Below are 56,385 nucleotides of genomic sequence, written 5' to 3'. Positions count from 1 at the left end.
CGCGCGCTTCAAGGGATTCGTCACCGGCATCGCCGCGGGCATCAAGCTCACCCCCGCGCTCTTCGCCGTCTATCTCCTGATCACCGGCCGGGTGAAGGCCGCCTTCGGCGCCCTCGCCGGATTCGCCGTCTCGGTGCTCATCGGCCTGCTGTTCCTGCCCGACGCCAGCGTGGAGTTCTGGACGCGGCGGATGTTCGAGACGGGCCGGGTCGGCAAGGTCTGGATCGTCGACAACCAGTCCCTTCAGGGACTGATCTCCCGCGTCCTGCACGACCCCGAGCCCGGCCTCCTGTGGACGGCGGCGGCGCTGCTCACCGGCATCGCCGGGCTCTGTGTCGCCCGCCGCGTCTATCTGCGGCGCGGCCTGGACACCTGGGGCGTGCTGGTCACCGCCGTCACGGCGCTCCTGGTCTCCCCGATCAGCTGGTCGCACCACTGGGTCTGGTGCGTACCGCTGCTGGCCACCCTCGCCGCGCACACCCGCGGCATCCCCTGGCGCCGCGCGCTGCTGGCCGCGGTCACCCTCGCCTTCACCGCCCGCACCCTGTGGATCGTGCCGCACACCGGCGACCTCGATCTGCGGCTCTCCTGGTGGCAGCAGCCGCTCACCGCGCCGTATCCGCTACTCGGGCTGGCGCTGCTGGCCGCGCTGGTGTGGTGGACACGCAATGCCGCGGACCGCCCCGCCGGGCCGGGCCGGATCCCGCTGCCCCGCGCGGCGCCCGAGCGGCCGGGCGCCCGCTCCCGTACGAGCTGAGGCTCCGGGGCGTCAGCCGGGGGCTGCCCGGCTCATGTCACCGCATCCCCGGCCGCCCGCACCTCACCACTCCTCGTCCGCCGCCAGCAGCTCGTCCGAGTCCACGATCCGGTACGCGTACCCCTGCTCGGCCAGGAAGCGCTGGCGGTGCGCCGCGAAGTCCTGGTCGATGGTGTCGCGGGCGACGACCGAGTAGAACCGCGCCTCGTGGCCGTCCGCCTTGGGCCGCAGCACCCGCCCCAGCCGCTGCGCCTCCTCCTGCCGCGACCCGAAGGTGCCGGACACCTGAATCGCGACCGTGGCCTCGGGCAGATCGATCGAGAAGTTCGCCACCTTCGAAACGACCAGCACCGAGATCTTCCCCTCCCGGAACGCGTCGAAGAGCTTCTCCCGCTGCGCGTTGGTGGTCTCCCCCTTGATCACCGGCGCGTCCAGATGCTCGCCCAGCTCGTCCAGCTGGTCGATGTACTGCCCGATGACCAGCGTCTGCTCGCCCTGATGACGCCGGACCAGCGCCTCCGTCACACTCTGCTTGCTGGCCGTCGTCGCGCAGTACCGGTACTTCTCCTCGGTCTCGGCCATCGCATACGTCAGCCGCTCCGACTCGGTCAGATTGACCCGTACCTCCACGCAGTCGGCCGGGGCGATATACCCCTGCGCCTCGATCTCCTTCCACGGGGCGTCGAAGCGCTTCGGCCCGATGAGCGAGAAGACATCCGACTCCCGCCCGTCCTCCCGTACCAGCGTCGCGGTCAGCCCCAGCCGCCGCCGCGCCTGCAGATCGGCGGTGAACTTGAAGACCGGCGCGGGCAGCAGATGCACCTCGTCATAGACGATCAGGCCCCAGTCGCGGGAGTCGAAGAGCTCCAGATGCGGATACACACCCTTCCGCTTCGTGGTCAGCACCTGATACGTCGCGATGGTGACCGGCCGGATCTCCTTCCTCGTGCCGCTGTACTCACCGATCTCGTCCGCGGTCAGCGAGGTCCGCTTCACCAGCTCGTGCTTCCACTGCCGCGCCGAGACCGTGTTGGTGACCAGGATCAGCGTGGTGGCCTTCGCCTGGGCCATCGCACCGGCCCCGACCAGCGTCTTTCCCGCACCACAGGGCAGTACGACGACACCCGAGCCGCCGTGCCAGAACCCCTCCACGGCCTGCTGCTGATACGGCCGTAGCGCCCAGCCGTCCTCGCGCAGCTCGATCGGATGCGCCTCACCGTCCACGTAGCCGGCGAGGTCCTCGGCGGGCCAGCCCAGCTTCAGCAGCGTCTGCTTGATCTGCCCCCGCTCGGAGGGGTGCACGACGACGCTGTCCGGGTCGATCCGCGCCCCGACCAGCGGCTGCACCTTCTTCGACCGCAGGATCTCCTCGAGCACCGGCCGGTCGGTGGTGGTCAGCACCAGCCCGTGCGCCGGGTGCTTGGTCAGCGACAGCCGCCCGTACCGCGACATCGTCTCCGCGATGTCGACCAGCAGCGCATGCGGCACCGGATACCGCGAGAACTGCACCAGCGCATCCACGACCTGCTCGGCGTCATGCCCGGCGGCCCGCGCGTTCCACAGCCCCAGCGGCGTCACCCGGTAGGTGTGGATGTGCTCCGGCGCCCGCTCCAGCTCCGCGAACGGCGCGATGGCCCGACGGCAGGCGTCGGCCAGCTCATGGTCCACCTCCAGGAGCAGCGTCTTGTCGCTCTGGACGATGAGAGGTCCGTTCACGCGCCTCGCCCTTTCCGGTCACCGGCGGCCGTCCCCGTACGAGGGGCTCCCGTACGAGGGATTCCCGTACGGTCCGCGCGGGATCGTCCCGTACGGCCAAATCTCCAGTGTGCCGCATCGGCGCGGGAACGGGGACGGGTCGGGGACGACGGACGGAACGCTGCCGGGCGGACCCGCTCACACCGCGTCGTCCGCCAGCTCCGCCACCCCCGTGATCCGGTGCAGCGGGTAGGTGCGGACCTCGTCCGACGTGTGGTCGTAGGCCGTGACGAAACCGCCCTCGACGCGCACCGGGGCGATCACCCGCTGGCTGGCGGCGCCATCGGCGTTGACGTAGCCGATCCACAGGGCGGAGCTGGTCAGGACGGCGGCCTGCATGGTGGCCAGGGTCTCGGCGGAGGTGGTGCGGGGGAGGGCACCGGGGGCCGGGGCGGGGGCGTGCACCGGCTTGCGTTCGGCGGTGGCGGCGAGGTCGCCGGCGCGGATGGCGCGTACGGCGGCGGCGAGGAGGGTGTCGTCGGGGGCGGGCGGGCCCTCGGGGACCGGGGTGGGGGCCGTGCGGGGCGCGGTCCGGTAGGAGTCGGTACGGGCGATCAGGACATCGCCGGTGGCGGACTCGGCGGCGGGGGCGTAACCCATGGCGCGCAGGCCGTCGAGGAGCTGGTCGGGGGCGGTCTGCGCGGCCAGCACGGTGGGGGCCAGACGGCGCAGGCGGAGGGCGGCGGAGCGGCGGTCGGCGAGGATCTCGGACAGGAGCGCGTCGTCGTCGCAGCGGAGGTAGGCGGCGGCCGCGCCGATCCGCAACTGGCCGTGCCTGCGGGCCACATCGTCGATGAGGTACGCGAGGGGCTGGGGGACCGGCGTACGGGAGTGGGCGCCGAGGAACTCCTGGAGTTCGGCGGCGGAGCGGCCGGCGTCCAGGGCGCGGCGCACCGAGGCGGGGGTGAAGCGGTACACCGTCGCGCCGCCCTTGGACTCGACGTCCGCCAGCACGTCGAGCGCCTCGGCGAGCGGGCGGCGCAGCGGGCCCGGGGCGACGGCGGTCAGGTCCGCCTGGAGGAGGACGTGGTCAAGGGGCTCGGGGAGAAGGGGAGCGAGGAGGGCCGCGGCGCGGGACACGGCGGCGGTGCGCTCGGCGGGCGTGGCGGACGGTTCGGTGTCGAGCAGCGCGCGGGCATGGCCGGCGAGCGCGCCGCGGCCGGTCACGCCCAGCAACTCGGCCTCGTCGAGCGTCCACTGGGCAAGCCGTGAGCGGAGGTCCGGCTCCACGGGGGCGGGGGAGCCGGGGGCGGCGGAACCCGGGGCGGCGGGGCCCGCTTCGTGCGCGCCCGCCGCCGCTCCCCGCAGCGGCCGCTCCCACCGGAGGCGCGCCAGCACCGCCGCAGGGGGCACGGACGTACCGGGCGGGAGGGAGGCCAGGAGGGCGAGGGCGCGGTGGCGGACCTCGGGGGCCGGGGAACGGTCGAGGTTCGGGCCGAGGGCGGCGAGCGCGCGCCCCTTCGCATCGGCGGTGCCGACCAGACCCGGCGTACGGGTCGCGGACAGCCACGCGCCCGCGATGACGGCCCAGCGCTCGTGGTCGGGCAGCTGGAGCCAGTCCTCGGCGGCCGGCGTGGCCGCGTACCGCTCGTCGGCCTCGCCGTCGGAGGCGATCAGCCCCGCCCCGTAGGCGAGTTCGAGCCAGAAGGCGGCCAGCTGCTCGGTGGTGTCCAGGGCGGTGGCGGTCCGCTTGAGGTCGCGGACGCTCATGCCCCCGGCGCGCAGCACGGCCGGGCCGCCCAGGTCCCACTCCTTGAGCAGCTCCTCGACGGTCGCCAGCGCCGTGAACGCCTGGCTCGCCGCGGCGTTGTCCACAAGCTGTGGATCGCGTTCCGTGACGGGCGAGAGAACCGGCGGCAGCGGCTCAGGGGTGCGGTGGGCGCGCCCGGCACGCAGGTGCAGGGCCGCTTCCCGGGGCAGTACGACATTGCGCCCGCCCGCCGGCAGCAGCAGCCCCCGGTCCAGGAGCCACTGCAGATGACCGGCCGGCCGGTCCGTCACACCGCCGTACGGAGGGCCCCACAGCAGCTTGTCGAGGACCGCAACGGACTCCGCGGGGGCGGCGTCGAGCAGCGCCGCCATCCGGGCCCGGTCGCAGAACAGGCCGGTCAGGGCGGCGACCGCGGTGACCGGATCGTGGGTGGCCGGCAGCCCGGCCGTGGCGAGGATCTCCTGCAGCCGCCCCGGCGACATCCCGGCCGCGGCCTCCGCGACGGTCGGGCCGAGCCCGGTCGGGGACGGATGCGTGGCGCTCGGCGTGAGCAGCTCACGGGCCGTACGCACCAGCCGCAGCCGGTCGTCCGGCCCCCACACCAGCGCCTGCGCCCGCAGCGCGGCCACCGCCCGGGGCAGCTCCGCCGCGACCGTCCCGTCCCCGGCGTCGCCGCCCATCAGCCCGCCGAGCGTCTCGTACGGGCAGGGATCGGGCGCCACCGCCAGCGCCTCGGCGGTCTGCAGCGCGAACCTGTCCAGCCGCTCCACCGCCCGCACCACCGACGCCCGGGTCCCGGCCCGGGTGGCGAGCTGGGTGACATCGCCCGGCACCGGACTGAGCAGGTCGGGCCGGGCCCGCAGCAGGCCGGCGAGCCCGCTGTCGGTGCGGGTTCTGAGCTCCTCGGCCAGGGTGCGGGGTGTATCGGTCATTCGTCCTACGTTAGCGGGGTGACCGATCCGGGGGCACTGTCCGGCGGCCACGGCGCCGGGGGCGTACGCCCGGCGCGCCCGGCGGTGGCGGCGGGGAGAACGGGCGGGCGGTACGGTCGGGACAGCAACCAGCGGACGCCGCAGGGGATTTCGTGGGGTTATGTCGTGGGGATCGAGAGCGATCAGCTCGTCTTTGACTATCTGAGCCGGGTGGGCGACCTGGCCCACCAGCGGGGGCTGCCGGCCGCCACCCGGATGCGGCTGGTCGCCGGGCTGCGGAGCGAGATAGACGCCCGGAAGGCCGACACCGTCCCTGGTGTGAAGCGGGTACTGGCGCGGCTGGGGACGCCGGAGGCCGTGGTGACGGCCGCGGCGGGCGGGGAGACGCCCCGGCCGGCGGCCCCGAAGAGCGGTCTCGGCGGGCTGACCGGCAAGGTGCCCGCGCCGCGGGACGGCGCGGCGCGGCCCGGCCTGCTGCGCAAACCGGCCCGGCCCGCCGCACCGGAGCCGGCCGCCGCGCCGCCCCATCTGGCGGGCGCCGACGAGCTGGGCGAGGCGGACGATCCGCCGGACTGGTGGCGGGTGGAGCCGTCGCCGTACGGGGCGGAGGAGACGGTCCCCGGGTTCGTCGGCGGCATCGAGCTTCCGGAGGTCTGGGAGCGGCCGGCACCGTCCACCGAGAAGGACGACGCCGAGGAGGCCCCGGTCGCCGGGACGGGCGGCGCGCGAACGCGTGCGGGGCTGCTGCGGGGCGTGCTCGGGCGGCGGCGGGGACCCGACCCCGCCGCCGACCCCGCTGCCGAGGAGTCCACCGCCGACGAGGCCGAGCCCGCGGCGGCGTCCGCGTCCCCCTGGGCCTGGCTCAGCCCCGTACCGGCGCTGGCCGTGGTTCTCCTGCTGGCGGGTGCCGTCCTGGACCAGTGGCTTGCGCTCGCGGCCGGCTGGGCGCTGGCGTACGTATCGCGGCGGCTGACCCGCGCCGAGGCGAAGTGCGCGGCACTGGGGGTGCCGGGGACCGCCGTCGGCGGGTTCATGGTGTGGCTGTGGGGCCGGTTCGACGGACGCTGGGGCGATCCGATCGCCCAGGGGCGGCTGGGACAGGCGCTGATGGACGGTCTGCCGGGGGTGGCACGGGGCGCGGCTGTCGCGTCGGCCGTGTTCGTGTTGTGGCGCCTTCGTCGGCGGGGCCGTTAGCTGGGTGCCCTTCGGGTGCGCCCCACGTTGCCGGGTGCGGCGCCGTGGTGGGTTCCGTTGTTTCGGGCCCGCCTGGCGGCGGGATCGGGGGAGGTTGTGGGGCCGGTCGCGGGCGTGTGGTCGTGGGTGCGGGGCCGGTCCTCCAGGACTTCGTCCCTACGGGCCCGACCCCTCCCGCCGGTTCCGCGACCGCCCCTGGGTGGGGGGTGGGGTCGGCTGTGGCTGATCTGGGAGGGCAAGCGGGCGGCCCGTCTGTACCTCCCCACCCACCGGCCGGAGGTCGACCACGGACGGGAGGGGGCGCTCCGCAGGGACGGAGTACCGGAGGAGAGCCCCCGCACCCCACCCCTGCGCAAAGCCCGACCACAACGGCCAACCCCCACCCCGCCCGCCGAAGGCGGGCAAACGGAACCCCCCACGGCGCCGCACCCGGCAACGCGGGGAGAATAAAGCCCATGGCACCCCCGCTCACGGTCGGATTCGACCTCGACATGACCCTGATCGACTCCCGGCCCGGCATCAAGGCCACCTACCTGGAGCTGTCCGCCAGGACCGGCACGTACGTGGACGCCGATGCGGCCATCACACGGCTGGGGCCGCCGCTGGAGGAGGAGATCCGCCGGTGGTACCCCGAGGAGCGGGTGGCGGAGATCAGCGATGTCTACCGGGGGCTGTACCCGGAGCACGCCATCGACGGGTCGCCGGCGATGCCGGGCGCCCGGGAGGCCATTGCGGCGGTGCAGGCGAGGGGAGGGCGCGCCATCGTCGTCACCGCGAAGTTCGAGCCCAACGCCAAGCTGCATCTGGCGCATCTGGGCATCGACGCGGACGCGGTCATCGGCTCGCTGTGGGCGGAGGCCAAGGCCGAGGCGCTGCGCGAGCACGGGGCGGGGATCTACGTCGGCGACCACATCGGTGACGTGCGGGGCGCGCGGGCCGCGGGCGCGCTGTCGGTGGCCGTCGCGACGGGGCCGTGCACCGCCGAGGAGCTGCGCGCGGCGGGCGCCGATGTGGTGTTCGGCGATCTGACCGAGTTCCCGGCGTGGCTGGATCGCTACGTGGCAGAAGGGGCGGATGGGGCAGAAGGCGCGGACGCGGCGGCCGCTTCCGCCTGACGCCGCTGGGCCCTGGCGGACCGGATCACGCCCGTCGCGGCGACCGCGAAACCGGCGCCCATCAGCATGCACACCCAGTAGAAGGCGGACGGCAGCGGATCGGTTCCGAGGAACAGCGGCGTCACCGTGGCGAGAGTGGCCACTGCGCCAACTAGGAACATGATCGCGCCGATTCGGACCAGCAGATCCCCGGCCTGGGGCGTTTCGTCAGACACCTGACCAGGGTAAGTCCGGGCCAGAAGCACTGAGGAACCACCCTGCGACGTCTTGTCACCGGGCACCGGACCATTAGCCTTGGTGGTGGCGGGTCCTGTGACCCGCTGCACTGCTATCCAGACCCGTTTATCCAGACCCGCTTCTTCCGCAGATTCCGCAGCGGATCCGGCCCGCCCCCTTTCCAGTAATTTTCTCCCCAGCATTTTCCGACGAGTACGAGGACGAGGACAGACGTGCCTACCGGCAAGGTCAAGTGGTTCAACAGCGAGAAGGGCTTCGGCTTTCTCTCCCGCGACGACGGCGGCGACGTCTTTGTGCATTCGTCGGTACTTCCCGACGGCGTGGACGCACTCAAGCCCGGTCAGCGCGTGGAATTCGGCGTGGTCGCCGGCCAGCGCGGTGACCAGGCACTGACCGTGACCCTCCTCGACCCCGCGCCCTCGGTGGCGGCCGCACAGCGCCGTAAGCCGGACGAACTCGCCTCGATCGTGCAGGACCTCACCACGCTGCTGGAAAACGTCACACAGCAGCTGGAGCGCGGCCGCTACCCGGACAAGGCGCACGGCGCGAAGATCGCCGGAATGCTGCGGGCGGTGGCCGACCAGCTGGACGTCTGACCGGCCGGGGCGTGCCTCAGCGCTCGTCCGGGAAATTCAGCGCATCGTGGCCGAGGGGCGGTACCAGTCCCTCGGCCGCGGCGCGGCCGAGCAGGCCGCGTACCGCGGCGTAGCCGTCCGTGCCGAGGTCCGCGGTGAAGTCGTTGACGTACAGCCCGATGTGCGCCTCGGTGACGGCCGGGTCCATTTCCTGGGCGTGTTCCAGGACGTACGGCCGGGAGGCCTCCGGGTCGTCCCAGGCCATGCGTACGGAGGTGCGGATCGCCGCCGCCAGCTCGCGCAGCGCGGGCTCGCCCAGCGACCGCTTGGCGATGATCGCGCCGAGCGGAATCGGCAGCCCGGTGGTGGTCTCCCAGTGCTCGCCCATGTCGGCCAGGCAGCTGAGCCCGTAGTCCTGGTAGGTGAAGCGCGCCTCGTGGATGACCAGGCCCGCGTCCACCTTGCCGTCGCGCACCGCCGGCATGATCTCGTGGAACGGCAGCACCACGATCTCGCCCACCCCGCCCGGCACTTCGGCAGCCGCCCAGAGGCGGAACAGAAGGTAAGCCGTGGAGCGTTCGCTGGGCACCGCGACGGTTCTGCCCGCGAGGTCCGCGGCGCTGCCCTGCTCCCGGGCCAGCACCAGCGGCCCGCAGCCGCGCCCCAGCGCGCCGCCGCACGGCAGCAGCGCGTACTCCTCTAGGACCCAGGGCAGGACGGCGTAGGAGACCTTCAGGACGTCGAACTCGCCGCGCTCGGCCATGCCGTTGGTGAGGTCGATGTCGGCGAAGGTGACCGCCAGCTCCGGGCCGCCCGGGACCCGGCCGTGGGCCAGGGCGTCGAAGACGAAGGTGTCGTTCGGGCACGGCGAGTACGCGATGTTCAGGGGCCGGGTCACGGGGTCCTCCCTGGGGACGGGACGGTGGGGGTACCTCCCCGCTCGAGCGCAGCCGAGAGCGCGGGGGAGGCCGGCAGCGCCCGGAAGACGCCGGTCAGCGCGGCCAGTGCGTCGCCGATCCGCCAGGCGGCGCGGTCACGGGGGCCGACGGCATTGGAGACCGTACGGATCTCCAGTACGGGCACGCCGTGCGCGGCGGCGGCCTCGGCGACGCCGAAGCCCTCCATGGCCTCGGCCAGCACCCCCGGGTGACGGGCGGCCAGTTCGGCGGTGCGGGCGGCGCTGCCGGTGACGGTGGAGACGGTGAGGACGGTGCCGACCGCGGCGCCGGCCGCCGTGGCGACCGCCTTGACCAGCGCCGGATCGGGGCGGTGGGTGACGGTCCCGAAGCCGAGTTCGGTGACCGGGAGGAACCCGTCGGGGGTCTCGGCGCCCAGGTCGGCGGCGACGATCGCCTCCGCGACCACCACCGAACCCAGCGGCGCGTGGGGCGCGAAGCCGCCGCCGATACCGGCCGAGACCACCAGCCCGTACGGCGCTTCCGCGAGCGCCGCTGCGGTCAGCGCGGTGGCCGTACCGGCGGCCGCGGCGGCGGGACCGACCCCGGCGGCCAGCACATCGAGCGACCCCCCGGCTCCGGCCGCGCACCGCAGCGCGTGGCCGCCGGGCAGCGTCCGTGTGCCGTACGGCCCGCCCGCGGCACACACCGCATCGCGCTCGGCGGCCACCGCGGTGACGACCAGGACGCGCATCAGACGGTCCGTACGGGGTGCGGCGGTTCTCCGGTCCGGGGCAGCGGTCCTCAGTCCTTCTGCTTCAGTGTGAAGTGGAAGATGGCCGAGGGGATCTGGCCGCCCTCCTTGGGGTACTCCGCGACCTGCAGCGTGACCGTGTCGACGGTGTAGGTGCGCTGGGTCTGCGGGTCCTGCTTCACGAACAGCTGGCTGCTGTCGAGCGTGCGGTAGGTCTGGTGGGTCTTGGACACGCCCTGGCCGTCTCCGGCGAACGCGAGCCAGCCGCGCTTGGCGATGTCCGGCTCCACGCCGATACGCACCTTCTCGCCGGGGCTCACGGTGAGCGTCTTGCCGCCCTCCTTGGAGATGCAGGCGGTGAATTTCACCTTGTCGAGAGCCTTCTCGCCGCCGTCGCAACCAGGGGTCGCCTCGGCCGACACGGTCGAGGAGCCGGCCGTGACGGTCGCGAGCGCGGTCGGCTTCTCACAGGCGGAGAGGGTGAGCAGGCCCAGGGACACGGCACCGATGGCGGCAGCGGTACGGCGGCCCTTGCCCCGGGAGATCAACGCAGCGGTCATACGGGCAGGCTATCGGGCGCCCCGGCCCACGCCACGCGCGGGTACGGCGTGCCGCGCGGGCCGGGCCCGCCGGGGTGTCCGCGGGCCGCCGGTCAGGCGACCCGGGCGCGCGACGCGCCGCCGTGCCGGGCCGCCCCCAGTAGCCCCCGCACGGCCAGCGCCACCCCGGTCGCCACCAGCCCCGCCGCCACCGACATCCCCACCACCCCGATCAGCGGCAGCGAGATTCCGATGGCCCCGCCGACCACCCACGCCATCTGCAGCGCCGTCTCCGACCGGGCGAACGCCGAGGTCCGTACGGCCTCCGGCACATCCCGCTGGATCATCGCGTCCAGCGACAGCTTCGCCAGCGCCTGGCAGAACCCGGCACTGGCCGCCACGGCAGTCACCACGACGATCGCGATCACGCTGTACAAGACCGCCGCGAGCACCGTCGCGCTCAGCGCCAGCCCCAGCATCCCCGCGATGATCGCCTCGGGCCCGCGCGCCTTCAGCCAGGCGCCCACCGCCGTACCCAGCGCATTGCCCGTACCGGCCGCGACCACCACCAGCCCCAGTGACGTCGCCGGACCCAGCCCGCCCAGCGGATGCTCACGCAGCAGGAACGCCAGGAAGAACGTCAGAAACCCGGAGAGCGCCCGCAGACAGGCATTGGCCTGCAGACCGTGCAGCACCGACGGCCCGACCGTCCGCAGCCCCGGTTTCGGCGGTCTGCCACCCGAGACGGCGACCGCCTCGTGGGACGCCAGCCGTGCCCGGCCCTCGCCCTTGGCCGAATCCACCTTGTGCGGCAGGGAGAACGACAGGACCGTCCCGGCCACGAACACCACGAACGCCCCGTACAGCGGCCACTCCGGCCCGATCAGGTGCAGCCCGGCGCCCGCCGGCGCCGCCACGCCGGTGGCCAGCAGACCGGCCAGCGTCACCCGCGAATTGGCCTTGACCAGCGAAATCCGCGGCGGCAGCAGCCGCGGCACCACCGCGCTGCGCACCACCCCGTACGCCTTCGAGGCCACCAGCACCCCCAGCGCCGCCGGATACAGCTCCAGCCCGCCGGTCGCCACCGCGCCCGACATCGTCAGCGCCAGCAGCGCCCGCGCCAGCATCGCGCCCGCCATCGCCGCCCGGCGGCCGTGCGGCACCCGGTCCAGCAGCGGTCCGACCACCGGCGCGAGCAGCGCGAACGGCGCCATGGTGACCGCCAGGTACAGCGCCACCCGCCCCCGTGCCTGGTCGGTCGGGACGGAGAAGAACACCGTCGAGGCCAGCGCGACCGTGATCATCATGTCGCCCGCGGCGTTCACCGCGTGCAGTTCGATCAGTTTGCTCAGGCCCGACTCGCCCGCGCCGTGCGCATGGGTGGCGCGGCGCAGGCCCCGGGCCGCTCCGGTGAACGGCGAACGCAGCGCGCGGCCGGCCGCCCGGCCCGCCCGCCGTACCCGGGTCCCTGCGTACCGTGCGGCAGCCACCCGGCCATATTGCCCCAATTCGCCCGGTAGATGGTGTTTTCTCCGCCCTGCCACGCGCGGCGCACCGGCCCCGGCGGCCCGCTGCTGACATTTGCCGCTCCCGCGAGGGGTCGTACACCGTTGAAGGGGTAGCGTGTGTAGCGCGCCACCGACGGTCGTTTTTGGCCGCGTGCCTCATGGCGATCCCGCAGAATGGGACGTAAGAGGTGCGCTCGACCGAAACCGACCGGGCGCGGACGTCGACGCGGTCCCCAGGTCCGCTCCGCCCGCCCCGGCCCCGCCGGTCGTCCGGACAGACAGGACAGCCTTGGCTGGCGCACTCGTGAGACGGCGTGGAAGAGAGAATCGATTCTTGTGAGTGCTGCGATGCGAAGCCGTACCCCCGACCGCCTGTGCGCCGAGGCGGTCGACCTTGCCCGTGCGGCAGCGGAGGAAACCGCGCTTCCCGGAACGGTCGGCGAGCACATCGACGCGGTCGCCGACGGAGACCGCGTCGTCACCCATCTCTTTGCCTGCAATGAGCCCGGCTACCGCGGCTGGCGCTGGGCCGTGACGGTCGCCCGCGCCTCCCGCGCCAAGGTCGTCACCCTCGACGAGTCCGTCCTCCTGCCCGGCCCCGACGCCCTCCTGGCACCCGAATGGGTCCCCTGGAGCGAGCGGCTGCGCCCCGGCGACATGGGCCCCGGCGACCTGCTGCCCACGGAGGCCGAGGACCTGCGCCTCGAGCCCGGCTTCTCCGGCGAGGACGGCCCGCCGCCGAACTCCGCGGTCGCCGAGGGCATGGCCGCCGAGGTCGCCGACACGGAGGAGGCCGACGTCGTACCCGGCTCCCCGGCGATCCAGCCTTCCCCCGCCCGGGGCGGCATCGCCGACCTCGCCGAAGAGCTGGGCATGCGGCGGGCGCGGGTCCTCTCCCGGTACGGCCTGCACACCGCGGCCGACCGCTGGGAGGAGGCGTACGGCCCCAAGACCCCGATGGCCCAGGCCGCCCCCGCCACCTGCATGACCTGCGGTTTCCTGACCCCGCTGGCCGGCTCGCTGCGCCAGGCCTTCGGGGTGTGCCCAATGAGTTCGCCCCGGCGGACGGCCGGGTCGTCTCCCTCGCCTACGGCTGCGGGGCACACTCCGAGGCCGCCGTGATGCCGGCACCGCCGCGGCCGCCCGCGCCGGTGCTGGACGAGACCGTGGTCGAGGCCCTTGCCTTGCGGCCCGAGCCGGGCGGGTCCGTGACGGAGCCCGGACCCGCGGATGAGCTGGGCCATAGCTGAGTTCTGGGTTCACTTCGCGATGGCGGGTGCGGCGCCGTTTCGCCTCCGGCGGGGGTGGGGTGTTGGCCGTTGCGGCCGGCTGTCCGTAGCGGGGGTGCGGCGTCAGCCCTACACGACTCCGTCGCTACGGTCTGCCGCCTCCCGTCCGTAGTCGACCTCCGGCCGGTGGCAGGGAAGGAACAGACGGTCCGCCCGCTTGACCACCCAGATCCGCCCCTGGTCATTCCCCCCCCGCCCTGGGGCGGTCGCGAAACCGGCGGAAGGGGTTGGGCCGTAGGGACGAAGTCCTGGAGGACCGGCCCGTACCTGCCAGTACACCTCGCGGCCGGCCCCACAACCTCCCCCGATCCCGCCGAAGGCGGGTCCGGAACAACGGAACCCATCACGGCGCCGCACCCGGCAACGTGGGGAGAAACCCGTAACGCGGCCCAGGTAACGTCAGGCCCAGGAGACCACCTAAAGGGAGACGGACACGTGGCTGGTACGTCGTGGGTACGAGGCGCAACCGAAGGGGCTGACCCGTTTGGGACCGCGCGGCTGCGCCGCGGCGTGCTGGATGCCTGGGCCGCGTCGCCCGCCCGGTTCCGGGAGGACGCCAATGCCGAGGAGGACCTCGCGCTGGGCGGCTACCGCGACCGCCTCGCCGTCGAGCTGGCCCAGAACGCCGCCGACGCGGCGGGCCGGGCCGGCGTCCCCGGGCGGCTGCGCCTGACCCTGCACCCGGCCGACGACACCGGTTCCGCCGTACTCGTCGCGTCCAACACCGGTGCCCCCCTGGACGCCACCGGCGTCGAGTCCCTGTCCACGCTGCGCGCCTCCGCCAAGCGGGAGACGAGTGTGGCCGCGGGCGCGGTCGGCCGGTTCGGCGTCGGGTTCGCCGCGGTGCTGTCCGTGAGCGACGAGCCGGCGCTGGTGGGGCGTACCGGCGGTGTCCGCTGGTCGCTCGCCGAGGCCCGTGTGCTGACCCAGGAGGTGGCCGCGCACAGCCCCGGCCTGGGCGGCGAGCTGCGCCGCCGCGACGGCCACGTACCGCTGCTGCGCCTCCCGCTGCCCGCGGAGGGCAGTGCGCCCGAGGGCTATGACACCGCGGTCGTGCTGCCGCTGCGCGACGGTGCGGCGCTGGACCTCGCCGAGCGGCTGCTGTCCGGGATCGACGCGGCGCTGCTGCTTACCCTGCCGGGCCTGGCCGAGGTCGTGATCGAAACCCCGGAGGGCGTACGGGAACTGAGGCGCCGTCAGGACGGCGACTGCGTCCTGATCGAGGACAGCGAGCGCGGCGCCACCCGCTGGCGGGTGGCCACCGACGGCGGCCCGCTGGACCCGGCGCTGCTCGCGGACCGGCCCATCGAGGAGCGGCTGCGCCCGGTGTGGTCGGTGACCTGGGCGGTGCCGGTGGACAGCGAGGGTGCGCCGGTACGGCCGACGACCGCGGCAGTGCTGCACGCGCCCACCCCGACGGACGAGCCCCTGGGCCTGCCCGCCCTCCTCATCGCCTCCTTCCCCCTGGAGCCGACCCGCCGCCATATCGCGCCGGGCCCCCTGTCCGACTTCCTGGTGGAGCAGGCCGCCGTGACCTACGCGTCCCTGCTCCGCGACTGGCAGCCGGTCTCCGTCGGCACCCTCGACCTGGTCCCGGGCCCCCTGGGCAAGGGCGGCCTGGACGGCGAGCTGCGCCGCCAGGTGCTGGAGATGCTGCCCCGGGTCCGCTTCCTGCCGAGCGCCGGAACGCCCGCGGGAACGTCCGTCGAACCGGAGACGTCCCCCGAGTGGGACGAGGGCGGCGCCGACGCCGCCCGCTACATCCTCCGCCCCGTGGACGCCGAACTCCTGGAGGGCGCGGGCGCGGCCACCGTGTCCGTCCTGGCCGAGCTCTTCCCCAGCCTGCTGCCGGCCGGTCTCGAACGGCGGCCGGAGCTGCGGGCGTTGGGCGTGGCGCGGGTGCCGCTCAGCGAGATGATCGACCGGCTGGCGGGCGTCGAGCGGTCCCCCGGCTGGTGGTGGCGCCTCTACGACGCGCTGGCCGGCACCGACCCGGACCGCCTCAGCGGCCTCCCGGTCCCCCTTGCGGGTGCGGCCGGCCAGGGACCGGGCGGCGCGACCGGCACCGTACGCACCACGATCGGCCCCCGTCAGGTCCTCCTCCCCCTGCCCGGCGGCGGCCCGTACGAGGACGGCGACACCGAGGCCCGCCACCGCACCCTCGCCCGCCTCGGCCTGAAGGTCGCCCACCCGGACGCCGTACACCCGCTGCTGGAGAAGCTGGGCGCCACCCCGGCCTCCCCGCGCGCGGTCCTGACGACACCCCAGGTCCGGGCGGCGGTGGAGAACTCCCTGGACGCCGACGAGGACGCCTACGACGTCTTCGCGGACGAGCTGGGCGGCGGCTTCGGCGCCCCGCTCGGCGCCGAGGAGCTGGCCGAGGCGGTCCTCGGCCTGGTCCGCGACGCCAACCTCACCCCCGGCGACGAGCCCTGGCTGGCCGCCCTGGCCCTGCCGGACGACGAGGGCGAGCTGGCCCCCGCCGGGGAGCTGGTCCTGCCCGGCAGTCCCTTCGAACGCGTCATCCGGGAAGGTGAACTCGCCGCCTGCGACGCCGAGTTGGCTGCGCGCTGGGGTGAACAGCCACTGACGGCCGTCGGCGTCCTGGCCGCCTTCGCCCTCGTCCGTGCCGCCGACGTCGTCCTGGACCCGGACGAACTCGAACCCCGCGACGGGGACTTCGCCGAACCCGACGACCCCGGCCTCCTCGACGCCGTCGACGTCTGGTGCGAGGACGTCCTCGACACCCTGCCCGACACCCCCGTACCCCCCGTGGTGACCGAGCTGCTCGCCGTCCGCGACCTCGACCTGGTCGACGACGACTGCTGGCCCCAGGTCCTCGCCATGCTCTCCCAGCCGCCCCTGCGGGACGCGCTGACCACCCCCGTACGGATCCTCCTCCCCGACGGCACCACGGAGTCCGTACGCCCCTACACCGCCTGGTGGCTGCGCGGCCACCCCGTACTCGACGGCCGCCGCCCCGCCGGTCTCCGCTCCGCCGGCGGCGACCCTCTCCTCGCCGGCCTGTACGAGTCCGCGGACGCCGGCGAGGTCGACGCCCAGGTCCTGCGCGCCCTGGGAGTCCGCACCTCGGTGGCGGCCCTCCTGGACGAGCCGGGCGGCGCGGCCGAACTCCTCTCCCGCCTCGCCGACCCCGACGTCACCGTCGGCGCTGCCCAACTCCACGCCCTCTACGGCGCGTTGACCGACATGGACCCCGACGACGTCACCCTCCCCGACGAACTGCGCGCGGTGGTGGGCGGCGAACTGCGAGTGGTGGACGCAAGCGACGCCATCGTCGCCGACGCCCCCGACCTGATGCCCCTGGCCGGTGACATGGCGCTCCTCCCGGTCCGCCCGTCCCGCGCCGCCGAACTGGCCGAACTCCTCCAGGTGCGGCGCCTGAGCGAGACGGTCACGGCGTCTGTGAGCTCCGAGGGCGTACGCCACGAAGTCCCCGAGGCCGTGCGCGTACTCCTCGGCCCCGCCACCCCCACCTCATACCTCGAACACGAGGCGCTGGAGCTGGAGGACGGCACGGAACTGGACTGGCGCTGGACCCCCGATGGCACGTTGCATGCCGCCACGCTGGAGGGTGTCGCCGCGGGCCTGTCCTGGGCGACAGCCCAGTGGCCGCGTCGCTTCGAGGTGGCCGCGCTACTGGAGGACCCGGAGCGGGGCGAGGAACTGGCCGAGGCCCGCTGGTTCGACTGACCGGCCGCCGCCCGGGTGCGTGAAGGCCCCTGTCGCACCGCGACGGGGGCCTTTTGCCTGGGTGCCGGGGTCTTCAGTCGGAACTGAACTTCTTCACCAGCGCCCAGATGACGACAATCACGCCGACGCCCAGGATCAGCCACTCCCACCAGTCCATGATGCCGTCGCTGGTCCCGTGGGTGCCGCCGTAGTGGTGCGAGTAGTGGTGGTGGCCGCGGGCCAGGATTTCGTACGCCAGGTCCCCCGAAATCGGCTTCATGGGGAGGGACCATAGGGGGGAGCCGGGCGGGGGCGCCAGCCTTGCGGGCGGGGTGGTTCGGCCGGCAGATGCCGCCTGCCCGCTGGGCGGTACATGGGTTCTCACTACTGGGCGTTCTGTTGGCCGTCTCTAGAGCACCTGTTTGCCCGCTCCTTGCCCTCCATTGAACGATGTCTGATGGGCTGTCGTAGGCATCGCTGAGGGGGGAACAGCATGGCGATCGAGCTGCCTGAACAGGTGGTGACGTTCCTTCAGTTCATCGGGGTGAACTGGCCGAACATCAATGAGGACAAGGTCCGCGAATTCGCTTCCCACGTACGGGACTTCGCGGAGAAGGTGGATGAGACCCACAAGGACTCCACGGCGACGATCAAGCAGCTGGAAGAGGTGTACCAGGGCGCGTCGTACGAGGCGCTGCTGGCCAAGTGGGCGCAGCTGTCCGACGGCCACATGACGGAGCTGGTCAACGCCTGTCACACGGTGGCGTCCGCGCTGGACATCGCGGCGGACACGATCGTGGCGATGAAGCTGGAGGCGATCGCCGAGCTGATCGTGCTGGCGATCACGTTCGTGGCCGACCAGGCCGCCGCGGTCGCCACTCTCGGCGCTGCGGAGGCCGCCATGGCGCTGATCGTGGCAGCGGCCGAGAAGCTTGTGGACTTCCTGGTGCAGCAGTTGGAGCAGTACATCATCGCCCAGGTGATCGAGGCGGCGATCGACCCGCTGATCGAGACGGTCAGCAAGGCGGTGAGCGGCATGGTTTTCCAGGCCGCCGAGTCCGCGCTGGGCGTCTCCGCCGGCGGCGGGGCGGGCGGTGGTGGGCAGGGCTTCTCCATCCACCCGGAACAGCTGCACGCGCGCGCGGAAAAACTGCGCGGGCATGCCGAGAAGGTGGCGTCGCACGCCGCCGAATTCGAGACGAAGGCTGCGGGGGTGACCTTCGAATGAGCAATCCGATCGTCAAGGCGCTGGAGAACGGCGCGCAGAAGCTGGGCAAGACCCTGGCCAAGGACGCGAGCAAGGCCGTCCAGGACCTGTACCACGGGGCGGGCGACCGGCTGAAGAAGGTCGCCCGCAACCATCACGAGAACGACGCCAAGCATGCCGCGGAACTCGACAAGCTCCTCAAGGGCGGCAAGAACGACATGCCGCATGCGCCGCATGGCACGGGCGGGGGCGGCCGCCCGTCCGGTGGTGGCCGGTCCGGCGGGGCCCGCGCGGAGGCCGAAGGCGGCAACGCCCACGACAGCACCCGTCCGGACGAGCGCAAGTGCACTGGTCCCACCGACCCGGTCGACCTGGCCACCGGCAGAGTGTTCCTGCCCCAGACCGACATCTCCCTGCCCGGTGCCCTGCCGCTGACGTTCACACGGAGATACGAGTCCTCGACCCGTATCGGCCAGCACATCGGGCCGTCGTGGTCCTCCACCGTCGACCAGCGCCTGGAGATCGACGACGAGGGCATCGTCTTCGTCACCGAGACCGGCATGCTGCTCCAGTACCCGGTACCGGAGACAGGTGATCGGGTCCTGCCGAAGAATGGCCCGCGCTGGCCGCTGATGCGCACGCTCCAGGGCGACTGGGCCGTCAACGACCCGGAGACGGGGCACACCCGTTACTTCAGCGATGCCCTGCACGCCCCAGGCATTGCCTTGCCGGATGAGATCACGGACCGCAACGGGAATCGGATCACTTTCGACTATGCGGACGAGACCGGCATCCCGTACGCGATCCGCCACAGCGCCGGCTATGAACTCAAGTTGACTTGCGACGAGGACGGCCGCCTCACTGCCCTGCACTTGGCGGGTGCGGCGGAGGACGGAGTGGACCAGCTGATCCGCTCCTACGGGCACAACGAGGTCGGTGACCTCACCACTGTCACCAACTCCGTCGGGGCGGTGACCCGGTTCGAGTACGACGCCGAGCACCGGATGACCGCCTGGGTCGACTCCAACGACTCCCGCTACGAGTACACCTACGACGACAGTCACCGCTGCACCGCCCAGTCCGGCGCCGAGGGTCACTTGGCCAACCGTTTCACCTACGGCGAGCCTGATCCGGAAACCGGCCACCGCACCACCACGCTCATCAACGGCGAGGGCTTCCCCACGCGGTATGTCATGAACGACCGCCTGCAGGTCATCGCGGTCACCGACGCCCTTGGCAACACCACCCGCACCACCTACGACACCGACGACCGCCCCCTGACGATCACCGACCCCCTCGGCAACACCACCCACCTCGCCTACGACGAGCCCGGGCACCTCGTATCCGTCGTCCGCCCGGACGGTTCCACCAGCACCACCACCTACAACGACCTCGGCCTACCGGAGGAGATCACCGGCCCGGACGGCCGGACTCTCCGCCAGGAGTACGACGCCAAGGGCAACCGCACAGCCGTCACCGACCCCGCCGGTCGAACCACCCGCTTCGCCCATGATTCCCGCGGCCACCTCACCTCGGTCACCGACCCGCTGGGAAACATCACCTGCATCGAGACCGACGAAGGGGGACTCCCTCTTACCGTCACCGACCCGCTCGGCGCTGTCACGCACTTTCTCCGGGACAAGTTCGGCCGCGCCACATCTGTCACAGATGCTCTCGGCAACACCTCCAGCTACCTGTGGACCCCTGAAGGGCATCTCGAGACCCGCATCAACCCGGACGCCACCCAGGATTCCTGGACCTACGACGGCGAGGGCAACTGCACCTCGCACACCGACCCCTTGGGGCAGGTCACCACATTCGAGTACGGCCACTTCGACCATCTGAAGGCGCGCACCGACCCGGACGGCGCACGCCACGAGTTCCTCCACGACACCGAACTCAAGCTCATGAAGGTCATCAACCCCCAGGGACTGACCTGGCGTTACGAGTACGACGCGGCCGGGCGTCTGATCTCCGAAACGGACTTCGACAGCCGCACGCAGGAATACACTCACGACCCGGCCGGTCGCCTGACCTCCCGCACCACCCCGCTGGGCCACACCATCCGCTTCCAGCATGACGCCCTCGGCCGTACCGTCACCAAGGACGTCGCAGGCGAACTCACCACCTTCGCCTACGACACAGCCGGGCACCTGGCTCAGGCCACCGCACCCGGCGTCGAACTCACCTACAGCCGCGACGAGCTCGGCCAGATCGTTGCCGAGACGGTGAACGGCCGCACCACCACTTTCCTCTACGACGCCCTGGGCCGCCAGACATCCCGCACCACCCCCACCGGCGCGGTGAGCACTTGGACCTACGACGCAGCCGGGCAACGCACCACACTTGAGGCATCCGGCCGCACCATGGCCTTCGCGTACGATGCGCTGGGTCAGGAACTCTCCCGCACTCTCGGCGACATCACCCTCACCAACCAGTTCGACGCTCTCGGCCGCCTCACCGACCAACACGTCACATCCGCCGCTGAAACCCTCCAGCGCCGCGCGTACACCTATCGGGCGGACGGCAACCTCTCCGGCATTGACGACCGCCTCAACGGTGCTCGCCGCTTTCAACTCGACGCTGTCGGCCGGGTCACCACCGTCTCAGCCCACGACTGGACCGAGACGTACGCCTACGACACAGCAGGAAACCAGACCCAGGCCGCCTGGCCCGACCGCCATCCGAATCCCGAGGCACGTGGCGAGCGCACCTACACCGCCACCCGCCTCAACCGTGCGGGTGGTGTCCGCTACGAGTACGACGCGGCGGGTCGCACCACCCTCCGCCAGAAGACCCGTCTCTCCCGCAAGCCCGAGACCTGGTACTACACCTGGGACGCCGAAGACCGCCTGATCGCCTGCACCACGCCTGATGGCACCACCTGGCGCTACACCTACGACCCCCTCGGCCGGCGCACCGCCAAGCTACGTCTGACCGACGACGGCCAGAGCATCGCTGAGCAGGTGACCTTTACCTGGGACGGCGCCACCCTGTGCGAGCAGACCACCCTCGTCAACGGTCGGTCCGAGCAATCGATCATCACCTGGGACCACGAAGGCCTCAAGCCCCTGACTCAGTGCGAACGCCGTACCGCAGCGCATGCCCCGCAGCACGAGGTTGATCAGCGCTTCTTCGCCATCGTCACGGACCTCGTGGGCTCCCCCACCGAACTCCTCGACGAACAAGGTGGCATCGCCGCCCGCACTCGTACGACACTGTGGGGCTCGACCGCCTGGAGCACGGACGCCACCGCCCACACCCCCCTCCGCTTTCCCGGCCAGTACTTCGACCCCGAAACCCAGCTCCACCACAACTACTTCCGTACCTACGACCCCGAAACCGCCCGCTATCTCACCCCCGACCCCCTCGGCCTCACTCCAGCCCCCAACCCCGTCACCTATATCCACAACCCGCACACCTGGGCTGACCCACTTGGCCTCTCCGCGTGCCTCGTAGCGGCGGCTAATAGCTTCCCAGGGCGTGCCCATACCCTGGACGAGCATGTGGGAATATCGGACGAGAGGGCAATATCGCTGGCGCGGAGAAAGTCGGGTGGCAGGAATAGCGTGTTCGTCGATCAGGAAACAGCCCAGAAGGTGGCTGACGAGGCTGTGGCGAATAATGCTGCCCGGATTCAGAGATGGCTCCGAGGGCCACAGCAGCAATTGTCCTTCTCTGGACGGCATGGAGCCAATATCTCGCTTGGGTCTACATTTCACGCGGACGGATCTCGAACCGACGCAGGAAATGGGTACTTCATCCAGCTGACGCGAGCCAAGGGGCATCCCGGAGGTTTCTTCATCTCAACGCTTTATCCGAAGTGAGGGCATGATGCAGAGATTTACCAGCTTCGATTTCGGCCTTACCGGACTGGCTGCACTGTTCCATCAGGACTGGAATCACATAGGGGAAGTCGAGCAAGTCGTCCTGACGTATCTTTCGGTAGGCGAAGAGTCTTGCGCGGACGACGCTCTGAAAAAAGAAGCTGCTGAACTTGAACGAGATGTGTCCCTCCTGATCAGCTCACCCCTCAGTGACTACCAGTTGAGGCTTCTCTGGGTGATGGCAACCGGCGGTAATTATCCATTTTCGAATGGCGAAACGGGTCGTGGGTTCCTTGAGCGAATCCATGCAGCCAGCCGCCAGTGGCAGCAGGGTTACGGAGTGGTCGAGGCGGACGCCGCCCAGGGGTGGAATTCCGTCCATGTGGCGAGCGATGTGCGCAAAGCGATTGATGGCACGCCTCTAAACCTGCCGGATGAATGCCGCATGTACTTTGATTCCGACGTGCATGTGCTGCGAAATGCTCTCGATAACTGTGCGCGTTCTGCCTCTGCCGAGCTTGCCTTCCGCCTCCTGCTGAGAATTCATCTCGCCAATTTCATTCCGGTGGAAGGTGTCTATTGGGCAACCTATGCGAGAATTGCCAGGGAGTTTGCGCTTGGAGAGGACTTGCTGTCTTCTCTTGAATTCCTGGCCAGTTGAGGCCGTGTCCTGTGCGGGTAGGTGGGTGTTGGCCGCCCGCTGGTCAGGACGCTCCAGCGGCGCGTACACCCCTTTGGCGATCTCCTCCAACCGTCCCCGGCGCTCGGCAGATTCATCGACTCTCGTGCTGGCGGCGTATCAGCGCAACCGCAACCTGACGGTGTTCCACCGATCACAGGGGCGACGGGGTGATGCGCGCAGCGCAGGAGGGCGCCGACCCGCTCCTGAAGAGCTGGGCCGGCGCCCCTTCGGTATGAGTGCGTGGCAGGCGCGTCAGGTCAGTTGGTGAACTTCTTCACGAAGCTCCACAGGACGGCGATCGCGCCGATGCCGAGGATCACCCACATCCACCATGCCATGGGGCCGCTGCTGCCGTCGCCGCCGTAGTGGCCGCCGTGGTGGTGGCCCCGGGCCAGGATTTCGTACTTGAGGTGGTCCCCCGCTGTGTATGTCATGGGCATGCACCCTAGGGGAGGGGGACGGAACCTCCAATTCCCCTGGGCCCTCAGGCGGGGAAGCGGCGGGCGACCCAGCGCCAGGTGAGTTCCAGGGCCGCGCTGGCCAGGGCGGCGATGCCCACGGCCGCCCACGGCATTGTCGTGCCGACCAGGCGGAGGTCGAAGAAGCGCTGCAGCCAGGGGGTGGCCAGGACGATCACAAAGCCGAGGGCCATGGTCAGGACCAGGGCGATCCGCCACCACGTATAGGGGCGGGCGATGATCGCCAGGACCCAGAGGGCGGCGAGGAAGAGGGTCAGGGTGGCGGCGCTGGTTTCGGCGGGGAGGGCGCCGGGGCCGGTGTAGTACGAGCGGGCCAGGAGGTAGGTGGCGAAGGCCGCGGTGCCGGTGATGAGGCCGGAGGGGATGGCGTAGCGCATGACGCGGCGGACGAAGTGGGGCTGGGCGCGTTCCTTGTTGGGGGCGAGGGCGAGGAAGAAGGCCGGGACGCCGATGGTCAGGGTCGACAGCAGCGTCAGGTGGCGGGGGAGGTAGGGGTAGGGGATCTGGCAGGCGGCCACCAGGATGGCGAGGAGGACGGAGTAGACGGTCTTGGTGAGGAAGAGCGTGGCTACTCGGGTGATGTTGCCGATGACGCGGCGGCCCTCGGCGACGACCGAGGGGAGGGTGGCGAAGCTGTTGTTGAGGAGGACGATCTGGGCCACGGCGCGGGTCGCCTCGGAGCCGGTGCCCATGGCGACGCCGATGTCCGCGTCCTTGAGGGCGAGGACGTCGTTGACGCCGTCGCCGGTCATGGCGACGTTGTGGCCGCCGGACTGGAGGGCGGCGACCATATCGCGTTTCTGGGTGGGGCTGACGCGGCCGAAGACCGTGCCCTCGGTGAGGGGGGCGGCCATGGCGGCGGGGTCGGTGGGGAGCCTGCGGGCGTCCACGGGGGCGTCGGCGCCGGGCAGGCCCAGTTCGGCGGCCACCGCGCCGACCGACACCGCGTTGTCGCCGGAGATGACCTTGGCCTGGACGCCCTGGTCGGCGAAGTAGCGGAGGGTGTCGGAGGCGTCGGGGCGCAGCCGCTGTTCGAGGACGACGAGGGCGGTGGGGTGGAGAGATGAGGTGACGTCGGGGGCGTCCAGGGGGCGGTCGGTGGCGGCCAGGAGGAGGACGCGGAGGCCCTGGGCGTTGAGGGCGTCGGTCTCGGCCAGGGTCGCGTCGCCCGGCGGCAGCAGGACATCCGGGGCGCCCAGGAGCCAGGTGGTGTGGTCGCCGTCGGGGGCGGTGAGCCGGGCGCCGCTGTATTTGCGGGCGGAGGAGAAGGGGAGGGAGGCGGTGCACCGCCAGGAGTCCGCCGTATCCGGGGGGTAGGCGTCGATGATGGCCTGGAGGGAGGCGTTGGGGCGGGGGTCGGCGGCGCCGAGGGCGGCCAGGACACGTGGGACGTAGGACGTCCCGGCTCCGTTTCGGGCGCGGTGTTCCCGTACGTCCGTGCCGTCCTCGGCCAGGGCGCGGAGTTCCCGTACGTCCATGCCGCCCTCGGTCAGGGTGCCGGTCTTGTCCAGGCAGACGACATCGACCCTGGCCAGCCCTTCGATGGCGGGGAGCTCCTGGACCAGGCACTGCTTGCGGCCGAGGCGGATGACGCCGATGGCGAAGGCCACGGAGGTCAGCAGGACCAGGCCCTCGGGGATCATGGGGACGATGCCGGCGACCATGCGGCGGATGGCTTCGTCGGCGGGGAGGCCGAGGGTGAGGAGGTGGCTGAGGATGAGGCCGAGGGCGGTGGGGACCATCATCCAGGTCACGTATTTCAGGATCTGGCTGATGCCGGTGCGCAGTTCGGAGTGGACCAGGGTGAACCGGCTGGCCTCCTCGGCGAGCTGGGCGGCGTAGGCCTCGCGGCCGACCTTGGTGGCGGTGAAGGCGCCGGCGCCCGCGACGACGAAGCTGCCGGACATCATCCGGTCGCCGGGTTTCTTGAGGACGGGGTCGGCCTCGCCGGTCAGCAGGGACTCGTCCACCTCCAGGCCGTCGGTCTCGAGGACCTCGCCGTCGACGATGATCTTGTCGCCGGGGCCGAGTTCGAGGACGTCGGAGAGGACCACCTCGTTGGTGGGGATCTGCGCTGCCACTCCGTCGCGCCGCACGGTCGGCCTGGCCTCGCCGATCACCGCCAGGTTGTCCAGGGTCTTCTTGGCGCGCAGCTCCTGGACGATGCCGATGCCCGTGTTGGCGACGATGACGAAGCCGAACAGGCCGTCCTGGATCGGGCCGACGAAGAGGATGATCGCGAAGAGGACGCCGATGATGGCGTTGAAGCGGGTGAAGACGTTGGCGCGGATGATGTCGGTGGTGGAGCGCGAGGAGCGCACCGGGACGTCGTTGACCTCGCCCCTGGTCACGCGTTCGGCGACCTCGGCGGCGGTCAGTCCGAGGTGGACGGCCTCGGGGACCGGACGCCCGCCCCCTGGTCCGGGTGCCTCGACGTCGGCCCGTGCCCGCTCCGTCATGCAACCGACGGTACGGGGGGAATGCCCGGTTCACCTGCCGGCGGGGAAACCGGGCGGGTGGCCCGGGGCCGGTGTCTCAGGCGGGGTCGTCCGCCGTGGCGCGCCGGGCGGCGGCGTCCCGCTTGATGGCGGCGTCGCGCTTGCGGACGTACCAGATGCCCAGCAGGCCGAGGCCGCCGCCGGCCAGGCAGGTCCAGATCCACCAGGTGTGGCCGTGGTCGTCGTACCAGCCGTAGAAGGGGAGCTGGGCGAGGAAGAGCACGAACCAGAGGACGGTGCCGCCGGTGATCGTGCCGACGACGGGACCTTCGAGGGGCGCCGGGGCCTCGCGCAGTTCGGACTTCTTCCACATGGGGGTCAGCTTACGGGGAGCGCGTACGGCGCACGGGGCGGGCCGCAGGGGACGGGGACCGGCGGTGCGGGGCAGGGGGCGGGCCGGGCGCCGCAACGCTCTACGCGCGGAGATAGCGATCAACCGCTTGTTTATTCATACTGAACCTTTCTGGATTCGGCCGGATCGGATCGTTTATTCATCCAAGGTGATCCGGTTGCTTGTGTTTGATGTCTGTGTTCCGGGCCCTTGGGCCCCCACGCCTGCTCCAAGGCCCGTACGACTGAGGTCCCGCATGTCCCCCTCGGCCACCACGCCGGTCGACGCTCTCAAAGACCCTGCTCCGAAGCCGCCCAAGAACGGCTTCGACCGTTTCTTCAAGATCTCCGAGCGGGGGTCGACGGTGAGCCGCGAACTCCGCGGCGGACTGGCGACGTTCTTCGCGATGGCCTACATCATCGTGCTGAACCCGATCATCCTCGGCTCCGGAGTCGACAAGTTCGGCCACCACCTCGACAACGGCCAGCTGGTCACCGCCACCGCGCTGATGGCCGGACTGAGCACCGTCCTGATGGGCCTGATGGGCAATGTCCCGATCGCCATCGCCGCCGGCCTCGGCATCAACGCCGTCGTCTCGCTCCAGCTCGCCCCCAAGATGAGCTGGCCGGACGCGATGGGCATGGTCGTGCTCGCCGGTCTGGTGCTGATGGTCCTGGTCGCCTCGGGCCTGCGGCAGCGGGTGATGGACGCGATCCCCAACGGGCTGCGCCGGGCCATCGCCATCGGCATCGGCCTGTTCATCTCGCTGGTCGGCCTGGTCGACGCGGGCTTTGTGACCCGTAATCCGGACGCCGCACACACCACCGTCCCGATGGGCCTGGGCCAGGGCGGCCAGCTCCAGGGGTGGCCGGTGCTGGTGTTCATCGCCGGTCTGGTGCTGATGTTCGTCCTGACCGTGCGCAAGACCAGGGGCGCGATCCTCATCGGCATGGTGACGATGGCGGTGGTCGCGATCATCATCAATGCCGTCGTCGCCATTCCCGACGCGGCCTGGGGGCTGGCCGTCCCCAACGTTCCGGAGAAGATCATCGGTGCGCCGGACTTCGGTCTGATCGGCCACATCAGCCTGTTCGGCGGCTTCAGGGAAGTCGGCCTGCTGACCGGCTGCCTGTTCGTCTTCACGGTGCTGCTGTCCGGGTTCTTCGACGCGATGGGCACCATCATCGGCGTCGGCGAGGAGGCCGGACTGCTGGACAACGAGACGGGCAATCTGCCGGGCATGGGCCGGATCCTGATGGTGGACGGCATCGCGGTCGCGGCCGGCGGCGCGGGCTCCGCCTCGGCCAACACCTGCTTCGTGGAGTCCACGGCGGGGGTCGGCGAGGGCGCCCGTACGGGCCTGGCGAACCTGATGACCGGCGGGCTCTTCCTCCTCGCGCTGATCTTCACGCCGCTGGCGACGGTCGTCCCGTCCCAGGCCGCCACGCCCGCGCTGCTCGTCGTCGGCTTCCTGATCCTGGCCTCGAACATCAAGGACATCGACTGGGGCGACTTCACCGTCGCCATCCCGGCGTTCCTGACGATGATCTCGATGCCGTTCACGTACAGCATCACCAACGGCATCGGCATCGGCGTGCTCTCGTACATCCTGCTGCGCACGGCGACCGGCCGGTTCCGGCAGATCCCGTGGCTGCTGGATGCGGTCGGCCTCTGCTTCCTCGTCTACTTCCTGCTGCATCCGATCGAGCAGGCGCTGGGTGTGAAGTGACCGAGCGGCGCGGCCGTCACAGCGGCGGCGCCTCGTAGAACCGCTCCGTCTCGTCGACCGACGACTGGAAGCGTTCGTCGAAGTCATCGCGGATGAGCGTCCGGACCACATAGTCCTGGACGCTCATTCCGCGTTTTGCCGCGTGCTGCCGAATGCGCTCCAGCAGCTCCCCGTCCACGCGCACGCTGAGCACTCTCGATCCCATACGGACACGGTCCCGCTACGAGCCGGTCAGGCGGGCCGCTTTCGGCTGCGTCCTCACCCATATGGGTGAGTGACGGGGCGACTTTCGCGAGTTCAGAGGAACCCCCACCCCCACCTTTACTTAGAAAAGGTAATGAGTTATGCTAACGACCATGCCGGAACTGTCCAGCGGCGACGACGCTGCCGCCGTGAACGCTCTGCGGTCAGCCGTGATGCGCCTGTCCCGCCGCCTCAAGCACCAGCGGGTCGACGAGTCGCTGAGCCCCACCGAGATGTCGGTGCTCGGCACCCTCGCCCGGTGCGGCCATGCCACGCCGGGGGAGCTGGCCCGTAAGGAGCATGTACAGCCGCCGTCGATGACCCGCATCGTGGCGATGCTGGAGGCCAAGGGACTGGTCCGGCTGGAGCCGCACCCCGACGACCGCCGCCAGAAGGTCGTCACGCAGACGGAGCAGGCCGAGGCCATGCTGGAAGAGAGCCGTCGTAAGCGCAATGCCTGGCTCGCCGAGCTGGCCTCCGGGCTGGACGACGACGAGTGGGCGAAGGTACGGGCCGCGGCTCCCGTACTGGAGAAACTCGCACAGCTGTAGAACACCGGACCGAGGAGGCGAACCCACTTTGAGTACGGGATCCGGAGCACACTCCGCCCCCGCACCGAACTCCGACCACGACACGGACCGCGACGACGCGACCGCGACCACCCCTGGCGCCACAGCCGCCCCGGGTGTCGCCGCAGGCCCCGCCGCCACGCCGCGCCAGGGCACGTTCAGTTCGCTCCGCATACGCAATTACCGCCTCTTCGCCACCGGCCAGGTGGTGTCCAACACCGGCACCTGGATGCAGCGCATAGCCCAGGACTGGCTGGTGCTGAGCCTGACCGGCTCGTCCACCGCGGTCGGTATCACCAGCGCGCTGCAGTTCCTGCCGATGCTGCTCTTCGGCCTCTACGGCGGTGTGATCGCCGACCGTTTCGCCAAGCGCAAGCTGCTGCTCGTCACCCAGTCCGCGATGGGGCTGACCGGTCTGGCCCTCGCGGTCCTCACCCTCAGCGGCCATGTGCAGGCCTGGCACGTCTATCTGACCGCCTTCCTGCTCGGCCTGGTCACCGTCGTCGACAACCCCTCCCGGCAGGCCTTCGTCTCCGAGATGGTCGGCCAGGAGGACCTGCGCAACGCCGTCAGCCTCAACTCCGCCAACTTCCAGTCGGCCCGGCTGGTCGGCCCAGCGGTCGCCGGTGTGCTGATCACCGCCCTGGGCAGCGGCTGGGCCTTCCTCTTCAACGGCCTGTCGTTCATGGCGCCGGTCATCGGGCTGCTGATGATGCGCACGTCCGAGCTCCACAAGGTCACCCCCGTCCCGCGCAGCAAGGGACAGCTACGGGAGGGGCTGCGCTATGTGTCCGGGCACCCCGAGCTGATCTGGCCGATCGTCCTGGTCGGGTTCATCGGCACCTTCGGCTTCAACTTCCCGATCTGGCTGACGGCCTTCGTCGACACCGTCTTCCATGCCGGTGCCGGCACCTATGCCCTGTTCAACAGCCTGCTGGCAGCCGGATCGCTGATCGGTGCACTGCTCGCGGCCCGGCGTGCCGCGTCCCGGCTGCGGCTGCTGGTCGGCGCGGCGCTGATCTTCGGCGCCCTGGAGATCATGGCCGCGCTCGCCCCGTCCTTCTGGATCTTCGCGGCGCTTCTGGTCCCCATGAGCATCTTCGGGCTGACCATCAACGTCACCGCCAACTCCAGCATCCAGATGGCCACCGATCCGCTGATGCGGGGCCGGGTGATGAGCCTGTTCATGATGGTGTTCGTGGGCGGCACCCCGCTCGGTGCCCCGCTGGTCGGCTGGGTCACCGACACCTACGGCGCCCGGGTCGGCTTCGCCATGGGCGGGGTGATCTCCGCCGGCGCCGCGGCGGTCATCGGCCTGATCCTCGCCCGGGTGTGCGGGCTGCGGCTGAAGATAGACCTGCGGCGGGGACGGCAGCATGTGACGTTCGTGGCGCGCGGCGGGCCGGAGACGTCCGGGGCGCCGGAATCCGAGGAGAAGCGGGTCGCGGTCACGGTGTGACGGTCGCAGGGGGTGCCGGGGGGCGGTGCTGCGGCGGCCGTACGTCCCGGCATTCGCCGGGCCGGGCGCGTGGAGGCCGGCTGGCTGCTTCTGCGCAAGCCGGGTGCTGACGCGCACGCCGTGGCGCATGTGCCTGCCGGGGCGCCGCCGCCGAAATCCGTGCGTGGCGATCACCTGCTGGGCGAGACTGGACGGTATGAGACTCTTCGCCGCCGTGCTGCCGTCCGCGCCCGCCATCGCCGAACTGGCCGATGAGGTGGCGCAGTTGAAGGCGCTGCCGGGCGCGGACCGGCTGCGCTGGACCGGCCGGGACGGCTGGCACTTCACCCTCGCGTTCTACGGGGAGGTGGCCGACGATCTGCTGCCCGAGCTGCAGGAACGGCTGGCGCGGGCCGCGCACCGGCACGCTCCGTACGAGCTGCGGATCGCGGGCGGCGGGCGGTTCGACGACCGGGTGGTGTGGGCGGGGGCCGAGGGCGAGCTGGCCGTGATGCGGAAGCTGGCGGACTCGGCCGAGGCCGGGGGCCGGCGGGCCGGTGTGATGGTGGCGCACCACACCTACCGCCCGTACCACCCGCATCTCACGCTCGCCCGGAACCGCACCCAGCACCTCCGGCTCGCCCCCTTCGCGGCCGGGATGGAGAGCTTCGAGGGCACGCCGTGGACCGTCCGGGAGCTGGCGCTGATGCGCAGCCATCCGCCGGTGCCGGGTGTCGCGGGCAGCCAGCCGCACTACGAGAAGCTGGCGTCCTGGCCGCTCGGCCACTGACCCCGGGGCTGCCGCGGGCCGGGGCCGGGCCGTCGAGGTGCCCGGATCCGGGCCGGTTAGGCTTTTCGGGTGGACCCCAAAACCCGTAACCGGATCATGTCCGGGCTTTTCGCCGTGCTGCTCATCGTGGTGATCGTGGCGGCGGCCGTGCGCTGACCCGCGCCGGCCCTGCGGCGCCGCCCGGCAGCCGGACGAGCCGGCCGCCGGGCGCACCCCGCGCACCCCGGGAGTTCCCGAGGTGCCGGTCCGTTCACCAGGCGAACGCCTCCGGCGAGGGGCCGGGTCCCGGGAAGATCTCGTCGAGGGACGTCAGCAGCTCCTGCGGCAGCGTGAGCTCGACGGCGCGCAGCGCGGAGGCGAGCTGTTCGGTGGTGCGCGGGCCGACGATCGGGCCAGTCACCGCGGGACGGGTCAGCAGCCAGGCCAGCGCGACCTCGCCGGGCCGCAGACCGTGCTTGTCGGCCAGGTCCTCGTACGCCTGGATCTGCGCGCGGACCGCGGGGTCGGTCAGCGCGTCGGCGGCGCGGCCGGATGTCGAGCGGGACCCGCCGCCCTCCCTCTCCTTGCGGAGGGCGCCGCCCAGCAGCCCGCCGTGCAGCGGCGACCAGGGGATGATCCCGAGCCCGTACGCCTCGGCGGCCGGAATGACCTCCATCTCCGCGCGCCGCTCGGCGAGGTTGTACAGGCACTGCTCGCTGACCAGGCCGTACGAACTGCGCCGCCGGGCCGCCTCGTTGGCCTGCGCGATATGCCATCCGGCGTGGTTGGACGAGCCGGCGTAGAGGATCTTGCCCTGCTGGACGAGGACGTCGATGGCCTGCCAGATCTCGTCCCAGGGGGTGTCCCGGTCGACGTGGTGGAACTGGTAGAGGTCGATGTAGTCCGTGCCCAGGCGCTTCAGGCTGGCGTCGACCGCGCGCCGGATGTTGAGCGCGGAGAGCTTGTGGTGGTTGGGCCAGACGGATTCGCCGTCGGCGCCCATGTGGCCGTAGACCTTGGTGGCCAGCACGGTCCTCTCGCGCCGGCCGTCGCCCTTGGCGAACCAGGAGCCGAGGATTTCCTCCGTACGGCCCTTGTCGGCGCCCCAGCCGTAGACATTGGCGGTGTCGAAGAAGTTGATGCCCGCCTCGAGGGCGGCGTCCATGATCGTGTGGCTGTCGGCCTCATCCGTCTGAGGCCCGAAGTTCATGGTGCCGAGGACCAGTCGGCTGACCTGGAGTCCGGTGCGTCCGAGCTTCGTGTACTTCATGGTCGTCCAGCCAACGCCTTGGAGTGCGCTCGAATCAAGCGGACGCCTCCGCCGCATGGGGGAGGGGGATCGTGCTGCGGGAGGATCCCGGGGTGTCCGACCCGCGCGAGGGTGTTGCTGTTGCACTGTCACGGGGAGTCGAACGGGGGCCTGCCATGGCCAAGGAAGAGTACCGGGTCGATCTGGACGCGCTGGATCAGGTCGTACGCGAACTCAACGAAATTCTGCGCGATATGGGCGGCCCCAGACAGAAGGCGGAGAACAACACCTATCTGGCTCCCGGAGACCTTGGATCGGGTTTCTCCGAGCAGGCGGAGCTGTACGCCGCGCACGACAAGATGGTTGACCATCTCAAGCACGATGTCATCGGTCCGCTGGAGAAGCTGATCGATGACTTCGGGCAGAAGACCAAGAAGGTCAAGGAGTCGTATGACGACGCCGAGGCCGAAAACGCTGTGAGGTAGCGGCGGGCGCGGCACGGAAATCGGGGCAGGGAACGAAGCGGGGACGGGGATCAGGGAATGTCGGGTTCGGAGGAGAGAAGCCTCAAGCCGTGGGACACGGCGTTCGGCAAGAAGTCGAGTGCGGATCTCTACTCGATGATCGACGTGGCCAGAGTGGACAACGTCTGGGCCGTCGCGGAGAACTGGCGGGACGTCCACGACGAACTGGTGGGCGGGGAAGGCGACGACGGGGCCGGGGTCCAGGGGAGACTGGCCGCGGCCGTGAAGAAGGTACGGGAGACCTGGCACGGTAAGTCCGCCGAGAGGTTCTCCGAAGAGGCCGCCAAGGTTATTGAGGACATCGCGCGCGGCGGGACGTTCGCCAAGAATGTCTCGGAAACCATGGTGGCGGCGGCCGAGGCGCTGCAGACCGCCATGGGTGAAGCAGCGAAGGTTGACAGGGACCCGCCGGCGTGGGGGTGGCCGTACACCGAGTACGAGAAGGCGATTCAGGACGGGAATTTCGATGATCCCGACCTCGAGGCCATATCCAAAATGGTAGGCAAGGACCGCTATCGACGGCTTGGCGACGCCTATAAGTCGATACAGGCGGACCTCGCCCGCGGGCTGTCCGCCAAACAGATCCTTGCCACGTATCACCCGGACGCCGACGGCGACCTGATACAAGGGGAACCGTGCACCGGACTGTGGATGCCTAAATTCCAGCGGCAGGCACTCGCGACCGCGGCGGCTCTGGAGACGCTGGCCACGTCGTACAAGAAGCAGGCTCGCAAGCTGACGCCGCCCGAGGACATCAAGGGCGCGCGACCCATCGGCCAACGGCCGTCCGGCGGACCGACGGGGGATACGTCCATTCCCAAGGGCGGACTGACGGGTGGAATCACGCCGCCGACCGGTCCGGTCTCCGGGGGAGTGCCCGAAGGAGCCTTGGGGGGCCCGTCCGGGTTGCACGGGCCGGGGTGGTCGCCGGCGGATGCGTCGCCCGGCGCGTCCCATGGCCCCGGCTGGTCCCCAGGCGGTGGCGGACCCCACACGTCCCCGGTGAGCACCGGACTCGACAGCTTCCCGGGCGGGGGCGGCGCATCGGTTGCGGATCGCGGCCTCCCCGGCGGCGGGTACACCGGGCACGGCGGGGGACCCGTGCCCACCGGTGGCGGCAGCGGGGGCAGCGGCTTCGCGGGCGGACTGCCGGGCGTACCGGGCGGGTTGGGGCTGCCCGGCAGGCCAGGCGGCGGCCCGGCCCCGTCGTCGGGTTCCGCCGCACGCTCCGCCGCAGGGACACCCGGTGCCGCGTCCGGCGCGCGTACCGGCCCGGGGAGGGGTGCCGGCAGCCCCGGCATGCCCGGCACGGCGGGTGCCGCCCGGGCCGGCGCTGGGGCGGGCAAGGGCGCCGTCGCCGGCCGGGGCGGCTCCTTGGCCCGTAAGCCCGGCGGGGCTGCGGGGGCACCGGGCGGCGCGGCGGGCGGCACGGCCCAGGGCGGTTCCGGACTGCACCGCAGCCGTGGTGGCACCCAGGCCGGACGGTCCCCTGCGGGCCGCGGCGCCGGCGCCATGGGCGCGCCGGGCGCCAACGGGGCGGCGGCGAGGAAGCGGAGCGAGCGCACCGCCGAGCGCCAGAGCTATCTCGTCGAGGACGAGGAGACCTGGACTCCGCGACGGAACACGGTGCCGCGGGTCATCGAGTAGCCGGAGGTGACCGAGTAGTCACGTTCCCGGACACCGCGGCGAAGCGGTTAGCATCGCCGGACGGATCCTAGGAACGGAGCGTCCACCCGTGCGTCACCTGCGAGTTGGCGTCGCCATCCTGACCATGGGCACCCGGCCCGCCGAACTGGCCGCACTGCTGGACTCGGTCGCCAAGCAGGACACCCCCGCGGCGCGGGTGGTGGTCGTCGGGAACGGTTCGCCGCTGCCGCCCCTCCCCGAAGGGGTGACCGGAGTGGAGCTGGCCGAGAACCTGGGCATCTCCGGCGGCCGGAACGTCGCCCTGGCCAGGCTCCGGGAGTTCGGGGACGTCGATGTCGCCGTGGACCTCGACGACGACGGACTGCTGATCAGCCCGGATGTCTTCACCCGCCTGGTGGCCCTGTACGCGGCCGATGAGCGGCTGGGCATCGTGAGCTTCCGCATCGCCGACGAACGCGGCCGCACCCAGCGCCGGCACGTCCCCCGCCTGCGAGCCGGGGACCCGATGCGCCGGGGCCCGGTGACGACGTTCCTCGGCGGCGGCCATGGCCTGTCCCTGCGGATGCTGGACGAGACCGGCGACTGGCCCGACGCCTTCTTCTACGCCCACGAGGAAACCGATCTGGCCTGGCGCGCCCTCGATGCGGGCTGGAAGGTGCTCTACGAGCCGGAGTTGGTGCTTCGGCATCCGTGGACCTCGCCGACCCGCCATGCGGTCTACCACCGCATGGTGGCCCGCAACCGTGTCTGGCTGGCGAAGCGGCATCTGCCCGCCCCCCTCGTCCCCGTCTACCTGGGGGTGTGGACTGTGCTGACCCTGGCCCGGAGCCGGTCGGTGGCGGGTCTGCGGGCCTGGTGCGGCGGCTTCGCCGAGGGGCTGCGCACGCCGTGCCCGCCCCGCCGCCCGATGCGCTGGGCCACGGTGGTGCGGATGGCCCGCCTGGGCCGCCCGCCGGTGGTCTGAGCCGTGGCCGCTTCGTGCCCGGGGCCTCAGCCCGACGGATACGCGTACCGCCCGCCGACCCCCCACGCCTGCCACATGGCCTCCGCGAAGGCCCCCGCCAGCAGATGCTCGCCCAGCGCCGAGGGATGGGTCCCGTCGTAGGTGGCGGTCCCGATCTCCCAGCCGGCCGGTTCGGAGGCCAGGAGCAGGGGGGAGCCGGGGGTGGAGAGTTCGGCGACGGCCTTGGCCAGGAGTTCGTTGAACCGTTCGCGCTGGGCGCCGAAGGCGGGGTCGGTCGCCGCCCGTACGTTGCGTATGACGGGCATCAGCACCGCCCGTATCCCCGGCGCGGCCGCCCGCGCCTCCGCCACGAAGCGGTGCACGTTCTCCGCGGTCTGCTCGGCGTTCGTGTAGAAGCCGAGGTCTATCAGCCCGAGGGAGACCAGTAGGGTGTCGGCCTCGTGCCGCCGTACCGCGTCGCCGATGAGAGGCGCCATGTGCAGCCAGCCCTCGCCCCACCCCGCGAGATGCCCCCGGGCCTCCTCGGGGAAGCCGGGGTCCCCGTAGGCGTACGAGGCGGGCGCGTCCTGGTGGGTGTCATGCAGCGCGCGGCGCGGTCCGACGAGGTGGCCGGTGCCGTCGCAGGTCGCCTGCAGGTGCTGCCACATGCGGTAGCGCCACGTGAAATCGCCGGGGGTGCCGATGGTCATCGAATCACCGACGCACATGATCCTCATCGGGACATGATGGCCGAGAACCCGCGGAGAAACCCTACTGCCGGGTACGTGACGCTGGACACGCCCGCGGCCCGGCCCGCCGGGATGGCACTCTTTCCCCATGCGTTCGCTTCTGTGCGCGGCCGGTGCCGCGGGGATCCTGTGGGCCGCGGCCGTCGGCCCGGCCGCGGCGGCCGATGAGCCCGACGGCTTCACCATCGGGGACTCCCGGATCACCGAGTCCAGCGGACTGGCCGCCAGCCGCGCGCACCCCGGGATCTACTGGACCCACAACGACAGTGACGACGGTCCCTACGTCTACGCCGTCGACGGCAGGACGGGGCGTACGGTCGCCAGGATCACGCTGCGCGGCATCGGTACGCCGCGGGACGTGGAGGCCGTCTCCGTGGGCCCCGACGGCAATGTCTACGTCGGCGACATCGGCGACAATCTGGGCGGGACGTGGGACCACGTCTGGATCTACCGCTTTCCCGAGCCGAAGCGGCTGCGTGATGCGACGGTCACCGCGGCCCAGTTCACCGTGAAGTACGCGGACGGGCCGCGCGACGCCGAAGCGCTGATGGTGCATCCCAGGACCGGACGGGTCTATATCGCCAGCAAGAAGCAGGACGGCGGCGGGGCGCTCTACGAGGGGCCGCGCCGGCTGACGGCCACCGGCACCAACACCTTCCGCAAGGTCGCGCCGATCGATCTGTGGGTGACGGACGGGGCGTTCTCGCCGGACGGCACGCGGCTGGTGATGCGGAGCTATTTCGGCGCGCGGATGTATCACTGGCGCGACGGGCGGCCCAAGGACGACATCGGCAGTGTGGGGGTGCCGATCCAGCAGCAGGGCGAGTCGGTGACGTTCACCCCGGACGGACGGACGCTGATGTACGGGTCGGAGGGCGGCGACAGCGAGGTCCAGCCGGTGGGGCTGAGCGGGGAGCAGCTGCCGGACTCGGCGAAGGGCGCGGGGACGGGGGAGGGTGCGGATGACGGCCGGGGCGGCAACGGAGGTGCGGGCAAGGGGAGTTCGCCGGACTCCGGGACTTCCGGTGCGGACGAACCCGGTGTGGTGAAGGGGGTGCTGGTGCTCGGCCTGGCCGCGGTGGTGGTGCTCGGCGCGCGGCGGATGCTGCGGAAGCGGTAGGCCGGGCGGTGCGCTACGGGGCGTCCGCGCCGCCCGCGCCGCCCTCGCCCTCCACCAGGCGCAGCTCGTAATGCAGCGTCTCCTCCCTCTTGAGGCGGTGCGCCAGCGGTACCAGCAGCCCGTGGATCAGCGGGTATTTACGGGTCAGGGAGCGCTCGGCGCGCCGGTATTCGCGGGTCTGCGGGTCGAGCAGCCGCACCCGTGCCCTGCGGACGGGACCGGTCGGCCGGCCGCGCCAGGTGGCGGCGCAGATCTCCACCTCCGGGAAGTTGCGCATCCGTTTGGTCTTCCAGGCGCTGCCGTAGGTGCGGATGTAGGCATGGTCGCCGTCGACGGCGATATTGACCGGCGTGCCGACGCCGGTGCCGTCCCGCTTGTACGTGGTGAGCAGGACCGCCCCCTGGCGTTCGAACTCGGCGAGACCGGGGCTCGGTGCAGTCGTCATGCCTCCATACAGGCACATCCGGCCCGTTTCGTCATGCCGCGATGCCCTTGTATGTCGTGATGCGTCCGTTCAGGCGTCCTTTCGGCCGGGCGTTCGGGCGGCGATGAGCGTGGCGAAGCCGTCCAGGAGGGCGGCCAGGCCCAGTTCGAAGACGGGGTTGCCGCCGCCGGTGAAGGAGTCCTCGTCGAGCCCGGCGAGGGTGGGGTAGCGGCCGCTGCGCATGGCCCGCGAGAGGACCGGCTCCTGCGCCCGCCAGAAGTCCTCGGCGCTGATGCCGGTGCGCTGTTCGGCGTTGGCGGCGTTGAGCTGGGTGCGGGCGGTGCCGCTGACGAAGCCCTCGAGGGCGACCATGCAGTGGACCTTCTCGCGGTCGGGCAGGCCCGTGCCGGCCAGGGCGCGCAGCGCGTACTCGAACCCGTCCAGGGCGTTGGGGCCGAGGAGTGGATGCGACTGGTCGACCTGGAGCAGCCAGGGGTGGCGGTGGTGCAGCCGCCAGTTGGTGCGGGCGACGGCTTCGAGTACGGGGCGCCAGCCGGCGGCGGGGTCGGGATGGGCGTCCGCGTCGAATTCCACGACCTTGTCCAGCATCAGGTCGAGGAGTTCGGCCTTGCCCGGTACGTAGCGGTAGAGCGACATGGCGCCCACGCCGAGCTCGGCGGCGACCCGGCGCATGGACAGCGCTCCCAGCCCCTCCGCGTCCGCGACCGCGATCGCGGCGGTGACGATCCGGTCGAGGGTCAGGCCCGGCTTGGGGCCCCGGCTGGGGCGTTCGCCGGTGCCCCAGAGGAGCTCCAGGCTGCGGGAGATGTCGCCGCTGCCGCTGTGTTCTGTCGTCATCGTCCCGCCATCTTATGCGGTCGCACCGAAAACTGGGTACAGCGTACGCATAATCGGGTACGGTGTACCCAGTTTCTGGTCTGCCGGACGTGGAGGGGATGCGTGATGACGGGAAATGCGGTCCTGGCGGAGGGGCTGACCAAGCGCTACGGGGAGAAACCGGCCCTGGACGGGCTCGACCTCGCCGTACGCCGCGGCGCGGTGCACGGCCTCCTCGGGCCGAACGGCGCGGGCAAGACCACGGCCGTACGGATCCTGGCCACCCTGCTGCGGCCGGACGGCGGCCGGGCCGCCGTGGCCGGGCGCGATGTGGTGCGCGAGCCCGTGCGGGTGCGGCGGCGGATCGGGTGGACGGGCCAGTACGCCGCCGTGGACGGCATCTTGACGGGGCGCCAGAACCTGGAGATGTTCGGGCGGCTCTTCCACCTCGGCGCACGCCGGGCACGCGACCGCGCCACGGAACTCCTGGAACAGTTCGGCCTCGGCGACGCGGCGGGCAGGCAGGCCAGGACCTACAGCGGCGGCATGCGGCGCCGGCTCGACCTCGCCGCCGGCCTGATCCTCGCCCCGGACGTCCTCTTCCTCGACGAGCCCACCACCGGCCTCGACCCGCGCAGCCGCAACGAGGTCTGGGAGGCCGTCCGTTCGCTGGCCGCCACCGGCACCACCGTGCTGCTGACCACCCAGTACCTCGACGAGGCCGACCGGCTGGCCGACCGCATCACCGTCATCGACCGGGGCCGGAGCATCGCCGACGGCACCCCCGCCGAGCTCAAACGGCAGGTCGGAGGGGACGGTATCCATGTGGTGCTGCGCAGCGCGGCCGATCTGCCGCGGGCGGCGGGAGCCGTGGCGCGGGTCGCCGCCGACGGCGTACCGCCGACGCAGGACGAGGCCGAACGGCGGGTGGGGGCGCCGGTGACGGACGGCGTCGCGGCGCTGGCCGAGGTCGCTCGCATCCTGCACGACGCGGGCATCGGCGTCGAGGACATCGGGCTGCGGCGGCCCACGCTGGACGAGGTCTTTCTGCGCCTGACGGGACACCATGCGGCCGGCACGGAGGCCGGCGAGGAGGAGGTGGCGGCGGTATGAGCGCGGGAACGGTGCTGCACATTCCGCACGGCGGCGGGCGACGGCCGGAGCACGCGGGGCCGGACGGCGACGGGACGCCCGCCCGCCGCCTCTACTGGGCGCTGGCCGACTGCTGGACCATCGTCCGCCGCGATCTCACCCACACCGTCAAACAGCCCGTCAACATCGTCTGGCAGCTGGGCTTCCCGGTCGTCTCGGTCCTCCTCTTCGTCTACGTCCTCGGCAGCGCGATGGTCGTCGGCGACGGCGTCGACTACACCACCTTCGCGATGCCCGGCATCTTCGCCATGACGGTGTCGTTCGGCTTCATGAACACCGCGATGATCGTGGCGATCGACCGGGAGCGCGGCGTCACGGACCGCTTCCGGTCCCTGCCGATGGCGCCGTCCGCCGTGGTCAGCGGCCGGGGCGTGTCCGACATGATCAGCGCGGGCCTCGACCTGGCCGCACTGGCCGCGATCGCCCTGACCGTCGGCTGGCGCTCCAGCGGCGGCCTGCCCGCCACCCTCGCCGCCTTCGGCCTGCTGCTCCTCCTGCGCTTCGCGCTCACCTGGATCGGCGTCTTCCTCGGCCTTCTGGTCCCCAACCAGGAGATGGCGGGCGGCCTCTACGCCCTCGCCTTCCCCTTCGCCATGATCTCCAGCGTCTTCACCCCGCCCTCGAAGATGCCCGACTGGCTGGGCGCCGTCGCGCGGTGGAACCCGGTGTCGTCGACGGCCAACGCCGTACGCGAACTGTTCGGCAACCCCGCGGCCACGGGCGGCAGCTGGGTGGAAGCGCACGCCGTGCTGATGGCGGTGGTGTGGCCGGTGGTCCTCACGGCGGTGTTCCTGCCGCTGGCGGTGCGGAGGTTCCAGCGGCTGAGCCGGTGAGGGCGGGAGGTGTCCCAACTGCGTTGTCAGTGGGCGTACTTAATCTTGGAGGCATGACGAACGCGAATGACCACGACGTCGAGAACGAGGGCGAGAACGAGGACGAGCTCGATCCCGATGAAGACGTCCGGGTGAACTGGAGCGAGAACACGCTTGCCCTGCTCTTCCCGCCGTTCCCCGCCCCGGGCGCCACCGACAGCCCCGCCCTGGCACCGCACGACCCGGTGCGCGCCCGCCGGTTCGTCGAGTCCCTGGGGACCGTCGAGGAGGTCCTGGAGCAGCTGCCCGACCGCACCTGGGACGACGTGCCGGAGCCGGAGGTGCGCGCCGACCTCGATCTCGTCGCGGTCGGCTGCTGGGGCAATCTCCTCCAGATCGTCGACCCGGCACTGGCCAGTGACCTGGTGGTACTCGCGATGGACGAGGAGATCGCGCGGCAGCGCGAACGGCATCCGCAGGCCCGGATCGTCGCGTCCCTCACCCTCGACTACGGAAACACCTATGACGAGGACACGGTGGATCTGCCGAGCGGCGAGAGCGTCAAGGCCGGCGGGTGGGACTGCGACGAGAGTGACGGGTGGCAGGTCTACGGCGACCCGGAGGAGGTGCTGCGAGCCATAGGCGTCGATCGCGCGGCGGCGGCGGACGCCGGATTCGATCTCGACGAGGAGGTCCCCCAGCGCATATGGAGCAACCTCGGCGATCTCGCCCTCGGCGGCCACGAACGCTACGACGATGCTCTGCCGATCTCCGTCTTCCGCGTCCGCCGGACGAAGCAGGCGGCCGGCGACCTGGAGGAGATGTGGATGGAGTGAGGCGCAGGGCCCGCTTCCGTACGCGGACGGGCCCGGCGGGAGGATGCCCGCCGGGCCCGTCGGATCCGCGAATGCGGCGCCGCTACAGCTTCTCGATGACGTAGTCGATGCAGGCCGTCAGCGCCTCGACGTCCGCCGGGTCGATGGCCGGGAACATCGCGATCCGCAGCTGGTTGCGGCCGAGCTTGCGGTACGGCTCGGTGTCCACGATGCCGTTGGCGCGCAGGGCCTTGGCGATGGCGGCGGCGTCGATGTCGTCGTTGAAGTCGATCGTGCCGATGACCTGCGAGCGCTTGGCCGGGTCGGTGACGAACGGGGTGGCGTACTTGGAGTCCTCGGCCCAGCCGTACAGACGGGTCGACGAATCCTTGGTGCGGGCCGTGGACCAGTCCAGACCGCCCTGGCCGTTGATCCACTCCAGCTGCTCGTTGAGCAGGAAGAGGGTGGACAGCGCCGGGGTGTTGTACGTCTGGTTCTTCAGGGAGTTGTCGATCGCCGTGGGCAGCGAGAAGAACTCCGGGATGTGGCGGCCGGACGCGTGGATGGCGCGGGCCCGCTCCAGGGCGGCCGGGGAGAACGCCGCCAGCCACAGACCGCCGTCGGAGGCGAACGACTTCTGCGGGGCGAAGTAGTAGACGTCGGTCTGGGCGATGTCCACCGGGAGGCCGCCGGCGCCGGAGGTGGCGTCGACCAGGACCAGCGAGCCGGAGTCGGCGCCCGTGACGCGCTGGATGGGGGCGGCGACACCGGTCGAGGTCTCGTTGTGGGTGAAGGCGTAGACGTCCACGCCCTCCTCGGCCACCGGCTCCGGGTGGCTGCCCGGGTCCGCGGAGATGACGGTGGGCTCGGCCAGCCACGGCGCAAGCTTGGCGGCCTTGGCGAACTTGGACGAGAACTCGCCGAAGGACAGGTGCTGGGACTTGTTCTCGATCAGCCCGTGCGTCGCGATGTCCCAGAACGCCGTGGAACCGCCGTTGCCGAGGACGACCTCGTAGCCCTCGGGGAGCTGGAAGAGGTCGCGTACGCCGTCGCGCACCTTGCCGACCAGGTTCTTGACCGGGGCCTGGCGGTGGGACGTGCCGAGAAGAGAGGTACCGGTGGCGGCCAGGGCGCCGAGCGCCTCCGTACGCACCTTGGAGGGGCCCGCGCCGAAGCGTCCGTCGGCGGGCTTGATGTCAGCGGGAATCTGGATATCAGCCACGGAGGAAGCCTAATCCGTCGCCGTGCGCGGTCCGGCGGCACGTCCACCGGATGAGATGACGGTGAGTCGTGTGGTGAGACATGCGGTGAGGCGGGGTGCTAGGGGCCGGTGGCTACGGGGCCGGGGCTGCAGGGCCGGCGGCGTCTGCCGCGTAGATGCCGGTGACGGCCGCCGCCGCCTGTGCCATCACCCGTCGCGCCTCCGGCGGATCCACCACCTCCAGCGAGTCGCTGAACTGGAGCAGCTGACGGACCGCCTCGACCACCGGGTACGCCAGCTCGACGACGGACCAGTCGTCGTCGGCCCCCTCCTCCGGCCGGGGCGGCCCGGTCATCGCCGGTCCCAGGATCCGTACGGCCAGATCCAGCCGGTCGCGGCGGATCCGGACGGTCACCCGCACCCCCGCGGGCCGCTCCTCCACCCCGCGCCGCAGCTCCTGCCACACCGCTGCCAGCTCCACGCCCGCCCGCCGCCGCACCGGGGCGTCGGTCAGCGTCGCCGACGCCACTCGGTCGGCGCGGAACAGCTGCGGGGTGCCGCGCCGGTCCGCGACGAGGTACCAGGTGCCGGCCTTGGCGACCAGCCCGTACGGGTCGACGGTGTACGTCCGCAGCCGCGTCGCGCCGCTGTGGCGGTAGCGGATGCGCAGGCGGAGATCGGTGAAGACGGCCGTCTGGAGCTCGTCGAGGTCGGCCGGGGGACGGGGTCCGCTCAGCCACCTGTCCGGGTCGACGAGGATGCGCCGGCCGGTCAGTTCGGCCGCCGGACGGTGCGGTGCGGGCAGCGCCGCCATCACCTTGCGCAGCGCCGAGCCGAGCGCGTCGTCCAGGCCGAGCGCGGTGTGGGCGCCCTGCGCGGCAAGGACGAACAGGGCGCGCGCCTCGTCGGTGGTCAGCCCCGTCACATCCGTACGGAATCCGGGGAGCAGCGCGATCCCGCCGTGCCGCCCGCGCTCCGCATAGACCGGCACCCCGGCCGCCGACAGCGACTCGACATCGCGGTAGACGGTCCGGGTGGAGACCTCCAGCCGCTCGGCGAGCTCGGAGGCCGGGACCCGGCCGCGGGTCTGGAGGAGCAGGAGGAGGGAGAGGAGGCGGTCCGACTTCACCCTCCCGTTTATATATGACGGCAGATGTCAAGTTATCCCGGCAGAGTGCGCCGCATGCAGATCAACGACATGCAGCTCCACGACCTCGCGCAGACGACCGCCCCGCAGCCCGCCGTTCCCGCCTTCGCCCCCGCCGCCCTGACCGCCCTCGTACGGCAGGTGGCGGGCCCGGTGCTGGTCCCCGGCGACGACGGTTACGACGACGAGCGGTCCGGGTTCCAGACCGCCTACCGGCACCGGCCGTCCGTCATCGTCGGGGCACGGAACGCCGACGACGTCGTCGCCGCGGTCCGCTTCGCCGGCACCCACGGCCTCCCGGTCGCCGTCCAGGCCACCGGCCACGGCCTGTCCGCGGCCACCGAAGGCGGGCTGCTGATCAGCACGCGGCGGATGTCGGGCGTACGGGTGGACGCGGCGGCCCGCACCGCGCGGGTCGAGGCGGGCGTCGTCTGGGGCCAGGTCATCGAGGCCGCCACCCCGCACGGACTCGCCCCGCTCAACGGCTCCTCCCCGGGCGTCGGCGTCGTCTCGTACACGCTCGGGGGCGGGGTCGGGGTGCTGGCCCGCACCTACGGATTCGCCGCCGACCAGGTCCGCGCCATCGACCTGGTCACCGCCGACGCCCGGCAGCTCCGGGTCACCGCGGACAGCGACCCCGAACTGTTCGGCGCGCTGCTCGGCGGAGGCCACGGCTTCGGCGTGGTGACCGCGATGGAGTTCGCGCTGGTGCCGGTGGCGCGGCTGTACGGCGGCCAACTGGTCTTCGGCGGCGAGGGCATCGACGACGCCCTGGCCGCGTATCTCCGCTGGGCCGAGACCGTCCCCGACGAGCTGACATCCTCGGTCGCGCTGATCGCCTACCCCGACGTCCCCCAGCTGCCACACGCCCTGCGCGGCCGCCATCTCGCGCAGATCCGGATCGCGTACACCGGCAGCGCGGAGGACGGCGAGCGGCTGGTGGCACCGCTGCGCGCGGTGGGCCCGCGGGTGAGTGACGAGCTGCGCGAGATGCCGTACGCCGAGTCGGGCACCATCCACCGCGACCCGAGCGATCCGCACGCCTACGACGGTGACAATGCGCTGCTCAGCGGGCTGGATGCGGCGGCCCTGCGCCGGGTGGCCGCGCTGACCGGGCCGGCGGCGCCGACGATGTGCGTGGTGCAGCTCAACCACCTCGGGGGCGCGCTGGCCGGCGGCCGCGGCGCCGTCGGCCACCGCAACGCCCGGTACGCGCTGCGGCTGCTGTCGCCGCTGGACGGTACGGACCCGACGGCGGTACGGGCGCTGCACGCCGACGCGTTCGCGGCCGTCGAGCCGTGGCGGCTCGGCCGGAGCGTGAACTTCCTCTTCGGCGGCCACGGGGAGCGGCCGGATGCGGCGGAGGTGGCCCGCAGCGTGCACGACCCCGAGGAACACCGGCGGCTGGCCCGCCTCAAGGCCGCCCACGACCCGGAGAACATGTTCCGCTACCACCCGGCCGGGGCGACGGACCGCGAGCCGACCGTCGCATGACGCCGCCCAGTGGGCAGGCTGGGGACATGGCTGATCACACGGAGACGGAGCAGCGGGATCTCGCGAAGGAGCTGGCGGCCGCGGTACGGGGAGAGGTCTCGTCCGCCGCCGCCGACCGGGCGCTGATGACGATGGACGCGTCCAACTACCGGCGGGTGCCACGGGCGGTGGTCGCACCCCGGGACGCCGAGGATGTCGCCGCGGCGCTCCGGGTGTGCCGGGAACACGGCGTGCCGGTGGTGCCGCGCGGCGCCGGGACCAGCATCGCCGGGCAGGCGACCGGCGTGGGCGTGGTGCTGGACTTCACCCGCCATATGCGCCGCATCGTGTCGCTGGACCCCGGGGCCCGTACCGCCGTCGTCCAGCCGGGCGTCATCCTGGACGACCTCCGCGCGGCCGCCGCCCCGCACGGCCTGACCTTCGGCCCCGACCCCTCCACCCACAGCCGCTGCACCCTCGGCGGCATGATCGGCAACAACTCCTGCGGCTCCCACTCGGTGGCCTGGGGCACCACCGCCGACAGCGTCCGCGAGCTGGACCTGCTGACATACAGCGGCGAGCGGGTACGGGCCGGCCGCGGCACGGACGCCACCGGCACCCCGGCCGGCCTGCCGCCGCGCCTGCGGGACGGGGTCAAAGCCTTGGTGGACGGGGAGTTGGCGCTCCTCCGCACCGGATATCCCGCCGGCCTCCCGCGCCGCATCTCGGGCTATGCGCTCGACGCCCTGCTCCCGGAAGCCGGCACCGATCTCGCCCGCGCCCTCACCGGCAGCGAGGGCACCCTCGGCGTACTGACCGAGGCGGCCGTACGGCTGGTGGAGACCCCGGCCGCGCGGGTGCTCGCCGTCCTCGCCTACCCCGACGAGAGCGCGGCCGCCGAAGCCGCGCACACCCTCCTCCCGCATCACCCGATGACCGTCGAGGGGATGGCCGCCGACCTGGTGGGCAGCGCCACCGGGCTGCCCAAGGGCGGCGCCTGGCTCTTCGTGGAGATGGGCGGCGCAACCCCCGAGGAGGCCGCGGCGCGCGCCGCGGCGCTCTGCCGGGCGGCGGCCGCCGACGGCACCACCGACCACACCGTCGTCACCGACCCGGCCGGCCAGCGGGCACTGTGGCGGATCCGCGAGGACGCCTCCGGGACGGCGACCCGGCTGCCGGACGGTTCGGAGGCCTGGCCCGGCTGGGAGGACTGCGCCGTACCCCCGTCCCGACTGGGCCCGTATCTCCGTGACTTCCGCGCCCTCCTGGGGGAGTACGACCTGCGGGGCACCCCCTACGGCCACTTCGGCGACGGCTGCATCCACATCCGTATCGACTTCGACCTGCTGACCGCCCCCGGCATCCGCCGCTTCCGCGCGTTCTCCCACGACCTGGCCGGGCTGGTCGTCGCCCACGGCGGCTCCCTCTCCGGCGAACACGGCGACGGCCAGGCCCGCGCCGAACTCCTCCCCAAGATGTACGGCCCGGAACTCGTCGGCCTCTTCGGCCGCTTCAAGGACCTCTGGGACCCGGCGGGCGGCCTCAACCCCGGCATGCTCGTCCGCCCCGCCCGCCTCGACGACAACCTCCGGTTCGACGTCCTGCCCAGGCGCCCGGTCCCGGTGGAATTCGGCTACCCGCACGACAAGGGAGACTTCTCCGCCGCCGTACGCCGCTGCGTCGGCGTCGCCAAATGCCGCAACACCTCGACCGCCGCCGGCTCCCCGGACGTCATGTGCCCCTCCTTCCGCGCCACCGGAGAGGAACAGCACTCCACCCGCGGCCGCGCCCGCCTGCTGCACGAGATGCTCGCCGGCGAAGTGATCACCGACGGCTGGCGCTCCCCCGAGGTCCACGAGGCCCTCGACCTCTGCCTCTCCTGCAAGGGCTGCCGCAGCGACTGCCCGGTCGGCGTCGACATGGCCACCTACAAGGCCGAATTCCTGCACCACCACTACGAGGGCCGCCGCCGCCCCGCCGCCCACTACTCCATGGGCCGCCTGCCCCAATGGCTGCACACCGCGGCCCCGGCGGCAGTCGGTGCCAACGCTCTCGCCCGTACACCCTTGGCCGCCGTCGCCAAACGCCTGGCCGGTATCGCCCCCGAGCGGACGATCCCCCGCCTGGCCACCGAACCCTTCACCCGCTGGTGGTGGCGCCGCCGGCCCCCGGCGACCGGCCGCACCGTCGTCCTCTGGCCCGACACCTTCACCAACTTCCTCTCCCCGGAGGTGGGCCGCGCCGCGGTACGGGTCCTGGAGGCGGCCGGGCTGCGGCCCCTTCTCCCCCCGACGGCACCCCTGCGTCCGGGATTCCGCGTACGCCGCCACCGCCCCCTGTGCTGCGGCCTCACCTACGTCTCCACCGGCCAGCTCGACCAGGCCCGCGCGGTCATGCGCCGTACGGTGGAGGTGCTGAGCCCCTTGGTGGACGAGGGCCGCCCGCTCGTCGTCCTCGAACCCAGCTGCGCCGCCGCCCTCCGCACGGACCTGCCGGAACTCCTCTCCGGCGACCCCCGCGCCGCCGCCCTGGCCTCGTCCGTCATGACCTTCGCCGAGGCCTTGGTGACGCTGGCGCCGGAGTGGGAGCCGCCGCGTATCGAGCGGCCTGTTGCGGGGCAGACGCACTGCCACCAGCATGCGGTCCTGGGAGAGGCGGCCGATCGTCGCCTCCGTCAACTGGCCGGTTTGGAAGGTGAGTTGAGTGGTGGGTGCTGCGGTTTGGCCGGCAACTTCGGCTTCGAACGGGGCCATTACGAGGTGTCCGTGGCCTGCGCCGAGGATCAGCTTCTGCCTGCTGTGAGGAAGGCGGGGCCGGAGGCGGAGATCCTTGCCGATGGGTTCTCCTGCCGTACGCAGCTGGAGCAGTTGGGGGAGCGACGGGGGCGGCATTTGGCTGAGGTGTTGGCTGAAGGGTTGGGGGACGTGCGGGGGTAGCCCGTGGGCGACGGGTGTGGGGTGACGTATGGCTGAGTGGTAGGCGTATGGCCTGGGCGGCTGGCTGGCTGGCCAGGCCGGGCGAAAGCGCCGGCGCGGTAGCAGGCGCCGTTGTCCGTGACGATGCGTTCGATGTGGGTGATGCCGTGGGCTGCGAACCAGGCTCTGGCCCGGTGCAAGAACACGATGGCGGTGTCGGCTTTCTCGTCGGCCAGCGCTTCGGTGTAGGCAAGCCGGCTGAATCCGTCGACGGCGGAGTAAAGGTAGACGTAGCCGCCGCGTGCGCCCTTGCTTTTACGGCGCTCGACGGCCTTGGCCTGGTGGCTCCCGCGTCCGTGGACTCGCCAACCACCGCCTTCCGGGATCCGGCCGACCTTCTTCACGTCGATGTGCACCATGTGTCCGGGACGGCGGGCGGTGATCTTCCGCGGTTCCCGGTTCGTGTCGCCGCTGGGATCGATGAACCGGCGCCGGTTCAGGCCGAGGGCGAGCAGATGCCGTGACACGGTACGGCGACTGAGCGAGATCCCCTCGGCCTGGAGCTCAAACGCGATCCGGGACGCTGACCACTTCTCGGCTCGGCGGAGTGCCTCGATCCTGGCCACGACGTCAGAGCCCGTTGCCGTCGGCTGGTGCCGGGGTGTTGAGGAACGGTCCAGCAGACCGAGTTCACCGTGCCGACGGTAGCGGTTGACCCATTTCGACGCGCACGCACGGGAGATGCCCATCTCGGCCGCCACGTGGGCGATCGGGCGGTGTGGGCAACGCTGCACGAGTCGCAGTCGCCCCTCGGGGGACAGCGGAGCATTGCGGTGAAGCACGGGCGTTCCTAACGCCAGGGATCGAGGGCGTGCTTGCCGCGGGTCTGGCCCGCTTCGAGTTGCTGCAGCACCATCGCCCCCTCATCCAGGGGGTGAACCTGCGGGGTGCCGGGCGGGTACACGCCGCGGGCAATGAGCGCCTCGGTCTCGACGAGCAACGACTGGTAGATGGACGGGGCCGCAACCGCCAGCGCACCGATGTGCAGACCCTTGACTTGAACCTGGTGGGTGAAGACCAGGTCGTGCGTGGACAGGGCGGCATCACCGGACGCAGCGCCGAAGACGACGATGCGTCCGGTGAAGGGTTTGGTGACCGACAGGCTGGTCTTGAACGTGGCCTGCCCCACGGATTCCAGGACCAGGTCGACACCACCGGTCAGGCGGATGATCTCCTCCGCCAGATCCGGGCGTCGACTGTCCAATACCTCGTCCGCGCCGAGGGCTTTGACGGTGTCGTGCTTCGCTGGTGACGCCGTGGCGATCACGCGCGCGCCGTAGTGGCGGGCGAGGCGAACGGCAGCCTGCCCCACTCCTCCGGCCGCTGCATGCACGAGGACTATCTCATCCGTCTTGATCTCGCCCAGCGGCTTCAGCGCCGCCAAGGCGGTGGCCCAGTTCAACACGAGACCGAGGGCGGCGGCGTCGCTCCACCGGGCCGGCACCGGAAGTACACCCGCGGCCGGCATCGTCATGTACTGCGCGAAGGCCCCCGGGCCGGCTCCGACGACGTGGGTGCCGAGAGGGAGCGGATTCTCAACGTCCGGGCCGACACCCACGATCTCACCGGCGGCCTCGAAACCCGCAACATAGGGGGCCTGCGGGCCTCCCCCGTATGTCCCATGGGTCTGCATGACGTCAGCGAAGTTGACCCCGGCGGCGCCCACGCGGATCAAGTACTCGCCGGGCCCCGGGGTGGGGCGGAGCTGATCGGTCGTGAGGGTCAGGTCCTGCGGTCCCCGGTGCGACCGCTGGACCAGTGCTCGTATCGTCTGCTCAGCGGTGTTCTGTTGCTCGTTGATCTCCATGCAGCGAACGTAGGAGTCTGACACTTACGTCAAGGTCAAGTGGCAGTCAGAGATCAGTACGGCGGGCCTCTCGCAGGTAGGTGTCAAGTGCCGCCTGCTGATCGCTGAGAACGGCGATGCGAGCAGCGAGCCGATCGCGATAACTCTGCACCTCCTGCAGGAACTCCGCGCACACCGCGTCGGTACCGGTATCGGAGCCGTCAGCAAGGCGGGGCAGGAGCTCCCTGATCAAACGCACGGGCAGCCCGGACTCCAGCAGTGTGCGGATGACGAGCACCCGGTCGATCGTGGACTGGCAGTAGTCACGGAACCCATTACTGAAACGGCCAGGGACGATCAATCCCTCATCCTCGTAGTGCCGCAACGATCTCGCACTCACGCCGCTGACCCTGGAAGCCTCACTGATCTTCATACCTGGAGGCAACGCCCGGGAGCACCGCGATCTTCCGGCGCTCACCTACGACGAGTTGACGATCTGCTCAGGCGTCAACAACCTCATGTCCCGCAACAGCTAGGCGTCAGGCATCGGCTGCATCTGAATTCCGTGCCGCCCAGCGATCTCGATGATGCGGTCGAAGTCCGGGGGCGTATCCGACCAGGGCGGCAGCTCCCGTCGCTCGGCGGGTTCGCCCGCCTCGGCGAAGAATTCGTCGATACCGCCCGGCGTGTAGGTGGTCAGCATCCGCACTGTGCTGGTGGGCTCGAACCGCTCCCACGTCCCCTCGGGGATGTGGAAAAAGGACCCGGGACCGCCTTCGATTGTCTCCCCGGCGATGTGATAGCGAAGCGTCCCCTCAATGACGTAGACGCTCTCCGTGCCAGGGTGGATGTGGGGCGGAGGGCCCATCCCCTCCGGGACAGTCATCTCCACGACGGTCATCGCGCCGTTGGTCTCGTCGCTCGACGCCTTGACCTCGTAGAGGCCGTTCAGCATCCAGAATGCCTTGCCGTCACCGCTATGGCGCACGTGGGCGTTCTTCGCCATGGGGCCGCTCCTTCCTCCGTGGACCTCCCATATGTCCCAGCCGGCGGGCCTGGCCGAAGCCTGCCATCCGGGTGCTCGCACCCGGATGGCCGCGGTCTTGCCTGGTCGGCCGGACAGCACCTGGCTAGGGGTACGGCCTGGGTGGCGGGGTGCTGGTAGGCGTACGGCCTGACGGGGCGCGTCCCGCTCGGCAGGAGGCGGCTGCGGTCAGCGCAGCCCGCCACCCGGCCCCGCCGGCCTGCCGACACAACGAAGGCCCCCGCGATCACGGGGGCCTTCACTTGCACTCGTTGAACTTTTGGAGGGGCCTAGGCTCGGAACTCCTCGTGCTTGACGGCGGAGACGAACGACGACCAGGCGCCCGTCGAGATGGCCAGCACAGGCCCGTATGGGTTCTTCGAGTCCCTGATGGGGACCAGACCGGATACTGCGAGGCTCCGCGAGAACTCCACGCACTCGCCGCCCGACGATGAGCTGTAAGACGACTTGATCCAAACAGCAGATGTCAGTTCCCGATCAGGGCTCATGGCGTGTACTCCTCGCACACAGTCTTGATGAAGGCCAGCGACTCGTCAGGGGGCAGCGCGTGCGCCCGCAGCCGATCGTAGTTCTGCATGGCGGTCGCAACCGGCGCCGCCCTGCGGCACAGCCTGCCTCCTTGCGGATCGTCCGCATAGAGCACTGTGGGCGAATCCTTGAAGGCGAGCAGCGTGAATGCCACAGAGTGAGCGGCAGCCGCCCCAGCGGCGAAGGGGATCACCTGGAGATCGATGCCGGGGCGAGCGGCCAACTCCACCAGGTACTCGAGCTGACTGGCCATGACCGTCGGACCGCCCACGTGACTGCGGAGGCACGCCTCGTGCAGCACTGTCCACAGAGTAGGCGGCCGGTCCTGGTTGAGGACTTCGCGTCGCCTTATGCGCGCGGCTACCTTGCCCTCGATTGCCTCGTCCGTCACGCACGGGTGCCCGGCGCGGAAGATGGCACGCGCGTACTCCTGCGTTTGAAGCAGTCCCATGACCCTCGTGGTCGAGAAGCCAAGGATGCCCGAAGCCTTTCGCTCCAAGTGGACGTACGGCACGAACTGTGAGGGGTGGTCCCCCTCCTCGATGCGATGGAGCAAACCCGCGAACAGCCCGTTCGTCCCGAACATCAGGTCACAGGCGTTGGCGAACTTCTCGCTCGGCAGAAGCTTCCCGGACTCGACCTGGCTGATGTACGACTCTGAGTAACCCGACGTTCTGCCCAGCTGCTTCTGTGTGATCTTGCGACCGAGGCGCACACGTCTGACGTCCGCCCCGAAGCGCTGTAACGGTCCTACGGGTTGACTGAAGTCTTCGGCTGGGATCGTCTCGTCCAACGCTGTGACCTCTCATCATGTGATCACGGGCGGAAAGCCGCACGAGTGGCGACTTCAGTTTTCTGCGCTGAAGTATCCCGATCCTACTGGAAGTTGCGTTGTTCTGGTGAGCAACGGACTACACCCGGTATTCGGCAGGGTGCGTCCGGACAAGGACCGATCGCCACGCGAAAACCCCCGCGACGGGGAAGCGTCCGGGGGCGTGGCCAACCTGAGAGAGCAGGTCGACATGCGGAACTGTATCGCCCGTCTCGTCGAGGCACTGTTGCATTGGTTACTGCCAGCGGCGGGCCGCCATCGGTTGGCCGGCGCACCGCCCGCCGCAAGCCGCGAGGACGCACCGACGTCCGTCCGTCGGCGCGCGCCCGTCCGGCACTTGCCGCCGCTGCGTGGCGAGGACTCGGTTCTCGTCCGCCCCTACGTCCTCACCCCCGAGGAATGGCAGGCGAGTCGGGAACGGCGATTGCAGCGCGGGCGTCGGCGGGCGCTGTGGCTGGCCGTGCATGGGATCGATGCCGGGCCGCGGTGGATTCATGGTGTGGAGGTGGTGGGCTGATGGCTCGCACGTGCCACCCCGTGCACCTGGGAGAACCAGCGGCGGATCCGGAGCCGGTGCCCGGATGCGATGTCTGCATGGCCCTGGCCCGGCAGCGCGCGGAGGCCTACGCCAACGGTGACAAGTCCAAGGCGTCCGACCGCAACATCGAGATCCGCCGTCACCCTCACCCCCACCCCAAGGCGGTGCGTTGATGACGACCAAGGGTCGTGCGGTCCGCCAGGTGGCAGCCGGCGCCTACGGTGATCTGCAACTCGACCTGCCTCGCGACTGCCCCGAATGCGCTGTGTTGAGGGAGCAATTGAGTGAAGTGCTCCAGGCGCAGGACAACCCCGCTTCGGGGGAGGTATTCGCCATTATGGGGACGCGCAAGGAATACGGGTGCCCGGAAGACACACGCTCACCCCAGTAGACCGGGTCGGGGGCCGTCGAGCGGGACGAACCACCCCGACCCTTCGACTCCCCCGACCGGAATAGCCCTGAGCAGGGACAGAACGTGTCCCGTCTGAGCCGACGGGCTCAGCTCTCGCCCCGGTCCGTCCCGCGGAGCGCAGTCCTAGGCGCGCTCTTCACGGATGCCGCTCGCGTCATGCGGTGAGGGAAAAGGCCCCGCCCGGTGCTCTCCTGAACACCGGGCGGGGCCGCCAACTGCCGCGGCCCCGAGTCCCTCAGAGAGGGTGAGGTTCTGTGCGTCCGCTCCGAATGCCGCTGACTCCCGGAGCGTGCTCCATGCCTTCATGTACGTGGCGATGCTGTGCGTGTCGTCCAACCGCTGCTCTGTGAGCGGGTCCTCAGTGACCGCCACTCGGTTGTCGAGGATGCAAAATCCGTTGGCGGGGGCGATCCTCAGTGAAGCTCCCAGAGGGACGATTCCCAGGGACACCGTGTCCATGTCGATCACCTCGACGAGTCGGTCGAGCTGGGCAGCGAGTACTGGTGGTGGGCAGAGACGGACGTGGAGGGCTGCTTGCCACATAAGAACATGCAGCTTGTTTCCTGGTTGGTAGAGCCACTCCTGTCGTTTCAGCCTTGCCCACGCCGCTTCGTCCGCATCGGGCTTGGAATTTGCGAATTCCGCGCAACGGATGAATACGTGACGGCCGTAGTCGGCGGTCTGCAACATGCCTGGGATGATGGCCTCCTCCCAGTTGTAAATGACCTTGGATCGCGCTACTTCTGTGTCCAGGTCTGTTGCACTGGAAGGTGGCCGAATGTCAGGCGAGTGCGCCATGAGTGGGCAGGCGGTTCGAGAGCAGTCAGGCTAGCGAGTAGTTCATCCGTTGCCTCGGGATGGCCGGTGGCCTCGGCCCACGCCCGCACGTCGTCTACCGTGGCAGTCTGCTGGCCGTTCTCCAGTTTGTAGATCTTGGAGTAGGAGCAGCCCAGGAGGTCGGCCAGTTGTTGACCACTGCCGCGAACTCGCCCGCACTGTGTGACTTTCATCCAGGGTTGCTGCAACGTCGGATTCTGCTGAGCTTTCCCAGCTCAGCGCAATGCCTCAAGCGCTTTCAATATGAGCGCCCGCGCCTCCGCGCCGTAAACAGCGATGCTGCGCATTTCCTCGAAGGACTTGAGATACAGAGCGATTTCCGAGGGTTGGGTAACCTTCACCCGTGCGGAAACCAACTCGATCGACACGAGAGCATCGTCGTACACGTGGAACGTTTCCCGCGGCCCCTGCCCCCGTTCTTGCGACGCCATCGGAATGATGCCTAGTGACACAGACGGCAGTGTGCCGACAGTAAGTAGGTATCCCAGTTGCCCGGCCATCGTGTCAGCATCTGGGATCTGGTAATGCAGCGCTGCTTCTTCGATGAGGATGACGAATCGGTGCCCCGGCTCGTGGATGACCTGAGATCGCTTCACTCTTGCCTGAGCGGCCTCCGCGCTGTCGTCGAAGGGGAGTTCTCGAAAGCGGGCGGCCCTTCGAAGCACTGCGGCCGCGTAACCCTCGGTCTGCAGCAGGCCCGGAACCAGGGTCGAGGAATACACCCGGAAAAGCTGAGTTTCGCGGAAGAACTGTATTGACCCGGTCTGCAGTTGTTTGAGCCCGCTGCGCACCTGGTGGCGCCACTCGGTATACATCGACTCGGCGTTCAGCGACTGTGTGATCAGACCATCTGCCTCGTCGTTCGCCTCACACGCCCGGCACCACAGCTTGATGTCCCTGGCGGACGGTGCGGTGCGGGCATTCTCGATTCGGGAGGTCTTGGCGTGGTGCCAGCCGCACCGGTCAGCCAGCTCGGTGACTGTCAACCCAGTGCCCTTGCGCAGATCGCGTAGCCGATGCGCGACAGCTTCGCGGGCGGCTTGTGCTGACGAGGACGGTGAGGCGGGCATGAGCTGGCTGTGTCGGTGCCTTTGCTAGCGGATCTCGTATTGGTCGTGCGGTATGCCTCGTGACCATACGGCCTCGAACGCGTCGGCGCACAACTTCGCCGTGGAGGGATCTTCGTTCATCTCTCCGTCTGCTGGGGAGCCTTCACCTGTGAAGTGGTTCCACCGGACTAGGCGGTTGTCGATGAGCCAGAAATCGTTGCCTGGCAACGGAATGTCCGAGGCTTGGCGACGGGGCAGCCACCGAACCTGCTCACCCGCGATGATGTTCTTCAACGTGCCGTGATGCAGGAAGCGGGTGTACTCGCTGACCGGCTCGGAAACGATGCGAGCGCGGCGCACGACAACACCTCGACCTGTCGTGTCGGAAATCAGTGAGTGCCAGGGCCGCCACCAGGACGCGCGGTCCTCGGGATCGAGTCGGGTGCCCGCACGCCAGTTTGCGAACGGGCCGTTCTCAACGTCGACGGCGTAGGAATCCCGCATCTCCAGATGCACGGCGGACGCCTGCGCTGACCCTAGGAGCTCATCCCAGGTGAGGACTCTCGATGGCATCGCATGCCTCCCTAATGATGTCGATCATCCTGGCGGGAATGCGGACCACTGTTTCGTCGTCCGGAATGCCCTTCGCGTGGCCTGGGATCTCGAACGCGGCACATTCTGACGTGAGTTCTGTGCCGGCCTTCCATCCCTGGAACACCAGCTCTTGGCGAGCCTGGTCTGTCCACACCGTTGGGCTGTCGCCTTCTTCGCTGCTCGGGTCGATGCCGATGAACTGTAACGACATGTCAGCCTCCGTCTAGCGCTGTGCAGTGGTGTGCAACACCGTGCCGCCGAAGTTGTGGAGGGTCAAGGGCATGAAGTGGTCACTGATCTGGCTAAATAGTTTTCATGCACATATCTGCACATCACTAGCAACAGTGCACACTATCTCTCTAGCGTCGTTACCCAACGCAGCCCCGGCCTTGTGCGCTCGATACGGGTTGCGCTCAGGAGGGGGGACTACCAACGGAGGGGTTCGCATGAGCACTCCCACGTCCACGAAGACGGTGCCGGAACACCCCTGCCTCGAGTGCCAAGACCTAGAGCACGGCATTGAGCAGGCCGAGGCGGAGCGGGATCTCAGCCGGGTGACCGACTTCAACGTCCTCATTGCGCGGCATCGCAGGGCGCACGAGGCGCAGCTGTAGAGCGCTAAGGGTGGTTCCGTATCGAGACTCCCGCCCCGGCGGCGGAAACCTGGACAGTCGAGCAGCCGGGACGGGGTGACCACCGCAGGGAAACTCCTGCGGGCCTACGGGCCATGCCTCCGACGGTACGGCGGTATGGCCCCTCACGAAAGAGGAGGTTGGTGTGAGTGCTGCTGTGAGCGTCGATACGTACGAGACGCGCACGCCCGATGCCGATGGATGGCGCGGCATCCCATTCAGGCACCCGGTCGCCATGGAAGCGGAAGGCGGGAAGCACGACGGAGGCCCCATGCCTCCGGAGGCTCCGCGTGAGCCCCAGCCGCAAGGCGGGGACGGCAAGTAGGCCAGCCGCCGG

General features: G+C 70.8%; 51 protein-coding genes and 2 pseudogenes (1 of these 53 cut by a window edge). 24 read left to right on the top strand and 29 right to left on the bottom strand.

Going from position 1 to position 56,385, the window contains the following annotated elements; translation table 11 throughout:
• Positions 1-757: the 3' portion of a glycosyltransferase 87 family protein gene (locus ADL29_RS04685; protein ID WP_053922477.1), read on the top strand. 551 nt of this gene lie to the left of the window's left edge; only the last 757 of its 1,308 coding nucleotides appear in the window; the start codon falls outside the window, past its left edge; the stop codon is at positions 755-757.
• 63 nt (positions 758-820) lie between these two features.
• Here ADL29_RS04685 and ADL29_RS04680 read toward each other — a convergent pair whose 3' ends face one another.
• Both ADL29_RS04680 and ADL29_RS04675 read right to left on the bottom strand, forming a co-directional pair.
• Complete coding sequence (locus tag ADL29_RS04680; protein WP_053922476.1) at positions 821-2,473, bottom strand: DNA repair helicase XPB; 1,653 nt, start codon at positions 2,471-2,473, stop codon at positions 821-823.
• 177 nt (positions 2,474-2,650) lie between these two features.
• The gene (locus tag ADL29_RS04675) at positions 2,651-5,155 is read right to left on the bottom strand and encodes a helicase C-terminal domain-containing protein (protein WP_053922475.1); all 2,505 of its coding nucleotides are present in this window, start codon (positions 5,153-5,155) and stop codon (positions 2,651-2,653) included.
• 18 nt (positions 5,156-5,173) lie between these two features.
• Here ADL29_RS04675 and ADL29_RS04670 point away from each other — a divergent pair, with 18 nt between their 5' ends.
• Complete coding sequence (locus ADL29_RS04670) at positions 5,174-6,349, top strand: hypothetical protein (RefSeq protein WP_342671137.1); 1,176 nt, start codon at positions 5,174-5,176, stop codon at positions 6,347-6,349.
• 455 nt (positions 6,350-6,804) lie between these two features.
• On the top strand, positions 6,805-7,464 hold the full coding sequence (locus tag ADL29_RS04665) for an HAD family hydrolase (RefSeq protein ID WP_053922473.1): 660 nt from the start codon (positions 6,805-6,807) through the stop codon (positions 7,462-7,464).
• Here ADL29_RS04665 and ADL29_RS04660 read toward each other — a convergent pair.
• On the bottom strand, positions 7,404-7,679 hold the full coding sequence (locus ADL29_RS04660) for a hypothetical protein (RefSeq protein ID WP_053922472.1): 276 nt from the start codon (positions 7,677-7,679) through the stop codon (positions 7,404-7,406). The genes ADL29_RS04665 and ADL29_RS04660 overlap by 61 nt on opposite strands.
• 234 nt (positions 7,680-7,913) lie before the next feature.
• On the opposite strand from ADL29_RS04660, the gene ADL29_RS45950 reads away from it, so the two are divergent.
• Positions 7,914-8,297: a cold-shock protein gene (locus tag ADL29_RS45950; RefSeq protein ID WP_046926517.1), complete on the top strand. Its 384-nt coding sequence runs from the start codon at positions 7,914-7,916 to the stop codon at positions 8,295-8,297.
• A gap of 16 nt (positions 8,298-8,313) precedes the next feature.
• On the opposite strand, the gene ADL29_RS04650 is transcribed toward ADL29_RS45950, so the two are convergent.
• The 4 genes from ADL29_RS04650 to ADL29_RS04635 form a co-directional block, all read right to left on the bottom strand.
• Positions 8,314-9,174: a 1,4-dihydroxy-6-naphtoate synthase gene (locus tag ADL29_RS04650; RefSeq protein WP_053922471.1), complete on the bottom strand. Its 861-nt coding sequence runs from the start codon at positions 9,172-9,174 to the stop codon at positions 8,314-8,316.
• A complete protein-coding gene (locus ADL29_RS04645) occupies positions 9,171-9,926 on the bottom strand; it encodes a futalosine hydrolase (protein ID WP_078970737.1) in 756 nt (251 codons plus the stop codon). The genes ADL29_RS04650 and ADL29_RS04645 overlap by 4 nt, the downstream gene beginning before the upstream one ends.
• A gap of 50 nt (positions 9,927-9,976) precedes the next feature.
• Entirely contained in the window at positions 9,977-10,486 is a 510-nt protein-coding gene (locus ADL29_RS04640) for a hypothetical protein (RefSeq protein ID WP_046926515.1), read from the bottom strand.
• A 92-nt stretch (positions 10,487-10,578) separates the two neighbouring features.
• Positions 10,579-11,973 carry an MFS transporter gene (locus tag ADL29_RS04635; protein WP_053922470.1) on the bottom strand — a complete coding sequence of 465 codons (1,395 nt, stop codon included), beginning with the start codon at positions 11,971-11,973 and terminating at the stop codon, positions 10,579-10,581.
• A gap of 348 nt (positions 11,974-12,321) precedes the next feature.
• Between ADL29_RS04635 and ADL29_RS04630 the strand changes: the two are divergent.
• Positions 12,322-13,223, top strand: a pseudogene (locus ADL29_RS04630) (DUF3027 domain-containing protein).
• Between the two features lie 474 nt (positions 13,224-13,697).
• A complete protein-coding gene (locus ADL29_RS04625; protein ID WP_053922469.1) occupies positions 13,698-16,976 on the top strand; it encodes a sacsin N-terminal ATP-binding-like domain-containing protein in 3,279 nt (1,092 codons plus the stop codon).
• Between the two features lie 73 nt (positions 16,977-17,049).
• Here the strand turns inward: ADL29_RS04625 and ADL29_RS04620 are convergent, their stop codons facing one another.
• Positions 17,050-17,235, bottom strand: a complete 186-nt coding sequence (locus ADL29_RS04620; protein WP_053922468.1) for a hypothetical protein — start codon at positions 17,233-17,235, stop codon at positions 17,050-17,052.
• Between the two features lie 213 nt (positions 17,236-17,448).
• On the opposite strand from ADL29_RS04620, the gene ADL29_RS04615 reads away from it, so the two are divergent.
• From ADL29_RS04615 to ADL29_RS43320, 3 genes are read left to right on the top strand one after another with little or no spacing between them, the layout of a single operon-like run.
• Positions 17,449-18,183, top strand: a complete 735-nt coding sequence (locus tag ADL29_RS04615) for a WXG100 family type VII secretion target (protein ID WP_053922467.1) — start codon at positions 17,449-17,451, stop codon at positions 18,181-18,183.
• Positions 18,180-21,989 carry a DUF6531 domain-containing protein gene (locus ADL29_RS45945; protein WP_078970736.1) on the top strand — a complete coding sequence of 1,270 codons (3,810 nt, stop codon included), beginning with the start codon at positions 18,180-18,182 and terminating at the stop codon, positions 21,987-21,989. The genes ADL29_RS04615 and ADL29_RS45945 overlap by 4 nt, the downstream gene beginning before the upstream one ends.
• Before the next feature lie 4 nt (positions 21,990-21,993).
• Complete coding sequence (locus ADL29_RS43320; RefSeq protein ID WP_157878389.1) at positions 21,994-22,650, top strand: hypothetical protein; 657 nt, start codon at positions 21,994-21,996, stop codon at positions 22,648-22,650.
• Positions 22,651-22,928: 278 nt separating this feature from the next.
• On the opposite strand, the gene ADL29_RS43315 is transcribed toward ADL29_RS43320, so the two are convergent.
• From ADL29_RS43315 to ADL29_RS04600, 3 genes are all read right to left on the bottom strand, one after another.
• Positions 22,929-23,105 (bottom strand): hypothetical protein, encoded by a 177-nt coding sequence (locus ADL29_RS43315; protein WP_157878388.1) that lies wholly within the window; start codon positions 23,103-23,105, stop codon positions 22,929-22,931.
• Positions 23,106-23,155: 50 nt separating this feature from the next.
• Positions 23,156-25,609: an HAD-IC family P-type ATPase gene (locus ADL29_RS04605; protein ID WP_053922466.1), complete on the bottom strand. Its 2,454-nt coding sequence runs from the start codon at positions 25,607-25,609 to the stop codon at positions 23,156-23,158.
• A 76-nt stretch (positions 25,610-25,685) separates the two neighbouring features.
• Positions 25,686-25,961: a DUF2530 domain-containing protein gene (locus ADL29_RS04600; RefSeq protein ID WP_046926508.1), complete on the bottom strand. Its 276-nt coding sequence runs from the start codon at positions 25,959-25,961 to the stop codon at positions 25,686-25,688.
• 274 nt (positions 25,962-26,235) lie between these two features.
• On the opposite strand from ADL29_RS04600, the gene ADL29_RS04595 reads away from it, so the two are divergent.
• Positions 26,236-27,708: an NCS2 family permease gene (locus ADL29_RS04595; RefSeq protein WP_053922465.1), complete on the top strand. Its 1,473-nt coding sequence runs from the start codon at positions 26,236-26,238 to the stop codon at positions 27,706-27,708.
• Positions 27,709-27,724: 16 nt separating this feature from the next.
• Here the strand turns inward: ADL29_RS04595 and ADL29_RS04590 are convergent, their stop codons facing one another.
• A complete protein-coding gene (locus ADL29_RS04590) occupies positions 27,725-27,913 on the bottom strand; it encodes a ribbon-helix-helix protein, CopG family (protein ID WP_046926506.1) in 189 nt (62 codons plus the stop codon).
• A 151-nt stretch (positions 27,914-28,064) separates the two neighbouring features.
• Between ADL29_RS04590 and ADL29_RS04585 the strand changes: the two genes are divergently transcribed.
• The 3 genes from ADL29_RS04585 (at position 28,065) to thpR (ending at position 30,748) form a co-directional block, all read left to right on the top strand.
• Positions 28,065-28,502: a MarR family winged helix-turn-helix transcriptional regulator gene (locus tag ADL29_RS04585; RefSeq protein WP_046926505.1), complete on the top strand. Its 438-nt coding sequence runs from the start codon at positions 28,065-28,067 to the stop codon at positions 28,500-28,502.
• Positions 28,503-28,530: 28 nt separating this feature from the next.
• Positions 28,531-29,979 (top strand): MFS transporter, encoded by a 1,449-nt coding sequence (locus tag ADL29_RS04580; protein ID WP_053922464.1) that lies wholly within the window; start codon positions 28,531-28,533, stop codon positions 29,977-29,979.
• Positions 29,980-30,175: 196 nt separating this feature from the next.
• A complete protein-coding gene (thpR, locus tag ADL29_RS04575; RefSeq protein ID WP_053922463.1) occupies positions 30,176-30,748 on the top strand; it encodes an RNA 2',3'-cyclic phosphodiesterase in 573 nt (190 codons plus the stop codon).
• Between the two features lie 250 nt (positions 30,749-30,998).
• Here thpR and ADL29_RS04570 read toward each other — a convergent pair whose 3' ends face one another.
• Entirely contained in the window at positions 30,999-31,997 is a 999-nt protein-coding gene (locus tag ADL29_RS04570; RefSeq protein ID WP_053922462.1) for an aldo/keto reductase, read from the bottom strand.
• 71 nt (positions 31,998-32,068) lie between these two features.
• Here ADL29_RS04570 and ADL29_RS04565 point away from each other — a divergent pair, with 71 nt between their 5' ends.
• The 3 genes from ADL29_RS04565 (at position 32,069) to ADL29_RS04555 (ending at position 35,111) form a co-directional block, all read left to right on the top strand.
• A complete protein-coding gene (locus tag ADL29_RS04565; RefSeq protein ID WP_245689140.1) occupies positions 32,069-32,461 on the top strand; it encodes a hypothetical protein in 393 nt (130 codons plus the stop codon).
• Between the two features lie 57 nt (positions 32,462-32,518).
• Positions 32,519-34,147 carry a WXG100 family type VII secretion target gene (locus ADL29_RS04560; protein WP_053922460.1) on the top strand — a complete coding sequence of 543 codons (1,629 nt, stop codon included), beginning with the start codon at positions 32,519-32,521 and terminating at the stop codon, positions 34,145-34,147.
• A gap of 88 nt (positions 34,148-34,235) precedes the next feature.
• Entirely contained in the window at positions 34,236-35,111 is an 876-nt protein-coding gene (locus ADL29_RS04555; protein WP_053922459.1) for a glycosyltransferase family 2 protein, read from the top strand.
• Between the two features lie 26 nt (positions 35,112-35,137).
• On the opposite strand, the gene ADL29_RS04550 is transcribed toward ADL29_RS04555, so the two are convergent.
• Positions 35,138-35,827 carry a GDSL-type esterase/lipase family protein gene (locus ADL29_RS04550; RefSeq protein WP_053922458.1) on the bottom strand — a complete coding sequence of 230 codons (690 nt, stop codon included), beginning with the start codon at positions 35,825-35,827 and terminating at the stop codon, positions 35,138-35,140.
• A 100-nt stretch (positions 35,828-35,927) separates the two neighbouring features.
• Between ADL29_RS04550 and ADL29_RS04545 the strand changes: the two genes are divergently transcribed.
• Entirely contained in the window at positions 35,928-36,959 is a 1,032-nt protein-coding gene (locus ADL29_RS04545; RefSeq protein WP_053922457.1) for an esterase-like activity of phytase family protein, read from the top strand.
• A 13-nt stretch (positions 36,960-36,972) separates the two neighbouring features.
• On the opposite strand, the gene ADL29_RS04540 is transcribed toward ADL29_RS04545, so the two are convergent.
• Together ADL29_RS04540 and ADL29_RS04535 are read right to left on the bottom strand one after the other, a co-directional pair.
• Entirely contained in the window at positions 36,973-37,404 is a 432-nt protein-coding gene (locus ADL29_RS04540; protein WP_053922456.1) for a PPOX class F420-dependent oxidoreductase, read from the bottom strand.
• A gap of 69 nt (positions 37,405-37,473) precedes the next feature.
• Complete coding sequence (locus ADL29_RS04535) at positions 37,474-38,241, bottom strand: TetR/AcrR family transcriptional regulator (protein ID WP_053922455.1); 768 nt, start codon at positions 38,239-38,241, stop codon at positions 37,474-37,476.
• Between the two features lie 105 nt (positions 38,242-38,346).
• On the opposite strand from ADL29_RS04535, the gene ADL29_RS04530 reads away from it, so the two are divergent.
• The 3 genes from ADL29_RS04530 to ADL29_RS04520 are packed head-to-tail and all read left to right on the top strand — an operon-like array spanning position 38,347 to position 41,020.
• Positions 38,347-39,333, top strand: a complete 987-nt coding sequence (locus ADL29_RS04530; protein WP_053922454.1) for an ATP-binding cassette domain-containing protein — start codon at positions 38,347-38,349, stop codon at positions 39,331-39,333.
• Positions 39,330-40,205, top strand: a complete 876-nt coding sequence (locus tag ADL29_RS04525) for an ABC transporter permease (protein ID WP_053922453.1) — start codon at positions 39,330-39,332, stop codon at positions 40,203-40,205. The genes ADL29_RS04530 and ADL29_RS04525 overlap by 4 nt, the downstream gene beginning before the upstream one ends.
• Before the next feature lie 53 nt (positions 40,206-40,258).
• A complete protein-coding gene (locus ADL29_RS04520) occupies positions 40,259-41,020 on the top strand; it encodes a DUF6333 family protein (RefSeq protein ID WP_053922452.1) in 762 nt (253 codons plus the stop codon).
• An 82-nt stretch (positions 41,021-41,102) separates the two neighbouring features.
• Here the strand turns inward: ADL29_RS04520 and serC are convergent, their stop codons facing one another.
• A complete protein-coding gene (gene serC / locus ADL29_RS04515) occupies positions 41,103-42,221 on the bottom strand; it encodes a phosphoserine transaminase (RefSeq protein ID WP_053922451.1) in 1,119 nt (372 codons plus the stop codon).
• A gap of 112 nt (positions 42,222-42,333) precedes the next feature.
• The gene (locus ADL29_RS04510) at positions 42,334-43,329 is read right to left on the bottom strand and encodes a helix-turn-helix transcriptional regulator (RefSeq protein ID WP_053922450.1); all 996 of its coding nucleotides are present in this window, start codon (positions 43,327-43,329) and stop codon (positions 42,334-42,336) included.
• A 54-nt stretch (positions 43,330-43,383) separates the two neighbouring features.
• Between ADL29_RS04510 and ADL29_RS04505 the strand changes: the two genes are divergently transcribed.
• Together ADL29_RS04505 and ADL29_RS04500 are read left to right on the top strand one after the other, a co-directional pair.
• Positions 43,384-44,841 (top strand): FAD-binding oxidoreductase, encoded by a 1,458-nt coding sequence (locus ADL29_RS04505; protein WP_245689139.1) that lies wholly within the window; start codon positions 43,384-43,386, stop codon positions 44,839-44,841.
• Between the two features lie 26 nt (positions 44,842-44,867).
• Complete coding sequence (locus tag ADL29_RS04500) at positions 44,868-47,756, top strand: FAD-binding and (Fe-S)-binding domain-containing protein (RefSeq protein ID WP_053922449.1); 2,889 nt, start codon at positions 44,868-44,870, stop codon at positions 47,754-47,756.
• A gap of 77 nt (positions 47,757-47,833) precedes the next feature.
• Here ADL29_RS04500 and ADL29_RS40505 read toward each other — a convergent pair.
• The 6 genes and pseudogenes from ADL29_RS40505 to ADL29_RS04475 all read right to left on the bottom strand — a co-directional run.
• A pseudogene (locus ADL29_RS40505) lies at positions 47,834-48,577 on the bottom strand (helix-turn-helix domain-containing protein); the annotation flags it as partial.
• Between the two features lie 8 nt (positions 48,578-48,585).
• Positions 48,586-49,602, bottom strand: coding sequence for an NADPH:quinone oxidoreductase family protein (locus ADL29_RS04490; protein WP_053922447.1), 1,017 nt, complete (start codon positions 49,600-49,602; stop codon positions 48,586-48,588).
• Positions 49,603-49,648: 46 nt separating this feature from the next.
• Positions 49,649-50,014 carry a MerR family transcriptional regulator gene (locus ADL29_RS04485; RefSeq protein WP_053922446.1) on the bottom strand — a complete coding sequence of 122 codons (366 nt, stop codon included), beginning with the start codon at positions 50,012-50,014 and terminating at the stop codon, positions 49,649-49,651.
• 99 nt (positions 50,015-50,113) lie between these two features.
• On the bottom strand, positions 50,114-50,587 hold the full coding sequence (locus ADL29_RS04480) for a cupin domain-containing protein (protein WP_053922445.1): 474 nt from the start codon (positions 50,585-50,587) through the stop codon (positions 50,114-50,116).
• Between the two features lie 308 nt (positions 50,588-50,895).
• Positions 50,896-51,114 carry a DUF397 domain-containing protein gene (locus tag ADL29_RS40500; RefSeq protein WP_078970734.1) on the bottom strand — a complete coding sequence of 73 codons (219 nt, stop codon included), beginning with the start codon at positions 51,112-51,114 and terminating at the stop codon, positions 50,896-50,898.
• Positions 51,111-51,947 (bottom strand): helix-turn-helix domain-containing protein, encoded by an 837-nt coding sequence (locus tag ADL29_RS04475; RefSeq protein ID WP_245689138.1) that lies wholly within the window; start codon positions 51,945-51,947, stop codon positions 51,111-51,113. The genes ADL29_RS40500 and ADL29_RS04475 overlap by 4 nt, the downstream gene beginning before the upstream one ends.
• A gap of 555 nt (positions 51,948-52,502) precedes the next feature.
• Between ADL29_RS04475 and ADL29_RS04470 the strand changes: the two genes are divergently transcribed.
• Positions 52,503-52,697, top strand: a complete 195-nt coding sequence (locus tag ADL29_RS04470) for a hypothetical protein (protein ID WP_053922444.1) — start codon at positions 52,503-52,505, stop codon at positions 52,695-52,697.
• Between the two features lie 362 nt (positions 52,698-53,059).
• Here ADL29_RS04470 and ADL29_RS44880 read toward each other — a convergent pair whose 3' ends face one another.
• The 5 genes from ADL29_RS44880 to ADL29_RS04450 are packed head-to-tail and all read right to left on the bottom strand — an operon-like array spanning position 53,060 to position 55,627.
• Positions 53,060-53,626, bottom strand: coding sequence for a Scr1 family TA system antitoxin-like transcriptional regulator (locus tag ADL29_RS44880; protein WP_245689137.1), 567 nt, complete (start codon positions 53,624-53,626; stop codon positions 53,060-53,062).
• Between the two features lie 47 nt (positions 53,627-53,673).
• Positions 53,674-53,946: a helix-turn-helix domain-containing protein gene (locus ADL29_RS44875; protein ID WP_245689136.1), complete on the bottom strand. Its 273-nt coding sequence runs from the start codon at positions 53,944-53,946 to the stop codon at positions 53,674-53,676.
• Between the two features lie 42 nt (positions 53,947-53,988).
• Positions 53,989-54,843, bottom strand: coding sequence for a helix-turn-helix domain-containing protein (locus tag ADL29_RS04460; protein WP_053922443.1), 855 nt, complete (start codon positions 54,841-54,843; stop codon positions 53,989-53,991).
• Between the two features lie 24 nt (positions 54,844-54,867).
• Entirely contained in the window at positions 54,868-55,395 is a 528-nt protein-coding gene (locus ADL29_RS04455) for a DUF6879 family protein (protein WP_053922442.1), read from the bottom strand.
• A complete protein-coding gene (locus ADL29_RS04450; RefSeq protein ID WP_053922441.1) occupies positions 55,367-55,627 on the bottom strand; it encodes a hypothetical protein in 261 nt (86 codons plus the stop codon). Before ADL29_RS04450 ends, ADL29_RS04455 begins: the two co-directional genes overlap by 29 nt.
• A gap of 235 nt (positions 55,628-55,862) precedes the next feature.
• Here ADL29_RS04450 and ADL29_RS43950 point away from each other — a divergent pair, with 235 nt between their 5' ends.
• The gene (locus tag ADL29_RS43950; RefSeq protein WP_169795188.1) at positions 55,863-56,030 is read left to right on the top strand and encodes a hypothetical protein; all 168 of its coding nucleotides are present in this window, start codon (positions 55,863-55,865) and stop codon (positions 56,028-56,030) included.
• Positions 56,031-56,385: the final 355 nt, after the last annotated feature.

The organism is Streptomyces chattanoogensis, from assembly GCF_001294335.1.
Taxonomy (GTDB): Bacteria; Actinomycetota; Actinomycetes; order Streptomycetales; family Streptomycetaceae; genus Streptomyces; species Streptomyces chattanoogensis.
The sequence above is the reverse complement of the archived record's forward strand: the minus strand, read 5'-3'. Positions and strand labels throughout refer to the sequence as shown.

What these genes read in the sequence shown, in the direction of transcription:
- ADL29_RS04675 (WP_053922475.1), bottom strand. Translation starts at nt 5,155, where the DNA reads ATGACCGATACACCCCGCACCCTGGCCGAGGAGCTCAGAACCCGCACC.
- ADL29_RS04595 (WP_053922465.1), top strand. Translation starts at nt 26,236, where the DNA reads ATGTCCCCCTCGGCCACCACGCCGGTCGACGCTCTCAAAGACCCTGCT.
- ADL29_RS04520 (WP_053922452.1), top strand. Translation starts at nt 40,259, where the DNA reads ATGACGAACGCGAATGACCACGACGTCGAGAACGAGGGCGAGAACGAG.
- ADL29_RS44875 (WP_245689136.1), bottom strand. Translation starts at nt 53,946, where the DNA reads ATGAAAGTCACACAGTGCGGGCGAGTTCGCGGCAGTGGTCAACAACTG.
- ADL29_RS04605 (WP_053922466.1), bottom strand. Translation starts at nt 25,609, where the DNA reads ATGACGGAGCGGGCACGGGCCGACGTCGAGGCACCCGGACCAGGGGGC.
- thpR (WP_053922463.1), top strand. Translation starts at nt 30,176, where the DNA reads ATGAGACTCTTCGCCGCCGTGCTGCCGTCCGCGCCCGCCATCGCCGAA.
- ADL29_RS04620 (WP_053922468.1), bottom strand. Translation starts at nt 17,235, where the DNA reads ATGAAGCCGATTTCGGGGGACCTGGCGTACGAAATCCTGGCCCGCGGC.
- ADL29_RS04500 (WP_053922449.1), top strand. Translation starts at nt 44,868, where the DNA reads ATGGCTGATCACACGGAGACGGAGCAGCGGGATCTCGCGAAGGAGCTG.
- ADL29_RS04470 (WP_053922444.1), top strand. Translation starts at nt 52,503, where the DNA reads ATGGCTCGCACGTGCCACCCCGTGCACCTGGGAGAACCAGCGGCGGAT.
- ADL29_RS04570 (WP_053922462.1), bottom strand. Translation starts at nt 31,997, where the DNA reads ATGAAGTACACGAAGCTCGGACGCACCGGACTCCAGGTCAGCCGACTG.
- ADL29_RS45945 (WP_078970736.1), top strand. Translation starts at nt 18,180, where the DNA reads ATGAGCAATCCGATCGTCAAGGCGCTGGAGAACGGCGCGCAGAAGCTG.
- ADL29_RS04540 (WP_053922456.1), bottom strand. Translation starts at nt 37,404, where the DNA reads ATGACGACTGCACCGAGCCCCGGTCTCGCCGAGTTCGAACGCCAGGGG.
- ADL29_RS04545 (WP_053922457.1), top strand. Translation starts at nt 35,928, where the DNA reads ATGCGTTCGCTTCTGTGCGCGGCCGGTGCCGCGGGGATCCTGTGGGCC.
- ADL29_RS04525 (WP_053922453.1), top strand. Translation starts at nt 39,330, where the DNA reads ATGAGCGCGGGAACGGTGCTGCACATTCCGCACGGCGGCGGGCGACGG.
- ADL29_RS44880 (WP_245689137.1), bottom strand. Translation starts at nt 53,626, where the DNA reads ATGTTGCAGACCGCCGACTACGGCCGTCACGTATTCATCCGTTGCGCG.
- ADL29_RS04615 (WP_053922467.1), top strand. Translation starts at nt 17,449, where the DNA reads ATGGCGATCGAGCTGCCTGAACAGGTGGTGACGTTCCTTCAGTTCATC.
- ADL29_RS43950 (WP_169795188.1), top strand. Translation starts at nt 55,863, where the DNA reads ATGAGCACTCCCACGTCCACGAAGACGGTGCCGGAACACCCCTGCCTC.
- ADL29_RS43320 (WP_157878389.1), top strand. Translation starts at nt 21,994, where the DNA reads ATGATGCAGAGATTTACCAGCTTCGATTTCGGCCTTACCGGACTGGCT.
- ADL29_RS04490 (WP_053922447.1), bottom strand. Translation starts at nt 49,602, where the DNA reads ATGGAGATCAACGAGCAACAGAACACCGCTGAGCAGACGATACGAGCA.
- ADL29_RS04600 (WP_046926508.1), bottom strand. Translation starts at nt 25,961, where the DNA reads ATGTGGAAGAAGTCCGAACTGCGCGAGGCCCCGGCGCCCCTCGAAGGT.
- ADL29_RS04505 (WP_245689139.1), top strand. Translation starts at nt 43,384, where the DNA reads ATGCAGATCAACGACATGCAGCTCCACGACCTCGCGCAGACGACCGCC.
- ADL29_RS04590 (WP_046926506.1), bottom strand. Translation starts at nt 27,913, where the DNA reads ATGGGATCGAGAGTGCTCAGCGTGCGCGTGGACGGGGAGCTGCTGGAG.
- ADL29_RS04560 (WP_053922460.1), top strand. Translation starts at nt 32,519, where the DNA reads ATGTCGGGTTCGGAGGAGAGAAGCCTCAAGCCGTGGGACACGGCGTTC.
- ADL29_RS04665 (WP_053922473.1), top strand. Translation starts at nt 6,805, where the DNA reads ATGGCACCCCCGCTCACGGTCGGATTCGACCTCGACATGACCCTGATC.
- ADL29_RS04585 (WP_046926505.1), top strand. Translation starts at nt 28,065, where the DNA reads ATGCCGGAACTGTCCAGCGGCGACGACGCTGCCGCCGTGAACGCTCTG.
- ADL29_RS04535 (WP_053922455.1), bottom strand. Translation starts at nt 38,241, where the DNA reads ATGACGACAGAACACAGCGGCAGCGGCGACATCTCCCGCAGCCTGGAG.
- ADL29_RS04485 (WP_053922446.1), bottom strand. Translation starts at nt 50,014, where the DNA reads ATGAAGATCAGTGAGGCTTCCAGGGTCAGCGGCGTGAGTGCGAGATCG.
- ADL29_RS04455 (WP_053922442.1), bottom strand. Translation starts at nt 55,395, where the DNA reads ATGCCATCGAGAGTCCTCACCTGGGATGAGCTCCTAGGGTCAGCGCAG.
- ADL29_RS04530 (WP_053922454.1), top strand. Translation starts at nt 38,347, where the DNA reads ATGACGGGAAATGCGGTCCTGGCGGAGGGGCTGACCAAGCGCTACGGG.
- ADL29_RS04480 (WP_053922445.1), bottom strand. Translation starts at nt 50,587, where the DNA reads ATGGCGAAGAACGCCCACGTGCGCCATAGCGGTGACGGCAAGGCATTC.
- ADL29_RS04460 (WP_053922443.1), bottom strand. Translation starts at nt 54,843, where the DNA reads ATGCCCGCCTCACCGTCCTCGTCAGCACAAGCCGCCCGCGAAGCTGTC.
- ADL29_RS04450 (WP_053922441.1), bottom strand. Translation starts at nt 55,627, where the DNA reads ATGTCGTTACAGTTCATCGGCATCGACCCGAGCAGCGAAGAAGGCGAC.
- ADL29_RS04550 (WP_053922458.1), bottom strand. Translation starts at nt 35,827, where the DNA reads ATGAGGATCATGTGCGTCGGTGATTCGATGACCATCGGCACCCCCGGC.
- ADL29_RS43315 (WP_157878388.1), bottom strand. Translation starts at nt 23,105, where the DNA reads ATGACATACACAGCGGGGGACCACCTCAAGTACGAAATCCTGGCCCGG.
- ADL29_RS04640 (WP_046926515.1), bottom strand. Translation starts at nt 10,486, where the DNA reads ATGACCGCTGCGTTGATCTCCCGGGGCAAGGGCCGCCGTACCGCTGCC.
- ADL29_RS04645 (WP_078970737.1), bottom strand. Translation starts at nt 9,926, where the DNA reads ATGCGCGTCCTGGTCGTCACCGCGGTGGCCGCCGAGCGCGATGCGGTG.
- ADL29_RS40500 (WP_078970734.1), bottom strand. Translation starts at nt 51,114, where the DNA reads ATGAGCCCTGATCGGGAACTGACATCTGCTGTTTGGATCAAGTCGTCT.